The sequence below is a fragment of the Nocardiopsis sp. NPDC101807 genome (assembly GCF_044766605.1).
GTDB classification, from domain to species: domain Bacteria; phylum Actinomycetota; class Actinomycetes; order Streptosporangiales; family Streptosporangiaceae; genus Nocardiopsis; species Nocardiopsis tropica.
The window spans coordinates 203,744-259,449 of sequence record NZ_JBIWMK010000003.1 but is presented as its reverse complement, the minus strand read 5'-3'; the positions used below and the strand labels follow the sequence as shown (position 1 = coordinate 259,449).

The following is a 55,706-nucleotide window of genomic DNA, read 5'->3' as shown; positions in this document are numbered from 1 at the left end:
GCACGTGGCGGTCGAACCCCGGGAGGCGGTGGCCCTCGCGGGCCGCGACCAGCACGGCGACCGGTTCCCCCACCAGCCTCCTGGCGGCGAAGGCCAGGGCGTCCAGGGAGGCGCGGTCGAACCACTGCGCGTCGTCCAGTGCCACGAGCACGGGCTGCCGCTCGCCCATGGCCGACAGCAGGCCCAGGACGGCGATTCCCAGCAGGAGGGGGTCGGGCGCGCCCTCGCGAGCGACGGCGGGCCCCGCGCCGAGGGCCTCCCGCAGGGCGGCGCGCTGCCCGTCCGGCAACCCGTCCACCTCGTCGCGCACCGGCCGCAGCAGCTGGTGCAGGGAGGAGAACGCCAGCCCGGACTCCGACTCGCTCCCCGCGGCGCGCAGCACGCGCGCGCCGTCGGCCCCGGCCCGGCGCGCCGCGCGTTCCAGGAGCGCGCTCTTCCCCGTGCCCGCGTCACCGAGCAGCACCACCACCGGGTCGGGCGACCCCGGCTCCACCGCGCGCAGGAGGCGTGCCCACTCCGCTTCCCGGCCGACGAACGGCGCCCCGGCCTCCGGCCCCGTCGCCGCGTCGGCGCCGCCTGTGTGCTCACCCACGGAAAGCCCCCCGCGAACATGGCTCTTCGACCCGGCGCCGTCCTGCCCCGGCCCCGGCAGGCTACAAGCCGCCCGGCCCCGCCCCCCGGCGGGCCCTCCGCGCAGGTGCAGTCACGTGACGGATACCGGGCCCGGCCGGACCGCCCGTACGGTTCCCCAGAACCCGCCGAACGCACGAGGACGCCCCATGGAACAGATCACGCTCGGAAACGTCACCATCGACCGGGTCCGGGAATACTACGGAACCGTCGACATGACGACCGACGCCTTCTTCCCGGAAACCCCGAAGGAGGTATGGAACGACGGCGCCTCCTGGCTGGACCCGCATTTCCTGGATTCCGGGACCAATACCGTGAATTCCGCGATCCAGACCTGGCTGTTGCGCAGCGAGGGCCGAACCATCCTCGTCGACACCGGTGTGGGCAACCACAAGGAGCGCCCGTACTCGCCGGTCTGGAGCCGCCTCGAAACGGACTTCCTCGCCAACCTCGCGCGCGCCGGCGTCGAGCCCGAGGACGTGGACATCGTGATCAACACGCATCTGCACGTCGACCACGTCGGCTGGAACACCTACCTGGACGGGCGGAACTGGGTACCCACGTTCCCCAACGCCACCTATCTGATGCCGAAGGACGACTTCGACTTCTGGAACCCCGAGAACGGCCACGAGCCGAACCTCGGCCGGGGCAACCAGAACGTCTTCGAGGACAGCGTGGCCCCGGTCCACCGGGCCGGCCGGACGCTGCTGTGGGAGGACAGCTACCGGATCGACGCCGGCCTGCGCCTGGACGCGGCTCCCGGGCACACCCCCGGCTCCTCCGTGCTGACCCTCACCTCCGGAACGGACCGCGCGGTGTTCGTCGGCGACATGCTGCACAGCCCGGTGCAGATCCTCCACCCCGACTCCAACAGCTGCTTCTGCGAGGACCCGGCAGGCGCCCGTGCCACCCGCCGCAAGGTCCTGGGCTGGGCGGCCGACAACAACGCGCTCGTCGTCCCCGCGCACCTGGGCGGCCACGGCGCCGCCGAGGTGTCGCGCGAGGGGGACGGGTTCGCCGTCGAGGGCTGGGCCCCCTTCGCCCCGTACACCGAACAGGGCTGAGACCAGCGAAAGGCATCACCATGAACCACCACCACACCGGACCCGTCGTCACCACCGCCCGGGGCGCGGTCCGCGGCCTGCGCCGGGACGGCGCCGACGCCTACCTGGACATCCCCTACGCGGCGCCGCCCCGCGGCGCCGACCGCTTCGCCCCGCCCCGGCCGCACGAACCCTGGGACGGGGTCCGGGACGCCACCGCGCCGGGCCCCAACGCGCCCCAGGCCGAGCGCAGGCTCGGCAGCGTGGACATGTCCCCCTACTTCGGAACCGGCTGGAGCCGTGGGGAGGACTACCTCACCGTCAACGTCTGGGCGCCCGCCGGAGGCGGCGACGGCCTGCCCGTCATGGTGTTCGTCCACGGCGGCGGGTTCGTCGCCGGCTCGACGCGGGCCGCGCTCTACGACGGCTCGGCCTTCGCCCGCGACGGCGTCGTCCTCGTCACCCTCAACTACCGGCTCGGCATCGCCGGGTTCCTGGACCTGCCCGGGGCGCCCGCCAACCGCGGCCTGCTCGACGTCGTCGCCGCGCTGCGCTGGGTCCGCGAGAACATCGCCGCCTTCGGCGGCGACCCGCGCAACGTCACCCTCTTCGGCCAGTCGGCCGGGGCGACCATCGTCGGCGGCGTCCTCGCCTCCCCCGAGGCCGTGGGCCTCCTGCGCCGGGCGATCGTCCAGAGCGGCAGCGGCCTGGGCGCGTTCACGCCCGAGCAGGCCGCCCGCGTCACCGAGGCGGCGGCACGGGACCTGGGCGTCGAGCCCCACGCCGACGCCTTCGCCGGCCTCTCCGACGACCGCCTGGTCGAGACCTCCACCCGGCTCTCGGGCATCGACCTGCGGACCGGGACGCACCGCGACCCGCTGATCGGGCTCAGCCCCTTCAGCCTGGTCCTCGACGTCCAGCCCGCCGCGTCCCTCGCCGCCGGCCCCGGAGCCGACGCCGACCTGCTCATCGGGACCAACACCGAGGAGGGCAACCTCTACCTGGTCCCCGTGGGCCGGTACTCCGCCTCGACCGCCCAGGACGTCGACGACGCCGCGGCGCGCTCGCACCCGGACCCCGACCGGCTCGTCGGGGCCTACCGCACGTCACGCCCCGGGGCGTCCTTCGGCGAGCTGCGCTCCGCGATCATGGGCGACGCGCTGTTCGGTGCGGGCACCCGGGCCCTGGCCGACGCCCATGCCGCCCGAGCGGGGGCCGCCACCTACGGCTACGAGTTCGCCTGGCGCTCCCGCGCCCTGGACGGAGAGCTCGGCGCCGCCCACGGGGTGGAGCTGCCCTTCGTCTTCGACCTGACCCGCCTTTCCCGGCTGCGGGGCCCGGCCGCCCTGCTCGGCCCCGAGGAGCCGCCCGCCGGTCTGGCCGCACGCATGCACGGGGCCTGGGTCCGGTTCGCCAGGACCGGCGACCCCGGATGGGACCCGTACGACGGCGGGAACCGGGTCACCATGCGCATCGACGCCGAGTGGTCCCGCGTCGAGGACCCCCGCGGTCGGGAACGGGAGGCGTGGACGACCCCGTGACGCCCCGCCCCACCGGATCCGTCCCCCCGCCGGCCGGGGCGGCGGAACCGGTGGGGGCCGCCGCGCCCGCCGGGGCCGGGGCGGATCGGGGGCCTGCCGGGCCGTGGACGGAGCCGGGACGCGTCGGTCCCGCCTTCCCTCGCGGGGCGGACGGGGCGACATGTACCCTTCCACCCGAGTGCGTCGGCCCCATGCCCCAGGGGCGCGCACGGACCGTTCGCCCCCGCGTAGGAGAGGTGGCCGGGCCTCCTCTCCCCCACCCCGAAAGATGAGCATGACCGAGGAAACCCGCTCCGAGAAAAGCGACGGCCTGCCCTACTTCCACATGGTGCTGGTCGGCGTCCTGTTCCTGCTCGTCATGCTGATCGAGTTCGAGGACCCGGTGCCCGAGCTGCCGACGTTCCTGAGGATCGCCCTCAGCGTGGCGCTCGCCGTGAGCGCCTTCCTCCTGGGCGCCAGGAGCTTCAAGAAGGGCTGACCGTCCCGGGCAGGGCCGTCGGCCGCCGGCAGGGCCTCCCGGGGCCTTCGCCGGCCGGCCCGCACGGCGCGGCCGCGTTCCGGAAGCACGTCCGGACCTCCTGCGGGACGACACCCCCGGAGTGCCGCCGCGACCACGGCGACCGGCCCGGCCGGGAACGCGGGGCCGTGCCCCCGGTGTCCGTGCGCCCCACCGCTATCGTGGCGACCGGACCAGAGCCGATCGAGGCTGCCTCAGAAGGACGCGACGGAGACCCTGACACACGATGACCGACCCGTACGATCCCCAGAACGTCTTCGCGAAGATCATCCGCGGCGAGGCCCCCGCCTACACGATCCATGAGGACGACGAGGTCCTCGCCTTCCTCGACGTGTTCCCCCAGTCCTACGGCCACACCCTCGTGATCCCGAAGACCGGGCAGCCCCGGACCCTCCTGGACGCCGCGCCCGAACAACTCGCCGCGCTCATCCAGAAGGTGCAGCGGGTCGCGCGGGTGATCGCCGACGAGCTCGAACCCGACGGCATCCAGATCATCCAGTTCAACGAGGCCGCCGCCGGGCAGACCGTGTTCCATCTGCACTTCCACGTCATTCCCCGCTACGAGGGCGGGACCCTCGAACTCCACGCCGCCGTCCGGGCGGACGACAGCCGGCTCGAGGAGCTCCAGCGGCGGCTGCGGGACCGGATGGACGCGGCACCGCAGGCTCCGTCCGACACCTGAGCGGCTTCGGGAGGGCCGGCCCGCCTCGCACGCGTGACGCCGGTGCGGCGTGGCACGCGTGTGAGGGGTTCACCGTCGGCGGAGGGGCCGGGTCAGCTGGCGAAGTGGTCGCCCGCCACGACGCCGCTGGCGTGGTGGTCGTCGGCGTGCGCGGGGGCTCCGAGTACGAGGGCGGTGGCGGCGGCGAGGGCCGCGGTGGCGATCAGTCGGCGGATCATGTGGGTCTCCCAGGAGAGGTCAACAGGTCCCTTCGATCATGGCAAGCCTCCCCGGAACTGTCGTTGGCCCGGAGTCGCCGTCTTCTTGATCCTCGGTGGACTGTTCCGGGACGGCTCCGGCGGACGGCGAGGCGCTTTCCCCGCCGGAACGGTCCCGGAGGTCGCCGAACCGGGTCCGAGGGCGTCGGGAAGGGTCCGGCCCGCCGTCCCGCTCCTGCTCGCGGTTCCCCTCGTCCGCCCCGACCCGGCGTCGCGAGGTCGGGAGGTTCCACGCGCGTCGGCCGGACCGGTGGGCGGTGCCACGTTCACCTTCGGTGTCGGAACGGCGGGGGACGGACAGGCGGACACGGGCTCGTGGCAGTGGGGACCGGGCCTCCGGGGTCTGCCGCCGCTTCGGGAGGGGCGCCCGTCCCCTCCGTCCGGCTCGAAGCGGCGGCACGGGTGATACCTCCTCGCGCGTGTCCTCGAAGGACGGCAGCCCGCCGGGCGACGTGCGGTGAAGGCCCGCTGAAAGCACCGTCGGTGATCCTGGTGGTACGTGGAGCCACCGGCGGACGGGGCCGGTGGCGGAGCCGAGCGAAGGACGGACACGGTGATCGAGTCGGAGTTCAACACCGACGAACTGCCCGCCCCGGACCGCTTCGAGGCGTGGCGCCGGATCATGGCCACGGCCCCGACCCCCATGGACGCCACGAGCGACCGGATCGCGGACTTCCGGGTCCACCAGAGGGACCTGCACCTGGGGGAGGCACGCGTGTGGAAGATGGGCTTCCGGGCCCTGACCGCGCGCAGGACGGCACGGTTGATCCGGACCTCCGACCCGGAGGCGTACAACATCTGCCTGGTGCGGAGCGGCACGATGGAACGCGACTGGAACCGGAGCAGGGCCGCGTACGGCCCCGACGAGATCCACGTCAACGACTCCTCCACGCCCTACGACATCCAGGCGCCGGGCGACAAGGGACTCGTCGTGAGCGCGGGCGTCGACATCCCCAAGCACCTGCTGACCCTGCCCCGGAGCAGGGCCGACCGGATCACCGGGCTCCGGCTCTCGGGACGGGACGGGTTCGGGTCCCTGCTCACCGGTTTCGTCCACCAGCTGACCGAGAACCCCGGGGCCTACTCCCCGGGCGACGACCCCCGGCTGGCGCTGATCCTGGGCGACCTCGTGTCGGCCCTGTTCGCGCACACCCTGGAGGCGGAGGACACCCTGGTCCCGGAGAGCCGCGGCCGGAGTCTGCTGCTGCGCATCCGGGCCTTCGTCCTGGAGCACCTCCACGACCCGCGGCTGACACCGGCGGCGATCGCCGCCGCGCACCACATCTCCACCAGCTACCTGCACCGCCTCTTCCAGGAGGGCGACACCACCGTCGCCGCCTGGATCCGTGAGCAGCGCCTGGAACGCGCCTGCCGGGACCTGGCCGACCCCGCCCTGGCGGCGGTCCCGATCCACGGCATCGCGGCGCGCTGGGGTTTCGACCACCCCGCCGCGTTCAGCCGGACCTTCCGTGCCGCCTACGGGATCCCCCCGCGTGACTACCGGCTGCAGGCGCGGCCCGGTCGGCACGTCGGGCACGCGACGGAGGACGGGCCTCCCGGCACGGTGCGTCCGTTCCACGGCCCGGCGGGCACGCAGCGGTCGGGTGCGGCCCCGGCCGCGCGGCTGCACGTGGTGGACCACCCGGTCCGGGAACAGCGGGAGGGGCCCGGGAGGGATCAGCGGGTCCGGGGCCGTGCCGTCCGGCGTTCGCCACGGGTGTCACGGGGAGAGGCCCCGTAGTTCTCAGGACGCGTGTTGCGGCGTCGCCGGTGCGGCACTCGGCGCTACGGGCCGGAAACGCCGTCCGAGGGGCGCTGCGGCTCCGGGTCCGACTGCGCGGTGGCGGGCCCGTGCCGGGCGATCACGCCGCGGGCGGCGTCGAGTTCGGCCTCCTTCGCCCGCGCGAACCCGGCGAAGTCCTCCGGGTGGGAGTCGATGACCTCTCGCTGGATCTCCTCCTCCACCGCTGACCACACCTCCACGAGACCGGTCTCCTCCTTGCAGCGCAGGTCCGTGCGGGCCGCGGTGATCTCGAGGTCCGAGGGCTCCTCGGTCTCCGCCCAGGCGGGGTCGCCGTTGGCGTCGAGCGGATCCGCGTAGTCGAACCCCTCCGCCCGCATGCACGTGCTCCACTCACCGAAGACCCGCAGAACCTCCGGGTGCTCCCGGGAGGCTTCGAAGGTCTGGCCGATGTAGCCGTTCAGCAGGGCGATGTCCATCTCCGGGACGTCCCGGCGGAGTGTCTCGCGTGCCTCGGCCAGACATCCTCCCTCCCCGTCCGCGCCGTACGCGGTGGTCCAGTGGTCGCGGGGCAGGGCCTCCCTGGCCCGCCACACCAGGTCCCGGGCGCGCTGGTCCTCGGCGGGAGGGGGCGGATGGTAGCCGTGGCGTTCGGCGAGCCCGGGCTCGACCAGCCCGTAGCGTTTGCGGTTGAGCGGGTCGCCGTCCTCCTCGGGAGGCGGCGGCAACGGCTCCCACGGCAGGCCGGCGTCGCGCATGCAGTCGCCGGCCAGGAGGTCCTCCGCATACTGGACCGTCAGCAGGTCGGGCCTGGAGAGGTTGTAGTCGTCGAGGGGCACCCACAGGTCACCGACCTGTTCCCCCACCCGGGGGGCGTTCTGTTCAGCGGGAGCGGTGGAGCATCCCACGACGGCGAGGAGCGCTCCCGCCCACAGGACCAAGGAAGTCCGCACGGTCGCCTTTTCCCTTCTCGAACGGAAGGGGTGCGGTGCCGGACCCGGCACCGCACCCCGGTGCGTCGTTCTCCTAGTTCAGGAACTTGACGGAACTCGCCTTGTTATCGAAGTTCGGGGGGTTGTTCGAATTGCTGCTCAGGTCCTTGTCCTGTGAGGTGGGCTGCGCCCTGTAGGGAGTGCCGCCGTGGTTCGGGTCGGGGTACAGGTAGGCCCACATGTCGCCCTGGTTCTTGATGGAGCTGATGTTGTCGTCGATGGTCGCGGTGGTGTCCCGGTTCCACCTGTTGTTGTTGAAGTTGGCGTCGTTCGCGGTGAGGTGGTGCGAGCGGCCCCCGAAGTCGTCGTGCTCGTAGACGCGGAGGGAGCGGAGCGCCTGGGTTCCCACGTCGGTGGTCTGGGAGGCCGCCGCGGGCGCCCCCATCCCCAGTGCCCCGGCGAAGCCGAGTGCCGCGAGCGTCGCCGCCAGACCGAATGTGCGCTGCATGTCGATTCCCCTGTTTCTCAGCCGCCCTGCGGGGCGGGAACGCCTTCACCCGTGGCCCGGGTGCGGAGGGACGTGCTCCTGGGAGGGCCGGGGACCACCGGCCCGGGGGCCGGTCGGCGCCCGGGACGCCGGAGCGGGGGACCTGCTCCCACGCCCCGAACCCCCAGGGGCTCGTTGAGCGGACGTCCGTGTGTCAGGCGCCCTGCGGGCCCGGCGTCCGGCTCTCTTCAACGATCGCGCTTGCGCCGTCCGCTGTCATTGGCGCAGGATCCACGGTTCCTTGACGTTCCCTCCACCCCCTCCACCCGGGCCGCCGCGGCGTCACGCCCCGGGGCTCCGATGGAGGGCCGCCCGGGCTCGTGCGCACTCCGCGGGCCTGCCGTCCACCCGCAGGTCGTGCCCGATCCCGGACGCACGCGGACCCGGCGCGCGTGCGCCGGGTCCGCCCGGTGCGGGGCTCGCGGGGCCGGCCCCGCGAGGACCGGATCAGTGCACGTAGGGCCATCCGGAGGAGTCCCAGCCGAGCCAGTTCAGGCCCAGCAGCGCCGTGCCGCTGTTGTCGTAGTAGTGGTAGGCCAGGATGTCGCTGTCGGTGTCGGCGAAGACGTCCTGGTGGCCGGGCCCGTGGATGCTGCCGTGGCCCGACAGGACCTCGGTGCCCCCGCCCGCGAGCATGGCGGTGCCGTTGCGGTCGACGTAGGGGCCGGTGATGCTGCTGGAACGGCCGACCATGATCCGGTAGGTGCTCGCCGCCCCCTGGCAGCACGTGTCGAAGGAGACGAACAGGTAGTACCGGCCCCCGCGGTAGAAGATGGTCGGGGCCTCGATGGCGCCCCCGCCGCGTCCGGCGATCGAGTGCAGGGCGCCGTCGTAGCGCTTGCCGGTCGCCGGGTCGATGCGCACCATCTTGAGCCCCGACCAGAACGAGCCGAACGCCATCCACCACCGCCCCTGGGTGTCCACCTGCAGGTGGGGGTCGATGGCGTTGAAGTCGTCGGAGGTGAACGACTCCACGACCAGGCCCTCGTTGCTCCAGGTCCCGGAGTTCCCGCTGGTGCTGGTCGCCAGGAAGATCGCCGACCGGTTGGAGCCGAAGGTCGAGGCGGAGTAGTAGAGGTAGTAGCGACCGTTGGCGTAGGACAGGTGCGGGGCCCACAGGTTGCGGTCGCCGCCCGTGTAGGGGGTGGTCCACGGTGCTCCCGAGGGGAAGACCACGCCGGCGTTGCTGAAGGCGGTCCGGTCCGTCGAGGTCTTCAGTCCCACGCCGTGGGCGGTGTGGGCGACCAGGTAGCCGCCGCCGGGCCGCTTGACGAAGGACGGGTCGTGCACCCTGACGTCGCCTGTCACCAGGCCCGGGCCGGGGTAGGCGGCGGCCGCGGCGTGTCGGGGGAGGGCCGCGTCGGCGAGGCCCGGGACCGCTGCCAGCGCTCCCGCGGCCAGGGCGGCGCCCAGCATTCTGCGGCGGGGGAGGAACGGGGAAGGGGCGAGCGGGTTTTCCTTCATGGGGGAGACTCCTCGGCGTCGGCGCCTGTCCTGGCCGACATGGGTGGAGGGGAGACGAGGCCGCACGCCCGCGCTGCGGCGGGGCCGTGCCCGACGCGGGTCGCGGAGGGGGAGGGCTGCCCCCGGGTGCAGGGGTGGAGCCCGGGGGAGCCGGGGATGTGAGCGCTCACATTGTGAGCGCTCACAACGCGGGCGGCGAAAGCGTCGTGCATGGGGGGTCCGTCAGTGGGGGAGGGAGGCGGGGTAACCGCCGGACACCGCACGCCCCGGTCCGGCTCGGCCGTCCCGGTCCCGTGGTTCACCGGGCAGGGGCGGCGGTTCGGCGGGGGCATCGGTGGAGGTGGTTCGTTGTTGCGAACACGCTTCGTAATTGTTCGGTCATCGTAAGATGGCACCCCTACGGCGTCAACCCTCCTTCGCGCACCGTCCTGGGCGGCCGGTCCGCGGTGTGTGCGCCGGGCGGGAGCCGGTTTCCCCGCTCTGAGACGGGCAGCGTCCCGGCCGCCCGTTCGGTCCCCGGAGACCGGGGACGTGGAAGCCCCCGGCCCTTCCGTGCGGAACACGCGTACCGACCAGGTGCGACTCGTGGACTGCGGACACCCTTGGCGAGCCGCGTGTGACCTCTGGAGCCGACCGGTGACGATCACTGACGAACTCATCTCGACCACGCTGGCCGTCTACCTCGGGCAGCGCCCCGACGAGGCCGGGGCGCTCGCCGAGCCGATGCGGCTGCTGCGCCGGGGTCGGGATCTCGCCTCGCGCCGCACCTTTCCCATGCACGTGACCGTGGGCGCGCTCCTGGTCCACCGGGAGGCCGGAATCCTGCTCGTCCGGCACCGGGCGTACGGGCTGCTGCTGCAACCCGGAGGGCACCTCGAACCCGAGGACACCGACCTGGCCGGCGCGGCCGTGCGCGAACTGGTGGAGGAGACCGGCGTCGACGCCGGTGCGGTGTCCCTCGCCTCGCGGGCCCCGGCCTACGTCGAGTTCGGCCGGGTCCCGGCACGGCCGGACAAGGACGAGCCGGAGCACTGGCATCTCGACTTCGGCTACACGTTCACGACCGACCGCGCCGGGATCGGGCGCGTCCAGGAGGCCGAGGTCACGGGTGCGGACTGGTACCCCCTCCCGCTGGCCGAACGCCTCGTCGGGCCCCGCGTCGCACGGGCCGCGGGCCCGCCGGGCCGGGACGCCTGAGGGGCCTCCGGTACGCCCCGGCGCCGTCGGCCGGGAACGGCGCCTGTCGGCGTGAAGACCCCGGGCGAGGCGGGTGCGGCGTGGTCAGCGGGCGCCCGTTGCAGGCGCGAAGGGGCCGTCCAGGGCTCCCCATTGCAGGAGCAGGATGGTCTTGCCGTCGATGATGCGACCGTCGCGGGTCATGGCGAGCGCCTCGGCGAACGGCAGCTCGAGGACCTCGATGTCCTCGCCGTCCTCCTCGAGTCCGCCGCCGGGCCCGGTCCGGTCCGCAGGGGTGTAGGGGGCGGCGAAGAAATGGAGGCGTTCGGTGACGGAACCGGGGCTCATGTAGGCGTCGAAGACGTGGGTGAGCGGGCCGAGGGCGACGCCGAGTTCCTCGGCGCCCTCGCGTCGGATCGCGGCGGGCGGGTCGTCCGAGTCGAGCAGTCCCGCGGCCGCCTCGACGAGCATGCCGTCGGGGTGGTCGTTGACGTAGGCGGGATAGCGGAACTGGCGGGTGAGCAGGACACGACCGCGTCCGATGTCGTAGGGCAGGACGACGGCGCCGTTGCCGCGGTCGTAGGTCTCGCGCTGCTGGGTTTCCCGGCGTCCGTCGCGGCGGCGGTAGTCGAAGGTGGTGCGGCGCAGGACGTGCCAGCCCTGGGAGGTGAGCTCGACGTCGCGGACCACGACATCGGGATTCCGGTCCAGGCCGCGTCCGGCCCGGTCGAGGCCGGTGCGGCCGCGATGGTCCGGGACGTCGATGCCGGGGCGGGGCCTCACGCGGTCTTCCGCGGAGCGCGACGGGGGATCCCCGCCGCATCGTGGTGGACGGGCGGGACGACCCGTGCTCCGGCCACGGAGAGACGGTCGGCGGCGAGTCCCCGCCCTGCGGTGTGCCCGCGGTGGGCGGGGCCGGCTGCCACGGCCTGCGGATCGACGCCGGTTCCGGAGCGGCAGGGGCCGGCGGCCGGAAGGCGTAGGGGCTTGTCGGTCATGAGTCGCTATACTACATGCAGAAACGTGCAAAAATGGGAGAGAGTGTGCATGCTGGCTGCTGAACGACGCGAGCACCTGCTCGAACTGCTCGCGAGGGAGGGCAAGGTCGTCGCCAAGGACGTCGCCACCCGACTGGGGATATCCGAGGACAGCGTGCGGCGCGACCTGCGCGATCTCGCCGCGGAGGGACGGTGCCAGAGGGTCTACGGCGGGGCCCTGCCCGTTTCGCCGGCGGTGGTGGACTACGCCGCACGGCAGACCGTGGCCCCCGACGGCAAGCGGAAGGTCGCCGCGGTGGCCGCCGGACTCGTGCGGCCCGGTTCCGCGCTGATTCTCGACGGCGGCACCACCGCCCTCGCCGTCGCCCGTGCGCTCCCGCAGGACCTCGCCTGCACCGTGATCACCCACAGCCCGACGATCGCCTCGGCCCTGCTCGATCATCCCCGGGCCGACCTCTTCCTGCTCGGGGGCCGCGTGTTCAAGCACTCGGCGGTCACCTGCGGTGCCGCCGCCGTCGAGGCGACACAGAACGTCTCCGCCGACCTCTGCCTGCTCGGCGTCACCGGAGTGCACCCTGAGGCGGGACTCACCACCGCGGACGCGGAGGAGGCCGCCATGAAGCGCGCCCTGGCGGCGCGGGCCGCGGACACCTACGTTCTCGCCTCCTCCGAGAAGATCGGCACGGCTTCACGGTTCCGCGTCCTGCCGTGGGAGAAGGTCGGCGGACTGGTCACCGACGCGGACCCCCGTGACGCGGTCGTCGAACAGCTCAGGGCCCTCGGCGTGGAGATCCTGGCAACCGGCTGACCGCCGCCGGGCGAACACGGCGTGCGGACCTGTCGACATGCCGTCAGGAGCATCGGCCCGCCACGGGGATCGACATGCCCGCCGCCAGGATCCGGAGGCCACTCCGGTGCGCCCCCGGTCCCGCCCCGCCGCCGGAATCATGGGCAATATCCGGGAACGGCCGGACCGGCGGGCCGAAGCCCTCTACAGTTCTCCCATGAACAGCTCGGACGAGGTGTCCCTGACCTGGCACTCCGACGAGCAACCGCCCGCTGACCTGCCCGTTCGGCAGGTCTACGGATGGGTGCTCGACGCCCGCGCCCGCGTGGTGCTCCTGCGCGACCTCGGCAGATGGAACCTGCCAGGGGGCAAACCCGAACCCCGCGACGGCGGCGACCTGGCCGCGACCCTGCGCCGGGAGGTGTGGGAAGAGGTCCAGGTCACCCTGGCCGACCCGGTCTATCTCGGCTATCAGAGCGTGCAGGGACCCGGTGAGCCCTTCGCCCAAGTGAGAATGGCCGCCCGCCTGCACCGCCTGGCCGAGCGCGCCCCCGACCCCGACCCCGACAAGAACCGGATCCACGAACGCCACCTGCTCCCCCTGGACAAGGCCTTGGGGCTGCTCGACTGGGGGCCTCCGGTCCTTCCCCAGGTCGCGCACCTGGCCCGTGTGGCGGCCGAACGCTGGGTGCTCGACCTCGGCGTCAGCACCGTGGCGTGAGCCGGGCGCGTGTCCGCAGCGGCTCACGTGCCCGAGGAGGGTGGCGTCCACCGCGGACCCGCGCGGGGACGTTCGACCCGTGAACATCACGGGCCGCCGCCTCCCGGCGGCGGGACATGCGCGGACGGTGCCGACGACTTTCCCGAACCGCCGGTGGACCGGGGGACGGACGGTTACCGTGCCCGGGGAAGAACCGCACGCCCCGAGGAGCATTGCATGAGCCGGTCCTGGCCCGAGCTGTTGTCCGCGCTCCTGCGCGGACAGGACCTGGGAGCGGCCGACACCCGGTGGGCGATGCGCCGGGTCATGGACGAGGCCGCCGACCCCGTCGAGCTGGCCGGGTTCCTGGTCGCGCTCCGGGCGAAGGGTGAGTCCGCCGCCGAGATGGCGGGCCTGCTCGACGCCCTCATGGAACGCGTCGTGCCCCTGCCGGTGGACGGGGCCACGGTCGTCGACATCGTCGGCACCGGCGGCGACGGGGCCCACACCGTGAACGTGTCCACCACGGCCGCGATCGTGCTCGCCGCGACCGGTGTCCGCGTCGTCAAGCACGGCGGCCGGTCGGCCTCCTCCCGGGCGGGCTCCGCGGACGTGCTCGAAACACTGGGCATCCCACTGGACCTGGGCCCCGAACAGGTCGCCCGGTGCGTCGACGAGGTCGGCATCGGGTTCACCTTCGCCCCCGTCTTCCACCGGGGCCTGCACCACGCGGCCCCGGTGCGCAGAAGGCTGGGGGTGCCCACGGCCGTCAACTATCTGGCCCCGCTCACCAACCCGGCTCTCCCCGCCACCTCCCTGGTGGGCTGCTCCGACGCCCGCCTGGCCCCCGTGCTGGCCAGGGTCCTGGCCGAGCGGGGCGCCACCGCCCTGGTGGTGCGCGGTGACGACGGGGTGGACGAGATCACCACCGCGGCGACCACCCGGGTGTGGGCGGTCGCCGGCGGTCGGGTGGAGCGGATGCGGCTGGACACGGCCGGGCACGGGCTGGCCCGCTGCGGCCCCGACGCCCTGCGGGGAGGAGACGCCGTCTTCAACGCCGGCGCGGTGCGGCGGGTCCTGGAGGGGGAGCGGGGGCCGGTCCGGGACGTGGTCCTGGCCAACGCCGCCGGCGCCCTGGCCGCCCACCGGGGATGGGCGCACGGTCTGGACGCGGCGTTCGCCGACGCCCTGGCGACGGTTGCCCCGGCCGTCGACTCCGGTGCCGCCCGCACCCTGCTGCGGGACTGGGTCGACCTGGCCCGATCCCTGTCGGTGCGGTAGAAGCGCGGCGCAGGGGCGTTCCCTCCCGGCGCTGCGGAGTCCGGCAGGGGGACGGCGGGACTCCTCCCGCGCTCTGAAACCGGTGGCCGGCCGCCCTCCGGTGAGCCCTGGGGGCCCACCCGGCGTGGACTCCGTCCCGGACGCCTCTGCTGTCCATCGGTGTCGCGCCCCGGTGTGCAGGAGCCCCCGATGAGCCCGGTGCCGAACATGTGCGACCTCACCTGCGCCGATGTCCGTGGATCCACGAGGACACCGGCTCGGGGGTGGTCCGGGCGCGAGAACCGGTCTATCATCGCTGTCCATGTGGACAGTAAAAAATACAAATGGACAGCACCGGTCCGATCCACCCCCTCCCCCAGACTCCGAGGACGGCGTGAGCGGCGCTCCTCGACGCAGGCTGTACTACCTCGACAACCTCAAGCTCCTGCTCATCGTGCTGGTCGTCCTCCACCACGCGAGCCAGCCCTACGGTCCGGCCGATTGGTGGTACGTGGAAGGCGCCGGCGGTTCCCCGGCCCTGTCGACCCTGTCCGCTGTCAGCGGCGCATTCCGGATGAGCCTGTTCTTCGCCATCTCGGCCTATCTGCTGCCGCGCGCCTTCGACCGCAAGGGCCCCCGCCGCTTCCTCGGTGAACGCTTCCGCGCGTTCGTGCCGCCCATCCTCCTGGGCTTCCTCGTGCTCGTCCCCGTCCTGATGTACGCCTACTACGTCAACTTCCGGGACCACGGCTCCCTCGACTTCGCCGCCTACTACGCCCAGGTCTACCTGGGGACGGGGCCCGAACCCGAGGGCTGGACGGGGCCGATCTGGCCGGACCGCCAGTTCGCGCACCTGTGGTTCCTCCAGCACCTGTTGGCCTACGCAGTGCTCTACGCCGTGTGGCGGTGGATCAGCGCACGCCTCGCCGGGAGGCGGCCGTTACGGGCCCCTTCCGGCCGGGCGCCCGGGACCCCGGCCGTCGTGGGCTTCGCCCTGGCCGTCGCCGCGGCGACGTTCCTCCTGCGTGTGTGGTATCCCGTGGACCGGTGGGTCCCCCTCCTGGAGTTCATCCAGACAGAGCCGGCGGACCTGGCCCAGTACGCCGGGTTCTTCGTCGTGGGTGTACTCGCCTATCGGCGCGGCTGGCTGTCGACGCTGCCCGCCGGGGCCGGGTACGCCTGGCTGGCGTTCGGCGCGGGCCTGGTCGCGCTCCATTTCGCCGCGGGCCCGCGCCTGGACTCCGTGTACGCGATGGGCGGCTGGACCACCGGCTCGCTGCTGTGGTCGGTCGTCGAGTCACTGATGTGCACCGCACTGTCCATCGGGCTGCTCGTGGCGTTCAGGGAATGGGCGGACAGGCCCTCCCGGTGGACCCGCGCCCTGGCGCCGCTCACCTTCACCGTCTACCTGCTCCACGTGCCGGTGGTCGTGGGCCTGCAATACGCTCTGGCCGCCACCACCGCGGGACCGGTGGCCGCGTTCGCCGTCGTGTCGGCGGTGGGCCTTCCCCTCAGCTTCGCCCTGGCCTGGATCCTGCGACGCATCCCCTACCTCCGAGCCCTGGTCTGAGCCCTTCCGGCCCGGAGACCGACCGGGACGAGCGGGCGCGAGCGACTAGATTGGCTGGGATGAGCCAGACCACACCATCCGACCTGACCGCACGCGCCCGCCTGCGGATGGCCGCGTTGCGGCTGTTCGCCGACAAGGGGTTCGCCGCCACCTCGACCCGCGCCATCGCCACCGAGGCCGGTGTCTCCCACGCGCTCCTGCGCCACCACTACGGCTCGAAGGACGGGCTGCGTCGCGCTGTCGACGAGGAGGTGCTCCACACCTTCGATCGCGTCCTCGCCGACCTCGACACGGCCGCCGCCCCCGGAGGCGCCCTCGCGGCACTGGGGACGGTCACGGCCCGGCTGTTCGGCGAAGACGAGGTCCACCGCCACTACCTGCGCCGCTCGCTGCTCGAAGGCAGCGAGGCCAGCACCGAGCTGTTCGCCCGACTCCTGGAGGGCGCCCGCCGCCACCTCGCCCTGCTGGGCGTGGGCCACGACGTCGGCGACGACACGGCGGGGTCCGACCTGTTGTGGGCGCCCTACCAGGCGTTGTTCCTCATCCTGGGACCGATGCTGCTGGAGCCGGTCATGCGTTCCACACTCCACGGTCCGGTGTTCGCCCCCGAGATCCTGAGCGATCGCAGTGCTTCCAACCAGCGTCTCCTCGCCCGCGGACTCGGAATCGACTCCGATGCGCGCGACCCTTCCTGAACATCGCCCCGGCGGCGTCGGCTCGCCACACAGCCCTCCTCACCAGGGGCGGTCCTGTGTCCTTGCACCACCTCAGGTTCTTCTGACGGTGCGGGCCATATGTCGGCGACGGCTGTCCAGAGGGAGGCGGAGCGCCGCCGGAAGGGTGTCGGGGCCCGGCCCCCGCGCCCCGGTCGCCCCGGAGAAGAGGCCGTGCGGCCAGGCGCGGTCGCTGCCGGCCGACGGACGTGCAGGCGGGCGCCCGACACATCGTCCAGGTACGTGCCCCGGCCAGTACGGCCGACGACACTGGGGCACATGACGCAGGAAGGCTCTTCGCGCCCGCCCGTTCCCAGCGACCTGGTCCCCGACCTCACCGCCGAACAACTCCGTACGCTTCACCAGATCGGCGACCGGTGGACCCGCGTCACCGGAGCCCCTCAGAACTGGCGCCTCGCCCTTCCCGTCGACCCGCACGTGGGCAGCTACCCGGCACACCACCAGGTCCGGCAGCCACGCTACGAACGCTTCGTCACCGTGTCCGAGCTCGGCGGCGAATCGCGTACGACCCTGGCCGCGGAGGCCGCAGCCGTCACCTCGACGCGTTCGGGCCGAGCCGGCTACCGCATCCGGCGCGTGCTCCTCGGGCCCGCGCTGATGAGCACGGCCCTGGTCCGTGAACGCATGCGCAAACTCGTGGCCCTGCCCGTGCTGTCCTCCGACGCGCTGTCCTCTGTCGCCTACGGTCCCGAGGCGATGCTCACCATCCTCGTCCTCGGCGGTATGGCGGGCCTGTCCCTCTCCCTGCCCATCGCCCTGGCCATCATGCTGATGATGCTCGCCGTGGGCCTGTCCTACCGTCAGACGATCCGCGCCTACCCGAACGGGGGCGGTTCCTACATCGTGGCCGGCGACAACCTCGGCCGGATACCGGGGCTGCTGGCGGCGGGCGGCCTCGTCGTCGACTACGTCCTCACCGTCGCGGTGTCCATCGCCGCGGGCATCGCGGCGATCACCTCCGCCCTGCCCTCGCTCAGCGCGGCGACCGTGCCCGTCGGACTCGGGTTCATCGCCCTGCTCCTGGCAGGGAACCTGCGCGGCGTGCGCCAGGCGGGGATCCTCTTCGCGGCCCCCACCTACGTCTTCGTCCTCTCCGTGGCCGCCGTGATCGCGGTCGGACTCGTCGAGGCCGCACTCCGGGGCTTCCCGCCGGCGCCCACGCCCCGGGTCGACGCCACCACAGGTGTCACCCTCCTCCTGGTCCTTCGCGCCTTCACCTCCGGAGCCACCGCCCTGACCGGGATCGAAGCCATCACCAATGCGGTCCCGGCATTCAGACCCGTCGAGTGGCGCAACGCGCGCACCGCCCTGACCTGGGTGGTCGGTGTGCTGTTGGCGCTCTTCGGCGGGATGACGGCGCTCATCCTGGTCACCGGCACGATCCCTGATCCGGGGCAGACGGTGCTCTCCCAACTGGCCCGGCACTCCTTCGGCACCGGCCCCGTGTACGTTCTCGTCCAGGCCAGCACCGCCGCCGTCCTGCTGCTGGCCGCGAACACCGCCTACAACGACTTCCCCCGGGTGCTGTCCCTGCTGGCGCGCACCCACCACGCCCCCCGCGTGTTCATGCGCATGGGCGATCGGCTGGCCTACAGCAACGGCATCCTCCTGCTCTCGGCCGCAGCGGCCCTGATCTTCGCCGCCTTCGGCGGGAACACCACGGACCTGATCCCCCTGTACGCAGTAGGGGTCTTCCTGGCCTTCACCCTCTCCCAGAGCGGCATGGTGGTGCACTGGTGGCGCTCACGTGCCCGACACTGGCGCAAGAGCCTCGTCTTCAACGCCACGGGGGCACTCATGTGCGCCGCGGTGTTCGTGACCGCCGCGATCGCCAAGTTCACCTCCGGCGCGTGGGTGGCGCTCGTGGCGGTCGCGGCGTTCGTCGTCCTGGCCCTGCGTATCCGCGCCCACTACGACGCCGTCGGGCGTGCGCTGCGGCTGCGTCCGCACAGCGCCGCCCTTCCCGGAAACACCGTTCGTGCGACCCTCTGCCCCTCAGCGGCTCCGCCTCCGGAGCCCGGGCGACCGGAGAAGCGGGGCATGGGCGGTGGCGACCCGGGTGCCGAGGAGGCCGAGGAGACGCCCGAGGAGATCCACCACCTGTCGGTGGTTCCCGTGGAGACCCTGGACCTGGCCAACATCCGTGCCCTGGCCTACGCAGCTTCGCTTCAGCAGCCCGTTCTGGCCGTTCATCTCAGCCCCTCCCACGAGGAGGCGGAGAGGATGGCGGGGTACTGGCGGCATTGGGGCGACCACCTGCCCCTGGAGGTGGTGGTGTGCCCCTACCGGACGATCATCGCCCCTCTGGTGAACTACATCGAGGCTCTGCACGCCCAGCGACCGGACCTGACGATCACGGTGATCCTTCCCGAGGTCGTGCCCCTGCGCTGGTGGCACCGGGTCCTCCACGACCGCATCGCGGTCCGGCTCCGGCGCGCACTGCGCGAGCGGCCCAAGATCGTCGTCACCACCGTGCCGTTCCATGTCTGAGGGCCCGGTCGGCGCAGCCGCTGGGCAGGGACACCGCCCGAGCTCCCTGACGGCCATGGGCGACCGTGTGCGCCCGCTTCCCGTGGGGGCCATGACCGCGACCCTACCGACCGCTCGTCGCGTCCGGTCCGGGCCCGCCCTCAACGTCCCCCTCGGGCGTTGAGACGGGCGGCCCGGCGGGTGAGGTGGTCGCGCTCGGCGAGGTTGGGCGCCTTGAGGGCGGCCTCGGCGTACAGCCGCGCCGCTGTCGCCGGGTCGCCGTCGCGCTCGTGGAGGTAGGCGGCCACCGCGCGGTGGCGGGGCAGTGAGACGTCCAGGTCCGCGAGCGCCGCCAGGCCGGCGCGCGGACCGTCGGCCTCGCCCACGGCCACCGCGCGGTTGAGCCGCACGATCGGGCTGTCGGTCAGGCGTACGAGTTCGTCGTACCACTCGACGATCTGCACCCAGTCGGTCTCCTCCGCCGTGGGCGCGTCGGCGTGCAGCGCCGCGATGGCGGCCTGGGCCTGGAACTCGCCCAGCCGGTCGCGGGCCAGGGCCGCCTGCAGGATCCGGACGCCCTCGGCGATCGAGGCGGTGTCCCACGAGCCGCGGTCCTGCTCGGCGAGTGGCACCAGGCTCCCGTCGGGCGCGGTCCGGGCGGCGCGCCGGGCGTGGTGCAGCAGCATGAGGGCCAGCAGTCCCGCTGCCTCCGGGTGGTCGATCGCCGCCGCGAGCCGGCGCGTGAGGCGGATGGCCTCGGCGGCGAGGTCGACGTCGCCGGAGTAGCCCTCGTTGAAGACCAGGTAGAGGACGCGCAGGACCGTGGCGACGTCGCCGGGGCGGTCGAGGCGCACGTCGGAGACGGTGCGCTTGGCCCGGCTGATGCGCTGGGCCATGGTCGCCTCCGGCACCAGGTAGGCCCGGGCGATCTGGCGGGTGGTCAGCCCGCCGACGGCGCGCAGCGTGAGCGCGACGGCGGAAGCCTGCGTCAGCGACGGGTGGGCGCACAGGAAGTAGAGCTGGAGGGTGTCGTCCACCGCGGGCGCCGGGCCCGGGGCCGGTTCCTCTCCGAGGAGGGCCTCGCGCCTCCGGCGGGCGGTGTCGGTCCGGGCCGCGTCGAGGAACCGGCGCCAGGCCACGGTGACCATCCACCCCTTGGGGTCACGCGGCGGGTCGGACGGCCAGGTGCGGACCGCCTCGACCAGCGCGTCCTGGACGGCGTCCTCGGCCGCCGCGAAGTCGGCTCCGCGGCGGACGAGGATCCCGAGCACGCTCGGCGTCAGGCTCCGGAGGAGGAGCTCGTCCACAGGGTCACTCCGTGATGGTGGGCGGGGCGGTCAGGAACGGGCGCACCTCGAGCCACTCGTGGATCGGCTCCCCGCCCGCCCCGGGGGCGGCCGACAGCTCCCCGGCCAGTTCGACGGCGCGTTCGTAGCCGTCGACGTCGATCACCATCCAGCCGGCGATGAGGTCCTTGGTCTCGGCGAACGGGCCGTCGGTGACGGGCGGGCGCCCCTCGCCGTCGTAGCGGACGAACGTCCCCTCGGGGGCGAGCGCCTGACCGTCCACGAACTCGCCGCTCTCCTCGAGCCGGTCCGCGAAGTCCTGCATGTACTGCATGTGGGCCGAGATCTCCTCCGGCGTCCACCGGTCCATGGGCACGTCGTTGACCGCGGTCGGGGCGCCACGGTAGTGCTTGAGCAGCAGGTACTTGGCCATCGTGCTTCTCCTCGGTGCTGGTGCGACCCATTGTGGTCGCGTTCACCACGGGGACGGAGCGGGCCACGGGTTCTCGACACGGTCCGCCGAACTTTTTCCTGATTCCCCGCCATCGCCCGGCGCGGACCCCGGCGCCCCCGGGCCGGGGCGGGAGTCCGTGCCGGGAGCGCGGCCGCGGTCGGCTCGGGCGCCCCGGCCTGCTCCGCCTCCGCCATGCGCGCCCCGCCCTCCCGGAGGACCGGGGCGCGCACGGCCCTGGCGCCCGCCGCCTACGCGGTCTGCGGGTTCTTCCTCGCGCCGGTCCTCCCCGCGATCCTGAAGTGGATCGCCGAGACCGTCGAGGACAACCAGACGGCCAACTCCCTCATGTTCACCTCGTCCATGGTGGGGAGCGTCCTGCTCCCCGGCCTCGTCGTCGCGGCGAACGACCTGCCGGCGCCGGGCGCGATCCCGTTCTCCATGGCCCTGATCGGCGTGCCGGCGATGGCGACGGCCCTCCTCGTCCCCGTGGTCGCCCGGAGGTCCGGCGGGACCCGGGGCCGCGCCGAACCGAACCGGCGGAAGGAATGAGGGGCCGCGGAGCCGGCGTGGGGGGCCGGGCAGAACCGCTCGGGCCGGGGATCCACGGCACGCGGGCCGTCTCCGCTCATCGGTCGGGCGCGGTCACACGTGCGCGCCCAGGAACGGGAGGACGACACCGGCCATCTCGTCGGGCACTTCCTCCGCCAGATCGTGGCCGGCGTCGAAGACGTGTCCGGTGACGTCGTGGGCCATGAGCCGCATCTGGGACTCGTTGCGCTCGCCGATGAACGCGGACCCGCCGAGCGCCAGGACCGGGATGTCCAGTCTCTTCTGTGCGGCCTGCCGGTTCTGTTCGGCGTCGACGAGCATCGCCCGGTAGATCGAGAGCATCGCGCGGATGCCGCCGGGCATGGAGTAGCAGCGCACGTATTCCTCGACCGCGTCGGGGGTGGCGGTGTCGGGGTGGCTGCGCTCGGACTTGATCATGTGGGTGATCAGCTCGCGCTCGTGCCCGCTGATCAGCATCTCCGGCACGTCGGGCTGGAAGTAGAAGCCCAGGTGCCACAGGTGCATGCCGCTGGAGACGTTCTCGGGTGTGAGCGCGGTGTGGTCCTCGAAGCCGAATCCGGGGAAGAGGGCCTCGGCGAACACGAGGGCGGTGACGCGGTCGCGGTGGCGCGCGGCGAGCTGGTAGCCGATCACCGCACCCCAGTCCTCTCCCGCCACCGCGTATGCCTCGTGTCCGAGGTGGGCCATCAGTCCGGCGATGTCGTCGCTCATCGTCGCGGAGTCGTAGCCGTCCGCCGGGCGGGCGGAGTCGCCGAGACCGCGCAGGTCGGGCACGACGACGGTGTGGTGGGGCGTCAGCTTCGGGACGAGGTGGCGCCAGTGGTAGCCCGTCTTGGGCACGCCGTGCAGCAGTACCACGGCGGGGCCGGTCCCGGCCGTCCGGTAGTGCAGACTCGTTCCGTTGACGGCGGCACGGCCGGTGCGGAGGTGCGTTCCGTCATGGTCGAACATCATGTTCTCTCCCTTTTCCTTTTCTGTGCGCACTGCTCGGTGCGGGTGTCAGCGTGTCCGGGGAGGGCCGGTGAGGACCACCAGGCGTCCCGGGCCGGCGCCGGCCCCGGCGTCCCGGGCCGCGGAGCCGCGGACCGGGTGCAGGGTGACGTTCTCTGGGTAGAGCCGGCCGAGCAGTGCCAGGACGACGAGGTCGTTCTGCCCGTGGGCGTCCAGGGTCGTCTCGCCCGCCCGCGTCCACACCAGCCCCGGTGCGCTCAGCGCGGACCAGATCGCCGTGGCGCGGGACCCGGTTCCGGGGGGCGCGTCGTCCGCCGCGGGGGTCGGCCGGTGGGCGTAGCGGTGGCCGCGCAGGGCCTGGCCGAGATCGACGCGGACGGTGGCGCCGTCGCCGGTGACCTCGATGCGGGCGGTGCGCGTCCCGTCGACGGGCGGCCCGGTGACGGTGCGTGCGGTGAGCGGCCCCGGCGCGGTGTCTGCGGGCGGCAGGTCCTCGACGGGGGTGCGGGGTGCGGCGTAGTAGTCCTGTTCCTCGGCGACGTACGTGACGGGTTCGCCGGCGGTCGGGGAGGGGCGCCAGGTCAGCAGGTGCCGGGGCGCGGTCAGGGGCGGACGGTCGAGGACGGCGGGCAGGGCGGTGCCGCCGCCCGCCTCGAAGCCGTAGCCGGCGGGGCCGCCGGCGCCGGTGACGCCATGGCGGGCGAAGGCCACGATGCCGGCATGCCTGATCCGACGGACCAGGAGTTCGGTGAGGAAGGCGTCGCGGGCCGGTTCGGTGTGCCGCAGTCCGGTCGGGGTGATCAGGAGCGGCACGTCCTGCCAGTTGGTGAAGGGCAGGAGGGCGTCGCGGAGCAGGACGACCTGGTGCAGCCACTCGTTGTAGAGCTGCATGGCGACGGGCCCGCCGCGCGGGCCGCGGAGCAGGAGGTCGGCCGCGGGAGCGGTGAGCAGGTGGCCGTAGCAGTGGCTGCGCACGACCAGCGGTCCGGCGGGCAGCGGTACCGGGTCGGTGAGCAGCCCCTTCAGGGCCGCGGCGGTCCAGGAGGCCAGTTCCCGGCCGATCGTCCCGGCCTGGGCGCCCAGTTCGCGTACTGCCGAGGCGCTGTCCGGGCCGACGGCCAGCGGCAGGGAGGACTCCCGGGTGCCGAGGGCGAGCGTCGCGCGGATCTGGGCCTCCAGGACCGGACGGTCGGCTCCGGTGAGGCCGCCGGCGTCGATGACGCCCCGCAGCAGCGGTTCGGTCGCGGTGAGGAGTTCGCGGGCGGTCAGGGCGGCGCCGTCCTCGGGAAAGGTGTTCCAGCGGCTGCCGCCGAGAAGGGGCGTACTCCGGGTGGGGGCAGGGGACACGGGTCCTCCTCGGTTGTCGGTGGCGAGGGATCGGCGGTCGCGTGCTCGCGGCCTCCGGCGCTTTTCTTGACCGTACGATACAGATTCGGGGCATGAAGCAGTCAGTCGAGGGAGGCCAGTGCGACCTCCACGAGGGGCTCGAGGGCGCCGGCGTCCGGCGTGACCTTGGCGGAGACCAGCAGCCCGTTGAGGAAGGTGATGAGGAAGGCGGCGAGGGTGTGCGGGTCGTGCCGCGCCGAGATCTCGCCCCGCTCCGCCGCGACCGACAGCACCTCGGCCAGCGCCTCACGGCTCGCGTCCTGCACGTCCCGCACGATGCGCCGGACGGACGGCTCCTCCGGCAGGCGCTCGCAGGCGGCGTTGACCATCAGGCAGCCCCTGCCGTCGTGCTCCACGGCGATGCGCACCCGTTCCGCCAGCAGCCCCCGGACCGCCGAGCGGACGTCCGCCCCCTCCTGCAGGCTGCGCAGGGCTGCCGCCGCGAGGGTGGAGCGGTAGTGCTCCAGCGCGGCCCGGTACAGGCCGTGCTTGTCGCCGAACGCGGCGTACAGGGATCCCTGACCGACCCCCAGGTGCTGGGTCAGGTCGCGTACCGAGGTCGCCTCGTAGCCGCGCGTCCAGAACAGCTCCATGGCGCGGCCCACGGCCGCCTCGGTGTCGAACTCACGGGTTCTTGCCATGGCTCCACCGTAACCTAACTGGATCGAACGTTCAAGAAAAGGGGGTGGGGTCCGCCCCGGCAGTGCGGCGCGGGCGGCCCCGCGGTCGTGCCCGGTGCCCGGCCCGTCCCGACGACCGCCCGGCCGGCGATCGGCGGGCCGGTACCCGTGGAGCCCGGACGGGGGCGACCGGTCACGTCGGGCCGCGAGCCGCGTGCCCGCTCCCACGCAACCCGGCGGCCGCCCGGCGTTCCGCGCCGACCGGTGCGCGACCACGGACGAGGGGAGGGCGCCCCGGCCCGGACCGTGGGCGCCCTCCCGCGTCCGGGCGCGGCCGTGGGCGGAGGCTCAGCCGTTCTCCTCGGTGAGGCGTTCGACGAGCAACCTCTTGCCCTGGTCGCCGGCCTTCTGGTTGTTCTCCTGGATCCTGCGGAACCAGCGGGCGAGCTCCTCGTCGCCCTGGCGCTCGGCGTCCTCGATGTAGCCCTCCAGGCGCCACACGTTCTCCAGCGACTGGTGCACGGCCCAGACCAGGTTGTAGTTCTTGTCCTTGAGCGGGCTCTCCGGCTCGGCCATGACAACCTCCTCGGTCTCTCGGTCTCTCGGTCTCTTCGGCCAGGACCCCCACTGCCCCGACCCGCCGGGAGGTACACACCGCCGTGCGCGACGGCCGCGGATCCCCGCCCTGCTCGGGCGCGTTCCAGCCCCGGGCACGGCCGCGGAAACCCTTCGGGGGCGGAGCCCGTGACGGATGTCGGCCGCCGGCGGCAGCCGAACGGAGGCCCCGGAAACGCGCCGGGCCGGTTCCCGCCGTGGCGGTGCCGTTTCCACGCCGACGGGGCCGGAGGCGGTCGCCGGGACCTCCCGGCGTGTCTCCCGTCGGGAGACGCGGGAGCCGTGGGCCCCGCGTCCTCCCGTGGCGGTCCTCAGGCGGCCGTGTCCAGGCCCAGGTCCTTGCGCAGCTGGTCCAGGGTCCCCCGCAGCAGTCGGGAGATGTGCATCTGGGAGTAGCCCAGCCGTTCGGCGATCTCGGTCTGGGTGTGGTCGTGGAAGTAGCGCAGCATGAGGATGTGGCGTTCGCGCTCGGGAAGGCGGGCCAGGGCCGGTTTCAGCGCCTCCCGGTCCACCACCAGGTCCAGGAGGAGGTCCTCGCAGCCCAGGTGCTCCTCCAGCGAGGGTGTGACCTCCCCGTCGGCCTCGGAGCCGTCGGGGGCGTCCAGCGACAGGGCCCGGTAGAGGTCGGAGACCTGGCGGACCTCGTCCACCTGCTCGCGGGTCATCGCCAGCCTGCTCGCGAGTTCGTCGCAGGTGGGGGTGCGCCCCAGTGCCTGGGTCATCTCCTGCCGGGCCTGGTGCAGGCGGATCCGGTTCTCCTGGGCCGACCGGGGCACCCGCACGGCCCAGGTGTGGTCGCGGAAGTGGCGCTTGACCTCGCCGGAAGCGGTCGGCATCAGGTAGCCCAGAAAGGGCACGCCCCGTGCGGGGTCGAACCCGCGGATGGCCTTGCACAGCCCCACCATCGCCGTCTGGTAGAGGTCCTCCACCGGTTCGCCGCGGCCCCCGTAGCGGTGCGCGATCCGCTTCATGGCCGGCGAGTAGTGGGCCACGACCTGCTCCCTGAGCGCGCACGCCCCGGGGTCGTCCTCGTCGAGGGCCTTGAGCTGTCGCAGGAGGGCCTCGCCCGGGTCCTGTTCGCCCGGTCCCGGTCGGCGTGGCGCCGGGATCAGGGGTCTGCTGTCGGAGGAGGAGCTGTCGGGAAGCGCGTCGGTATCGGTGACGGACAAGAGGGACCCCCTGAAAGTTCGCCTTGTATGTCACTGCCGCGACGGCAGAACAGGGCATTCGAGTGCCGTCTCCATCCTTCCCTCAGGAAGGGGGCTAAAATGGATAGAGGTAACTTTTAGTTTTAAATTGCCATAAAAAAGACATTTGACGCAGGAGTCATGGGAGCGGGCCGCCGACGCGCCCGAGGCGCTCCCCCAAGGCCTGCGAGGGCACGTCGGCGGCCTCCCGCTCCCGGCGACGGCGTCGCAAGCCGTCCCCCATCCCCTGCCACGAGGACCACGGCTCAAACACGCCCCTTCCGGCACACGGCGAGAAACCGTTCCGCACCGGCGGGGGGACGGACTGCGCGCCCACGCGGGGCGGGCCCGGCCACCGGCTCGCCGAAAAGGTCCACGGGCGCCTCCATGCGACGGCGCGGCCCCCGGCCGCACGGCCGGGGGCCGCGACGGGGCGCTCCCGGCGCGTCACGCCCGGGAGGGCGTCGGGAGCGCCGGTTCCCGGGGTGCTCCCGCCGTCCCGGGGTGCGGTCGCAGCGGTGGCCTCCCGGCACGCCCGGGCCCGGCTCCGGCGCCTCCCGAGGCCGGCGCAGAAGCTCAGAGGAGCGTCGACCAGTAGTCCCGGAACGCCTGGCCGACCGCGCCGACCACCACCAGCGCCCACACGGTGAGCACGACGGTGTGGTTGCGGGCCAGCAGGCCGACCGGACCGGAGAGCCACCGGGGCGTCGGCAGGTGCCCGGAGCGCACGTTGTGCAGGGTGACGTACCAGAAGACCGGGATCGTCACCGCCCACACGACCATGCAGTAGGGGCACAGGGCGCCGATGCGGTACAGGCTCTGGAAGATCAGCCAGTGCACGAAGACGGCGCCGGCCAGCACGCCGGCCTGGAGTCCGAGCCAGAACCACCGGTGCGGTCGTGCCCCGGCGGTCAGCGCCGCCCCGACGGTGGTGACCACGGCGAAGGAGGCCACACCGACGACCGGGTTGGGTATCCCGAAGACCTCGGCCTGCGGGGTGGCCATGACGGTGCCGCAGGAGAGCACCGGGTCGAGACTGCACGCTGGCACGTGCCCGGGGTCGGCCAGCACCCGGATCTTCTCCACCAGCAGAGCCGTCGACGCGAGGAGCCCGACGGCGCCGCCCACGGCGAGCAGCCAGGGCAGGGGCAGGCTGATGACGGGTACCGCCGCCCCGGGCGGAGGGGCCGCGGAGGGGTGGGACGGGGCAGGGGCGCTCATCCCTCCAGCTCCGCGTCGATCATGGCCGAGAGCGCCTCGTAGCCGGGCATGCTCGGGGTGGGGCGGCCGTTGACGAAGATGGTCGGGGTGCCCCGTACTCCGAGCGCGACGCCGTCCTCGAAGTCGGACCTCACGCGCTCCAGCGTGGCCGGGTCCTCCACGGTCCCGGTGAACTCGTCCGTGTCCAGGCCCAGATCCTCGGCGAAGCCGGCGAACACCCCGGCCTGGGACTCCCGGGATTCGCCCCACTCGGCCTGGGTCTCGTACATCCGGACGTACATCTCCTCCAGCGCGCCCTGCTGGGCGGCGGCCTCCACGGCCGCGGCGGCGGGCTCGGAGTTGGTGTGCCCGGGCATGGGGAAGTAGCGGATGACCGTGTTGATCCGCCCGTCGTAGTCCTCGCGGATCCGCTCCATCACCGGGAACTGGGCCCGGCAGGCCTCGCACTCGAAGTCGAGGAACTCCACGACCGTCACCGGGGAGTCCTCCACCCGGTCGAGGTAGCGGCTGTCCTCCCGCACCAGGAGCCCGGCGGGCGCGGTGGGCGTGCCCTCCGGGCCTGCGGGGACGCCTCGGGCGGTCGGGGCGCCGCCGCGGTCGTCGAGGACGAGGAGGAGGCCGAGGCCGATGACGGCGACCATGATCAGGCCGAGGGTGATGCCGAGGTTCTTGCTCATGCGGTTGTCCTGGGGTTGCGGGGGCGCGGCGGAGCGCGCCCGGGAGACGGTCACGTGAAGGGGCCGCGCGGGGCGCGGCAGGACAGCCTCCGCGCGGGGCGCGCGGAGGGGCGGGGTGACCGTGTTCTAGACCCGTTGGACGCAGAGCAGCGTCAAAAGCCCGTACCCGTGGGGAGCGTGGGGCGTGCGATCGGCGGGGCGCGCCGCCGGGCCCGGCCGCGGGGCCGACAGGAGCGCGCAGACCAGGAGGGCGCCGAGGGCGAGGAGGAACAGGGGCGGCGCGGTGGGCAGTCCGTGTCCCTCCGCCGCCTCGCACGGGTGCGCGGCCTGCGCGGCCGGGGCCTCGGACGCGGACCCCCGGGTCTGCTCCGGGCAGTCGGCGGCGGCCGCGGCGGACGCGGGCTGGGCGGCCGTCCCCGTGCTGTGGCACAGGGCGCAGACGAAGCACATGACCACGAGGGCGATCAACGGCACCGCGAGGATGCGGTGCCGCCGCGTCGGGGTGCGCCGGTCCATGACAGTGACTCTAGCGGTGGCGCCGGCGAGGTCCCGGGCGGATGCCCGACAAGGCCCGCCCGGGCGGCCCGGCGGCAGGCGCGGGGGAGTGCCCGCGCAGCCGGCCGGGGGCCTGCGCGGCCGCCCGGAGGGCGCCCCTGTCGAGCGCCCGCCGTCCCGGGCGGGCGTCCCGTCAGGGGCGCAGGACGATCTTCCCGACGTGCCCCCGGCGGGCGAGTTCCTCCTGCGCGCGGGCGGCCTGCTCCAGCGGGAACGCCGCGGCGACCACGGGCCGGATCGCGGCCCGGCGGGCCAGGTCCATGAGGAGGTCGAAGTGCGTGGGCGTGTGCATGGCCGAGCCGATCAGCTGCGCGTTGTGCAGGTAGAGCCGGCGCACGTCGAAGGACGCGTCGTACCCGCCGAGCGCGCCGGCGACGACCCACCGGCCGCCCTCGCGCAGCAGGGGCAGCCCCTCGTTCAGCAGGTCCCCGGCGACCACGTCGAGTGCGACGTCGATGCCCTCCGGGGCGGCGGCGCGGACCTGCTCCACGACGTTCCCCGCGCGGTCGACGACCTCGTGCGCGCCCGCCTCGCGCACCGCGCCGATCTTGGACCCGCTGCTGACGGCGACCACTCTCGCGCCGCGCGCCCGGGCGATCTGGACCAGCGCGAGGCCGACGCCGCCGGAGGCCCCCGACACCAGGACGGTGTCCCCCTCCCGCATCCGGCCCCGCTCGATCATGCCCAGCGCGGTGCCGTAGGCGGTCGGCAGCGCCGCGAGCTGGTCGTCCGTGAGCGGGGACTCCGTCACGTCGTGCGCCTGTCCGGCCGGGGCGGTCACGTACTCGGCGTAGCCCCCGTCGCGCTCGCTCCCCATCAGGCCCACCGGGTTCGCGTCCGGTCCCCCGGCGTCGTAGATCGCCGGGTCGACGACCACCCGGCGGCCGACGAGGCCCTCGTCCACGCCGGGGCCCACGGCCGCGACCCGCCCGGCCACGTCGGCGCCCTGGACGCGCGGAAAATCGATCGGGCCCCGCCAGCCCGACAGCGCCTCCGGGTTCCCCGGGCGGCCGTAGGCGCCCGCCCGGGTCCACAGGTCGGTGTTGTTGAGCGCCACCGAGCCGACCCGGACCAGCACCTCGCCCTCCCGGGGGGCGGGCACGGCCACCTCCGTGAGTTCGAGGACCTCCGGTCCTCCGTGCTCCGCGATCCGTACGGCACGCATGGTCCCGGCCACGTCCATCGTCTGAACCTCCTCATGGGTATACCGATCGGTGAAGACCTACCACGGTACACCGATCTGTAAACTTCTGTCACGGCGTACCGGACAGAGAGGGTGATCGATGCAGGAAGCACGGCCCGTGTCACCGGCGGGCCGCCGTATCGCGGCGGCGGCCGAGGAGCTGTTCTACAACCGCGGGATCACGGCGGTCGGGGTGGACCTGATCGCCGAGCACTCGGGCGTGACCAAGCGGACCCTGTACAACCAGTTCGGCTCGAAGGACCGCCTCGTGGCGGTCTACCTCGCAGAACGCGACCGGCGCTGGCGCTCCCTCGTCCGCGCCGCCGTCGACGCCTGCGACGACCCCCTCGACGCCGTCACGGCGCCCTTCGAGGCGCTGCGGACCTGGAGCGGGGCCAACGCGCGCGGATGCGCGTTCACCAACGCGCTCGCCGAACTCCCCGACCCCGCGCATCCCGCGCACCGCATCGCCGCGGACCAGAAGCTGTGGCTGCTGAACCTGTTCGGGGAACTCGCCGCCGCGGCGGACCTCCCGGACCCCGCCGCCCTCGCCACCCGGCTGCTCGTGCTGCACGAGGGCGCCCTCGCCGTCCAGCCGCTCCCGATCGACGCCCTGTCGCAGACCGCCGACCTGGCGCGAGCCCTGGTCCGGTCCGGCGCGCCGCCCCGCTCGTGACGGCGCCGGCCCTCCGGCGGTCGGGGCCTGCGGGGTCCGGGGCGCGAAGGACGGCGGGCGCCGTATCGGGGTCATCGCCCGCTCCGGGGCGCCGCGTGCCGTGGCGGCCCCGGCCGGGAACGGGACCGGGACGGCTTGACGCCCTTTTGGATAACCGCTATCTATTGAGACGTCGAAGAGGAGAGTGGTCCGTGCAGGACGTGGTGCTGGCGCTGCTGGCCAAGGAGCCCTCGCACGGGTACGACCTGCGTGGACGGTTGGTGTCGGCGCTCGGACCGCTCGGGGAGTCCCTCAACGCCGGGCAGGTCTACGTGACCCTCACCCGGCTCGAGAAGGCGGGCCTGGTCGTCCAGGAGCGCGAGGACACCCCCGTGCGCGGGCCGCGGCGCAAGGTGTACGCACTGACCGCGTCCGGGCAGGAGCGGGTGGCCGCGTGGATGGCACAGACCCCGGGCCCCCGGGCGGACGTGACGGAGTTCCACCTGAAGCTGGTGGCCGCCGCCGAGTCCGGCCTGGCTGATCCGCTCGCGCTCGTCGAGACGAGGCGCCGGGAGCTGATGCGCCACCTCGCCGAGGCCCAGCACGCCGCCCTCGCTCACGACACGGACTCGGAGGCCGGACTGCTCCTGGAGGGCGTCGCCCTCCGTTTGCAGGCCGATCTGCGCTGGCTGGAGGCGTGTGAGCGGACCTGGTCCGCCCGCGCCCCGCGGACGAAGGGCGGAGCAGGCGGATGAGCGGAAACGGTCAGCGGGGCAGGGGCCGGTCACCCCGAGGGGGCGCGGACGACAGACCCGGCACGGCCCCGCCGGGCCGCGGCCCCGGCGCCCCGGACGGGCCGGCGCTGCGCGCGGTCGGCCTGTCCCGGACCTACGGGCGGGGCGAGAATCTGGTGCGGGCCGTCGACGGGGTCGACCTCGACGTCCCCGCCGGGCAGACGCTCGCCGTGACCGGGCCCAGCGGTTGCGGCAAGTCGACGCTGCTGCAGCTCCTCGGCGGCCTGGACCGGCCCACCGACGGCGAGGTGTGGCTCGGAGGGCGGCGCATCGACCACCTCGGCGAAGGAGCGCTGGCCCGGATGCGGCGGCGCGCCGTCGGTTTCGTCTTCCAGACGTTCCACCTCATGGACGAGCTGACCGCGGCGGAGAACGTCGAGCTGCCCGCGCTGCTCGCCGGAGCCCCGCCGCGCACCGCCCGCAGCCGCGCCGCCGAGCTCCTGGACCGGGTGGGGCTCGCCGACCGGGCCCGGCACCTGCCCTCGAAGCTCTCCGGCGGGCAGCGGCAGCGGGTGGCCATCGCCCGCGCCCTGGTCAACGAACCCCTGGTGGTCCTCGCCGACGAGCCCACCGGCAACCTCGACAGCGCCGCGACCCACGAGGTCCTCCGCCTCTTCGGTGAACTGCGCGAGGCCGGCCAGACCCTGGTCGTGGTCACCCACGACGAGCGCGTCGCCGCCACGGCCGACCGCGTCGTCTCCCTGAGGGACGGGGCGCCGGTCGCCGACACCCGCCTGGGCGGCGACGGCGGCCCGGGACTCGGCGCGCTGCTGGGTTGGGAGGGCTGACCATGGGACGTCTGCTGCTGACGTGGCGCCTGGTCACGCGCGACCTGCGCCGCCGGCCGGGCGAGGCCGTCATGCTCCTGCTCGCCGTCACCGTCGCCACCGCCTCCCTGACCCTCGGGCTGGCGGCCGACAACGCCGTGGCCAACGGGTACGCGCAGACCCGCGAGGCCACCGCCGGACCCGACATCACCGCCATCACCACGGCCGAGGACCCCTCCGACCTGGCCGGAACCATCGCCGGCCTGCCCGGTGTGGCGGCGCAGGCCGACCCGGTCTTCGCGTACGACACCACCGTCCGTGCCCACGGCCGTACCGCGGACACCTCGGTCGAGGGGCGCGAGAGCGCACCGTCCGCCGTCGACCGGCCGCTGGTGACCTCCGGGACCTGGGTACGTCCGGGCGGGGCGGTGGTCGAACGCGGCTTCGCGCAGGTGCTCGGCGTGCGCGTCGGCGACCGCGTCACCGTCGACGGGCGCGACTACCCGGTCGTCGGGACCGCGATCAGCGCGGCCACCCCGGTGTACCCGTGGAGCAACTGGGCCCAGGGGCCGGGGACGAGCGACCGGGGCGGAAGGATCTGGTTCACCACGGCCGACGCCCGGGAGGCGGCGGGCGGGACCCCCGGCGTGCACCTGATCCACGTGGGGCTGACCGATCCCGCAGCGGTCGTCCACTGGCGCGAGACCGTGTTCACCCCCGAGCTCAGGGGGGACGCCTGGGTCAACACCCACACCTGGCGGACCGTCCTGACCTCCGACATGATCATGGTCAGGAACACCCAGCCCACCCTGGTCGTCGGCGGCTGGCTGCTCGCCGCGTCCGCGATCGTCACCGTCGCCGCGCTGGCCGCCGTACGCGCCACCCGCGACCACCGGCGAGCCGGTCTGCTCAAGGCCGTCGGGGCAGGTCCCGGCGCCGTCGCCGCCGTCCTCTCGGCGCAGTACCTCCTGCTGACCGCCCTGGCCGCCGTTCTCGGTCTGGCCCTCGGAACCCTGGCCGCGCCCGAGCTGGCCGATCCCAGCGCCGGGCTGCTCAACGCCGTCGTCCCCCCGAGCACCGGCATGGTCGTCGCCGCGGTCCTCCTCGCCGGCCTGGTCGTCCTCGGCGGGACGCTCGGTCCCGTTCTTCGCACCGCGCGCACCAGCACCGTCCACACCCTGGCCGAGTCGGCCCACCCGCCCACGCACCGTCCGCGTCTGACCGCCGTGACGGCGTACCTGCCCACCCCGCTCCTGGTCGGCGTCCGGCTGCTCGCCCGCCGGCCCGGGCGCGCGGCGCTGACCGCCCTCGGCCTGACCGCCACCGGTGTCATGGTCACCGCACTGCTCTGCTTCCGCACGGCGCTCGGCACCGTGGCGACCGCTCCCGCCCTGGAGGCGGTGAACACCCGCACCGGCCAGGTACTACTGGGCGTCACCCTCGTGGTGGTGGGGCTGTCCGCGCTCAACACGCTGTTCCTCGGATGGAGCGGCGCGGTCCAGGCACGGCGTGCCCTGGGGATCACCCGCACCCTCGGCGCCACGCCCGGCCAGGTCGTCACGGCGCTGTGCACCGCACAGCTCCTGCCCGCCGTGCCCGCGCTGCTGGTGGGCGTCCCGGCCGGGATCGGCCTGTACTGGCTCTTCAGCCCCCTCATGATCACGCCTCCGGGATCGTGGCTGCTCACCGCCGCGCTCGCCGTCCTGCTGGCGGTCGCGGCGCTGACCGCCCTGCCCGCGTGGGCCCACACCCGCACCCCCGCCGGGCGCGCCCTCGCCGCCGAACCCGCCTGAGGGCTTTTCGGGCCGCCGACGGGGCGACCGGAAGGGGGGCCGGCTCCCGGCGGTCGGCCCCGGTGCTCCCGCCGCCCGTGCCCCGCCCGCCGGGCGGGACACGGGCGGCGGGTCGGGCCCGCGGGAGAGGGAGACCCCTTCCCCGCGGACCCGGAGCCGGTCAGGCCACCGGCTCCTCGGCGTGCTCGCGGGCGGCGCCGTCCCCGGCTTCGCCGGAGGGACGGCCCGGGGCGACGATGCCCTGCTCGACCGCCATCTCGCGCAGCAGCGGGTGCGTGGTCCACAGCGTCGGCAGCATGACCAGGCCCACGGGGACCGCGGTCACCACGATGAAGGACTGCAGGGCCTGGATGCCGCCGTCCCCCACCAGGAGCAGCGCGACCGCGGCCAGGCCCATGCCCACGCACCAGAACGCCCGGACCAGGCCCGAGGGCTCGCCCGCGTGCATGCTGGAGACCGAGATGGCGTAGGACATCGAGTCGAGCGTGGAGGCCAGGAAGATCAGCGCCACGAGCACCATCAGCACGCCCAGCGCCCCCGTCAGCGGCAGCGCCTGCAGGATGGCCAGCGCCGCGGCGGGCAGGCCGTCCTCGCCGTAGGGGCCCGTGATCGTCCCGGGCGAGCGCTGCTCCAGCCAGATCCCGGTCCCGCCCAGGGCGGTGAACCAGCCCATGGTCACCACCGAGGGCACCACCGTCGCGCCGACGTAGATGTCGCGCACGGTGCGACCCCGCGAGATGCGGGCGAAGAAGACCGCCATCATGGGCCCGAAGCCCAGGAACCAGCCGAAGAAGAACAGCGTCCAGTACCCGAGCCACTGCTCGTCGCCCCCGTACAGGGCCATCGGCAGGAACTCCTGCGCGTGCACGACGCTCGCCTGCACGAACAGGTCCAGGACGAAGGGCAGGGAGGCCATGCCGACGATGGCGGCGATGAGGGCCAGGGCCACCCAGACGTTGGCCCGGCTCAGCAGCTGGATGCCCTTGTGCAGGCCGCTCAGCACCGACACCGCGGACACCGCCGTCAGGCCCAGGATGATCAGGGCCTGGACGGGATAGGTGTCGGGCAGCCCGAACAGCCGGCTGCAGATGTAGGAGATCTGCAGGCCCAGGAAGCCGATGGGCCCCACGGTCCCGGCGATCACGGCGATCACGCAGCTGATGTCGGCGACCGCGCCGATCCAGTGCGTGCGCACCCGCTCGCCCAGGAGCGGCCACAGCAGGGTGCGCGGGCGCAGGGGCATGCCCTTCTCGACCCCGCGCATCATGACCAGGGTGGCCAGCGCTCCGCCGATCGCCCAGCCGATGAAGCCCCAGTGGACGAAGCTCTGCGCCAGCGCGTAGGCCGCGCCCTCCGGCCCGCCCGTCAGGTCGGCGTACTGCGGCGGCGGGGAGGCGTAGTGGGCGATGGGCTCGGCCGCCGCCCAGAACACCCCTCCCGCGGCCAGCAGGGTGGTGACGATCATCGCGATCCAGGTGAACCTGCCGAACTCCGGCGAGGAGGTCCCGCCCATGCGGACCCTGCCGTAGCGGGAGAAGGCCAGGATCGTCATCACGACGAAGGTGGCCAGCATCAGGAGCTGCCAGTAGGCGCCGAACCAGCGTGCGGACCAGACGAAGGCCGCGTCGACGACGGCGCCCACCGTGCCGGGGGAGGCCAAGGACGCCGAGACGAAAACGACCATGAAGACGCTGGTCACGCCCATGACCCAGGGATCGGAACGTCTGCCTCGCGCGGACGCGCGTGAGCGCAGAGTGGAGAACATGGAGTAGAGGAAGCCCCTCGAATGGAAGCACCGGCCGGGACACGCCGCGGCCGGCATCTGAAGGCCCGTGCGCCGCGCGCGCGGAGGCCGCCGGGAACGACGCCCGGTCTCACTGCCGGCGCAAGAGGTGCCGCACGGGGATGGCGGGGAGCCGGTAACGGTCCCGCCGGGTCGTCGACGGGCGCGGACGGAAAGGGGACGGAGGGAGGACCCCGGGTCCCGTGCACGCCGGCGCGACGACGGCTGTCCACATTACCGCAGGCCCCGGGGTCGGCCCGTGTGAGGGCGGACACGGCCGGACAGGTGTCCGCCGCCTCCCTCCTCCGCCGGGAGGAGCCGACCCGTCGGCCCGGGCGCGGCCGGGCCGACACCGTGCGGTCCCGGTCGCCCGGCGGCTCATGCGGGCCCCGTGCCCTCCGCCTCGACCATCGCCACCAGTCTGGCCAGCCCCTCCTCGAACTCCGCGTCCCAGTCGACCGGGAGGTCCAGCACTTCTCCCAGACGGTGGTGCGCCGGCAGTTCCCGGGGGGCCAGTCGCTCACGCCGCTCCCGGGTCCCGAGGTTCCCCTCCCCGAAGCGGCCGCTCACCTCCGAGACGGCGAAGCCCAGCACGAACGTGCTGAACATGCGTTCCCAGCCCGCCACCCGCTCGTGGGGGATCCCCGCGTCCATCAGGGCGCCGTACAGGGGATCCACCACGCGCATCGCCTCCGGCAGCACCACGGGCCTGTTCAGGAGCACCGGGAACGTCCGCGGGTACCGGTGCGCCGCCTCCCTGGCCCCGCGGGCGCAGGCGAGCAGCCGCTCGCGCCAGTCCGCCTCCGGATCCGGCCGGGGCACCTCCTGCAGTACCCGGCCGACCAGCCAGTCCAACAGCTCGTCCTTGCTCGCGAAGTACCCGTACAGGGCCATCGGCGTCAAGCCGACCTCGGCCCCGATCGCCCGCATCGACATGGCTGCGAGACCTCCGTCCTCGGCGATGCGCAGAGCGGCGGAGAGGATCTCTTCCCGTCTTTCTTGATTTGCCTTTCCCATGGGCATACTTTACACCATAGACAATGATTCTATACAGCGGACAGAAAGGGCGGGCGTGACATGTTGGAGGCATTAGGACTGGTGAAGGGGTACGGGTCGGTCAAAGCTCTGGACGATTTCACTCTGGTCGCCCGCCCGGGTGAGATCGTCGGACTCGTCGGGCACAACGGGGCAGGCAAGACCACCTTCGCCAACATCGTCTCCGGGCTTCTGCGCCCCGACGGCGGGCGGGTCCTCGTCGACGGAAAGGCCCCCGGCGCCGCACGCCGCCTCCTCGGACTCGCACCCCAGCACATCGCGCTGTACCCGACGGTCACCCCCCGTGAGACCCTGCGGCTGTTCGGGGGACTGCAGGGGTTGCGCCGGCGTGAGCTCGGCCGGGCCGTCTCCGAGATCGCCGAGGCCCTCCGGATCACCGACTTCCTCGACCGCAGGGTCGGGGTCCTCTCCGGCGGCCAGCAGCGCCGGGTCCAGGCCGCCGCCGCCATGGTCCACAGGCCCGCGCTCCTCCTCCTGGACGAACCCACCGCGGGTGTGGATCCCGAAACCCGCCAGTCCCTGTTGGAGGTCGTACGCGACCACGCCCGGACGGGGGCGACGGTCGTCTACACCACCCACTACCTCCCCGAGCTCACCGACCTGGGGGCCAGCATCGCCGTCGCCCGCCACGGGCGGGTCATCGCCAGGGGCGAGGCCGGTGAGCTGCTCCACGGTCTTCCCGGAGAGGTCCGGCTCACCTTCGAGGACGAGGAGGTGTGCGTCCCCACGACCGATCCCACCGCCACCCTGGCCACGATGCTGGTCGAGGCCACCAAGCCCGTGCGTTCGGTGGACCTGCGCCGGCCCACCCTCGACGACCTCTACCAGGCGGTGGCCCGTGCGCACTGACCTTCCCCACCGCCTGGCCCTGCTGGTCGGCCACAACACCACACTCCGGTTGCGCGACCCCGGCCACCTGATCAGCTACCTGATCATGCCGATGGTGCTCATGCTCGTCTTCAGTCCGCTCTACAGGGCCGCGCTTCCCCAGGGCGGTGAGGCCCAAGCGGTCATCGGCATGCTGGTGATGTTCTCCGTGCTCTCCCTGTCCGTCGTGGGCACCGCCTTGCTGACCGAACGCACATGGCGCACCTGGAACCGGATGCGGGTCACCCCGGTCTCGGTCGTGGAGATGCTCATCGGCAAGGCGCTGCCCGTCTTCGTGCTGCTGGTCGTGCAACAGACGATCCTCATCGTCTTCGGGGCCCAGGTCGTGGACATGCCCGTCACCGGCTCCTTCGCGCTGATCCTGTCGGCGGTCTGCGTGTGGTCCTTCGCCCTGCTGGCCATCGGCGTGGCCCTGGCCGGCGTCGTGCGCAGCCACGGCGAACTCGCGGCCGTCTGCGACGTCGGTGCGCTGACGGTGAGTGCGTTGGGCGGAGCCCTGGCCCCGATCACGATGATGCCTGTCTGGGCGCAGGCCGTCGCGCCCGTTTCCCCGGGCTACTGGGCGGTGACCATGCTCAAGGCCGCGGTCGAGGGGGAGGCCGACACCGTCGGGCGGGCGGCGCTCATCCTCGTCGCGGTCGGAGTGGTGGCGGGCGTGCTCGCTTGTATCCGTATCGGTCGGGGCCTGAAGGAGCTCCAGGGATAGAGGCGCACCTCACCGTCGCGGCCCCTCGGGGGAGGGGCGCGCGAACGGTCCCACCGCCGACGCGGGAGGCGCCGCACGGGACCGGCGGGCAGCCGGGGCCGGTCCGCCGACGGAGAAGGGGGCGAGGGGAGAGGCCCCGAGGGCCTGCCACGGCCCCTCGGAGAGCCCGCGGCGCGCGTGCGCCGCCCCCGCCGTCCCCGCGGACCGCGCGGGGCATCGGCGTGCCGCTGCGCCACCCCGAACGCCGCACCCGTCGCCGCCTGCGACAATAGGGGCATGCCGTCCATCTCTCCGTTCCCGGGGCGCACCGTCCGCGCCCCCCGGGCGACCCCGCCGGGGACGCGCCCCGCGACCGGGACCCCGGCCCCTCGGAGCCGTGCCGTCCGACGGGGGCTTCCGGCGGGCCGCCCGTGAGCGCGACCGGGACGGATCCGTCCGGACGCCGTCCCCCCTCCGGGCCGCCCCCGGCCCCCGGTGGGGGCGCGGGCCTGGGGGCCTGGCGGCGCGAGCCGAGCACCCTGGTGAAGCAGGCCGCCGCGCTCCCGGGCGGCGCCGACGCGCCCTTCGTCATCATCGCGGAGTCGCACGTCCCGGGCGCCCCCACGGAGTGGGAGCCGCACGCCCACCCCGCGCACGAGCTCGTGTGGGTGCGCCGCGGAGCCATGACGGCCCGTGTCGGGGACCGCGTCTTCACCGTCTCCGAGGGGTGCGGGCTGTGGGTCCCCACGGGGGAGGTGCACGCCGGCCGGCTGACGGCCGGGGCCGAACTCCACACCGCCTTCTTCGCCCCGGACCGCACGCCGGTCGCCTTCGAGGGCCCGACGGCCATCGCGATGACCCCGGTCCTGGAGTCGTTGCTCCTCCACCTGGCCCGCGCCGACATCGACGCCGGGGCGCGGGCGCGGGCCGAGGCGGTCGTGTTCGACGTGCTGGAGCCCTCGCGCCCCCAACTCGCCCTGCAGCTGCCGGGCGACCCCCGGGCCGACGTGATCGCCGAGGCCCTGCTGCGCGACCCCGCGGACGACCGCTCCCTGGAGGAGTGGGCGCGCGACCTGGGGGTCAGCCCCCGCACGATCAGCCGCGCCTTCCGCACCGCCACCGGCCTGTCGTTCGCGCAGTGGCGACAGTCACTGCGCATCCACCGGGCGCTCACACTGCTCAGCGAGGGGTGCGAGGTGCAGGACGCCTCCGAGCGCCTCGGATACGCCCAGACCAGCACGTTCATCGACGCTTTCCGGCGCGTGATGGGCACCACCCCGGGGACGTACTTCGGCACGCCTCGCGCAACCGCTGACCGGAATTCCGTATCCGGAGTCCGGAAGTCCTGATTGCAGCCGCGGAGGCGCCGTACCTATCCTGAGTGAGTGAAGGCTAACCTAATCTCCTGCGCGGGCGGGCTGGCGTGCGCACGGCCGAACCCGCTGCTCACGGGGCCCGCGCACGCCGCTCCCGGCGCCGCCCACGCCCTGCCGCGGCCCTCCTCCACCGCGGCCGCCGCGGAACCGGCGCGCGCGACGCGCACGGCGCCGTGACGCGCGCACACGCCCTGAGCGGGGAAGGGCTGGTCCTGAGCTACGGCAGGTCCACCGTCGTCCACGGAGCCTCCCTCACCCTGGAGGCCGGCCGGGTGACCGCCCTGGTCGGGCCCAACGGCAGCGGCAAGTCGACGCTCCTGCGCTCGCTGGCCCGACTGCACCGCGTCGACGACGGCCACGTCACCCTCGGCGGCCGCGACGGGCAGCCCGAGCGCCCGGTGTCCCTGCTCAGCGCACGCCGGTTCGCCAGGGAGGTCACCCTCTTCTCCCAGTCCCGCCCCACCCCCGAGGGGCTGGCGGTCAGCGAGGTCGTCGCCTTCGGACGCCACCCCTACCGGCGCGGCTTCGCCGGCCTCTCCGCCGAGGACCGCCGCGCGATCGACCACGCCATGGGCGCCACCGGCGTGCGGGACATGGCCGACCGGGCCGCCGGAGAGCTCTCCGGCGGCGAGATGCAGCGCGTCTGGCTCGCCGCCTGCCTGGCCCAGAACACCGGCGTCGTCCTGCTCGACGAACCCACCAACCACCTCGACCTGCGCTACCAGATCGAGACCCTCGACCTGATCCGCGACCTCGCCGAGGACCACGGCGTCGCCGTCGGCGTCGTGCTGCACGACCTCGACCATGCGGCCCGCATCGCCGACACGCTGCTCCTGCTGAGCGCCGGCCGCGTCCGCGCCGCGGGCGACCCCGCCGAGGTCCTCACCACCCCGAACCTCAGCGAGGTCTACGGCATCCGGGTCGAGGTCGCCCAGGACCCCCGGACCGGCCGGCTCCGCATCGACCCCGTGGGCCGGCACACGGCCCGCGCCCGCACCACCGCCTCGGACCACCCGAGCACACAGGAACAGAGCAGAGAGAACCACCCATGACCCGTCTCCGCCACCTCGCGACCGCGGCCTCCGCCGTCGTCGTCCTCGCCGCAACGGCATGCGGTACCACCAGCGTCGACGAGGCCGAGCCCGAGGCCGTCGCCGCACCCGCCTCCGAGAGCTGCGCCGACGACACCACGACCACCTCCACCGACCCGGTCTCCCTCACCGACGGCGTCGGCCGGCAGGTCGAGCTCGACAAGCCCGCCGAGCGCATCGCCGTCCTGGAATGGCAGCAGGTCGAGGACGCCCTCACCCTGTGCGTCACCCCTGTGGCCGTCTCCGACACCGAGGGCTACAGCACCTGGGTGAGCGCCGAGGAACTGCCCGAGGGCGTCACCGACATCGGCAGCCGCGAGGAGCCCGACCTCGACACCCTCTACGCGCAGAACCCCGACCTGGTCGTCGTGGAGGCCTTCAGCGCCGACGACGAGATCATCGCCCAGCTCGAGGAGCGCGGCGTGCCCGTCCTCGCCACCCTGGGCGCCGACCCGGCCGACCCCATCGGGAACATGCGCGACGTCTTCGGGATGATCGGCGAGGCCACCGGCCGCACCGAGCGCGCCGATCAGGAGCTCCAGAGGTTCGACGACCACCTCGCCGACGCCAAGGAGCAGGTGGCCGCCCTCGACCTGCCCACCACGGACTTCCTCTACTTCGACGGATGGCTCCAGGGCGGCAACCTCACCATCCGCCCCTACGGCGAGGGCGCGCTGTTCACCGCGCTCGGCGAAGAGCTCGGCATGACTCCCGTCTGGACGGACGAGATCAACGAGGCCTACGGCGACGGCGGCGTCAACCCCTCCTACGGCCTCGCGCAGACCGACGTGGAGGGCCTCACCGCCGTGGGCGGGGCCAACCTCTTCTACGCCAACGACGAGGGCGTCGGCGGCTACGTCGAGGAACTGGAGAAGAACCCCATCTGGACCTCCCTCCCCGCCGTCGAGGAGGAGCGCGCACACGCCTTCCCGCCGCGCATCTGGGGCGCCGGCGGCCCGCGTTCGACGGAGCAGGCGATCGACGGGTTCGTCGACGCGCTCACCCAGGGATGAGCGGAACACTCCAGGCCCCGCCCCGGCGGTCCCCGCTGCCGCGCATCGGCATGCGCGGCGGCACCGCCGGGGCGGCGGTCGCCGCGACCCTCACCGCCGCGATCCTCGCCGTGGGCCTGTGGCACCTCACCCAGGGCACCTCCGGCGTGGGCTGGTGGGACCTGGCGCGCTACGCGCTCGGCGAGCGCGAGGACGTCGACGGGGTCCCCGTCGGCGACGTGCTCACCGGCTCGCGGCTCCCGCGCCTGTTCGCCGGCGTGGCCGTGGGCTTCGCCCTCGGCGTCGCCGGAGCACTGCTGCAGTCGGTCACGCGCAACGCGCTCGCCTCACCCGACACCCTCGCCGTCACGGCCGGGTCCTACTTCGCGCTCACCGCCGTCGCCGCCTTCGGCCTCGCCGTCCCGCTGTGGGCCTCCGGCCTGGTCGCCCTCACCGGCGGCCTGCTCGCCGCCGCCCTCGTCCTGGGCATCGCCGGCCACGCCGCCGGAACGGCCACCACACGGCTCATCCTGGCCGGCTCGGCCATGGCGATGGCCCTGGACGCGGCCACCGCCATGATGCTCATCCTGTTCAAGGAGAACACCACCGGCCTCTACGCCTGGGGGAACGGCTCCCTCGTCCAGCTCAACATCGACGCGTCCCTGCGCGCCATGCCGGTCATCGTCGCGGTGCTGGCCGTCGCGCTGCTGCTGAGCCGGCGGCTGGACGTGCTCGGCCTGGGCGACGACACCGCGGCGTCGCTCGGCGTGCCCCTGCGCTCGACCCGGACCGTCGCCGTGCTCTGCGCCGTGCTCCTCACCGGAGTGTCCGTCACCCTGGCCGGACCGATCGCCTTCATCGGCCTGGCCGCCCCCGTGCTCGCGCGCCTGATCGCCGGACGGATCCCCTCCCTGCGCCGACACCTCCTCCTCGTCACCGTCTCCGGGCTCCTCGGAGCGCTCCTGGTCCTGTTCGCCGACGCCTCCCTGCGCGCCGTACTCGGCGCCGAGGGCGCCGCCTCCATCCCCACCGGCGTGCCCACGGCCGTGCTCGGCGGCCTCCTCATCGTTGTCCTCGCCCTGCGCCTGCGCGACGCGGGCCCCGTCCGCCGGCCGCCCGGCACACGGACCGGGACGCGCACCCGCCGACGCTTCCTCGGCGTCCTCCTCACCGCGGCGGTCCTGCTCGTCGCGGCCGTCCTCGTCGGCGTGCTCGCCGGCAGCCTGTGGCTGCGCACCGGCGACATCGCCCTCTGGCTCCAGGGAACCGCCCCCGACCTCATCGGCCGCGCCCTCGACGAACGGGTCCCGCGCGTGGCCGCCGCGGTCCTCGCCGGCGCGGCGCTCGCCCTGGCGGGCAGCCTCGTCCAGAGCACCGTGCGCAACCCGCTCGCGGAACCGGGCCTGCTCGGCATCACCGCCGGGGCCGGACTGGGCGCGGTCATCGTCGTGACCTCCGCCGCGGACAGCGGCCTGCCCTCCCTCGTCACCATGGCGATCCTCACCGGCCTGGCCACCTTCGCCGTGATCGCCGCCCTGGCCTGGAGGGGGGCGCTGCGCCCGGACCGGTTCGTCCTCATCGGCATCGGGAGCGGCTACAGCCTGAGCGCCGTCACGACGTTCCTCCTCCTGCGGGCCGACCCCTGGCAGACCCCGCGCATCTTCACGTGGCTCTCCGGGACGACCTACGGGCGCACCTTCCCCGACGTCGTACCGGTCGCCGTGGTGCTCCTGGTCGCGGCGCCGCTGGTCATCGGCCTGGCCCGCCACCTCGACCTCATCGCCGTCGACGAGGACACCCCCCGCATCCTCGGCATGCGGGTGGGGCGGACGCGGCTGGCGCTGCTCACCGTCGCCGCGCTCCTCGCGGCCGTCAGCGTCGTCGCGGTCGGGGTCGTCGGCTTCGTCGGACTGGTGGCGCCCCACCTGGCCCGAGCACTGGTCGGCGCCCGCCACGGGCGCAGCATCCCCGTCGCGATCGTGCTGGGAGGACTGCTGGTCTGCGTCGCCGACACCCTCGGCCGCACGCTCATCGCCCCCTCCCAGATGCCGGCCGGACTCATGATCGCCCTGGTCGGAGCCCCCTACCTCATCTGGCTGCTGCGCCGCTCCCACATCTGAGCCCCCGCAGCCCGCACCCCACGAGGAGCCCCCGATGCCGTCCCGCCCCGACGCGCCCGCCCGCGGCGCCGTCCTCCCGTTCGACCCCGCGGCCCGGCCCGCGCAGCTGGAGCGGATCGCGCCCGGCCCGGTGCTGGAGCGCTGGGAAGCGGTCGACCGCTCGCACCACGCGCCCCGGATCGTGGCCGTCCCCGACGCCGCGGGAGAGGGCTGGGCCGGCGCCGCACTGGTCACCGCGCGCCCGCAGGCCGCCTACGCCAAGATCGTCGACGCCGTCGGCGACGTCCCCGCCGCCGTGGAGGCGGTCCTCGACCACGCCCGCGCCCGGGGGCTCGCGCAGGTCAAGTGGGAGGGGTGGACGGCCGGCGACGCGGACGCCGCCGCCCTCGGCTTCACCCCGATGGAGGCCCCGCGCGGCACGGCGGACGGCGCAGGCGGCCCGCCCGCGGGCTACGTGCGCTGGCTGGACGGCGAGGGGACGGCGGAGCCTCCGTACCGCCGCCAGTCCACGAACTTCACCTGCGGCGCCGTCGCCGCCCTGGTCGCCCAGGTCCAGGCGGGGGCGGTGCCCCGCGACTCCCTCGACCGCACGGCGGAGCTCACGCTGTGGCGCGGCGCCACCAACTTCCCCGCCTGCGAGCCCGTCGGCCTGGGCGTCGCCGTGCGCCGGACCTGGCCCGCCTCGCCCGTCACCGTCTTCCTCGACACGGACCGGCCCGTCCTCCTCGACACCTACACCGAGGCCGAACAGGAGTGGCGCGCCGTCCTCCAGCAGGCGTCGCGGACGGACGCGGCCCGGGCCGCGGTCCCGATCGACCCGCACCGCCTCACCCTGCCCGCGATCCGCGACGCGGTCGACCGGGGCGACCGCGTCCTGCTCCTGCTCTCCCTGGCCGCGATGCTGGGCTTCGACGTGCCGCACTGGGTCCTCTGCCACGGCGCCGTACCCGGCGCCCTCGTGATCGAGGACCCGTGGACCAACGACACCACGGGCGACACCTGGGTCGACGCCCACCTGCTGCCCGTGCCCGACGCCGCACTCGACGCGATGGCGGCGGTGGAACGGGGCGGCCACCGCGGCGCCGTGGTCATCGGAGCCCCGGAGACGGCGGGGGAATAGCCCGTCCGTGCCGTGGAAGCCGCGGCGGCCCCGATCGCGACGTGGCCGATCCCGCCGCCGTGGACCAGGACGCGGTCGCCCCCGGTCACACCGCCGAGGCCGACCAGGCCCTGCTCAGCGTGTCAGTGGGCCCTGCCCATGAACGTGACGGTGCGGGAACCGTTCCCGCCCGTGCCGTCCTCCAGGGTGAGGGTGTAGGCCCACCACCGGCCCGACTCGGGTGAGGGGCAGGAGTCCGAGACACCCGTGGCCAGGTGGGCCGGTAGCGAGACACCCTCACCACCCCGTTCGGCCAGGGCGGAGGGGCCCGACTCCCGGAGTGACGCGGCGTGGCGGCACGTCGAGGTGAGGTCCAGGTCCAGGGGTTCGCCCGTCCCGTTGATGAGGCTCACCTCCCACGTGACCCTTGCGTCCCCGCCGACGTCCTCGTGGGAGATGCTCAGGAGTTGCAGCCTGATCCCGTCGCCGTACTCGAAAGGCCGGTTCGCCGGCACGAGCAGGTACCGGGCGCCGACGCCGAGGATGATGAGGGCGAGCACGAGGGTGAGCGCGGTCCACGGCGCGAGTCTGCGCACGATGCCCTCCGGGGGACGGTGGCGCCGAAAGCGCCGGGGGTGCGCACACCCTACGGTGGAACGTCCGGTGCCGGACGCACTCGGCCGCGCCTGGGCCGGCTTCCACCGGAACCCGGCCCTGACACGGCTCCCGACGGTGTCGCGGATACCGACGGGGTCCGCGAGCGGTTGCCCGTCCGGGGCGGCCCGGAGCACTCGGGCCCGGAGCGGCCACGCGCTGCTGGAGCGCGATGGCCGGGGCCGTCACCGCGTCGGTGAACACGGTCGAAGGGACCCCGGACGCGTACCGGCGGTGTCCCGGATCACCGGGGCGCCGGGGTCGTGCCCCGGGGAGGGGCGCGTCCGAGCGGGGACCCCGGACGCGGGGGGCGGGGGACCGCGCCCGGGGTCAGGGCTTGCGGGCGACCCCGCCGTACTGGGCGACCTCCCCGGCGGTGTCCGCCCCGGTCGTCCCGGGCCGCCAGAGCGGGACGGAGACCACTCCGGGTTCCAGCAGCTCCAGGCCGTCGAAGAAGGCGCCGATCTGCTCCGGGGTACGCAGGTGGATGGGCTGGGCGGCGTTCTCGTTCCAGGCTTCGGCCGCCTCCACGATCTGCCGGCTGGTGTCGGTGCTGTCGCACAGGGCGAGGAAGCTGCCCGGGGACAGGGCGTCCACGTAGGCGCGGGCCACGGCGTAGGTGCGCTCGTCGGCGGGGAAGTGGCCGAGCACGCCCATGAGGACCAGCCCGATCGGCCGGGTGAGGTCCAGATGCTCGCCGGCCCGGGCCAGCAGCGCCTCCGGATCGAGCAGGTCGGCGTCGAGGTAGGCGGTGGCGCCCTCCTCGGTGCTGGTCAGCAGCGCGCGGGCGTGCGCGAGCACCAGGGGGTCGTTGTCGACGTAGACGATCCTGCACCCGGGGTCGATCGCCTGGGCGACCTCATGGGTGTTGTTCGCGGTGGGCAGGCCGGAGCCGATGTCCAGGAACTGCCGGACGCCCTCCTCCCGGGCCAGGTGGGCGACCGAGCGGGCGAGGAACCGGCGGTCGGCGCGCATGAGCTCGACGATCTCGGGGGAGGACCGTTCGACCTGCTCCCCGAGGGCGCGGTCCACCGGGTAGTGGTCCTCGCCGCCCAGCCAGTAGTTCATCACCCGTGCGGAGTGGGGGACGGTCGTGTCCAGGGGGACGCGGGGGGTGTTCGTCATGGGCGCCTTCCGGTTCGGCGGACGATCCGGGGAACACGGTCGTCCTTCTGGCTCGCGCATCTTCTTCGCCGTCGGGGAAACCCTGCCACACGGGGTTTTCCGCGGCCATCACCGTTGCGGCCCCCGTGCGTTCGGCGCGCCTCGGCGCGGGGCCTGCCCCGGAACCCCCTCCATGCGCGCCCGGCCTCCGGAGCCCGGTGGACGGGGTGCGGGGTCGGCGCCGGGCCCGGGCGGACGGTGTTCCACCGCCGGTTCGAGGGACAGGGTTCAGTAGCCGTCGTCTCCGTAGGACGAGGAGTCCGCGGAGGAGGACGACGAATCGGAGGACGAGGAGCCGTCGGAGTACGAGGAGTCGGAGGACGAGGAATCGTCGTAAGACGGTGAACCGTACGACGAGGCATCGTCGTGGGACGCGGAACCCCCGGACGACGGGCCGCCCTGGTGCGAGGCGGTCCCACCGCTCTGTCCCGTACGCCCGAGGGCCGTCCCCCCGCCACCGGAGCCGAGGCCCTTGTACTCACGGAAGATCCGCGCGGCGAGGGCGCCCACACCGCTGACAGCCGCGCCTGTGGCAGCCGTACGGGTGACGGCCTCCCTCCAGGCACGGGCGCGCCGACGCTCGTCCAGTGCCGTGTAGACGACGGGCACGCGTCGGGCCGAGGCGAGGGAACCCTTCTTCGCCGCCTTCTTGTGCAGGGTCAGCGCGGTGTCCCACCGCCCGCCGGCCTCCAGGGAACGGCCCATCAGGTACATGGCGTGCACGTTTCCCGCGGTGGCCGCCTTGTTCCCCCACGCACACGCCCGGAAGGCGGGGCGCCCTCCGGACCACTCCGCCCGGTCGTGGGGCAGGTCCGCGAGGAGCTCGGCCAGCTTCTCCGTCTGCTTCTCCCCGTTCAGGACTTCGTCGAGCAGCGGCCGGAGCCGGGAGTCGTCGATCCCCCACGTCTCCAGGCAGGCGTGCAGGAACATCGCGTTCTCGTCGCCTCGCCCGGCTGCCACGCCGCACCAGGACAGCGCCTCGTCCTCGTCTCCCGCCCGGTAGGCCAGAAGCCCCGCGAGGTAGGCCTCGATCGTCGCGCCCGCGTCGTGGGCCCGGCGCAGCCGGTCGCCGGCCTCCGCCGCCGCGGAGGGGTCCTCCCCCTCCAGGGCGATCCGCGCGAGCACCGCCCCCAGGTGCGCCATCGCCCGGGGGTCCCCGTTCGCGACCGCGCGCCGCAGGGAGGGGAGGGCCTTCGCCCGGTCGTCGGCCCTCAGAGCCAGGAGCGCCATGCCGAGGTTGGCCTCCGGGTGCCCGGGGAAGCGTTCGAGGAACCGCGCCCAGGCGTGCTCGGCGACGGTGGACCTACCGGTCTCGTAGGCGGCGAAGCCGAAGGTGGGCAGGTACGCCACCGGAATGCGGTGCGCGACCAGGGTCCACACCACCTCCGGTACCTCGGCCCCGTCCGTTTCCCGGAGCGCGTGGGAGACCAGGTGGTGGAACGGCTCGTAGGTCCCCTCGTCCACGCGGGACAGGCAGGCGGTGGCGCCCCCCGCCGGGTCGGCGGCCCACCGCAGGGCCTCGTCGAACGTCGACGTCCCTGGGTCGTGGTGCACGTTCGGTGCGAGGTAGTGCCGGTGCAGGTCCTCCAGGAGCCCCCGGGGCAGGGGATCGCGGTAGCCGAGCCTGCGAGCGTCCACCGCCGCCGAGATGACGGCCCCGGCCCGGACCTCGTGGCCGTGGACCGCCGAGCGCCAGCGGCGCAGGGTCGTATGGGCCCCCGAGATGTCCGCGGCGAACCCTCCCTCGGCCTGGGCGGCCAGGGCCTGGAAGATCCGCCGGTCGCCGGCGAGTTCGCGGGCCCTCTCCACCTCCGCCCCCGTGAGGCGGCGCTCGACGAAGAAGTGCTCCGCCCGGTCCTCGAGGATCCTGGTGACCGCGGGCGCGGACTGCTCCGGGAAGTCCCCGCGCACCCGGGAGTCCAGGGTCGCGACGATGCAGACGTCCGAACGGCCGGGCGGACACAGCCGGTCCAGCACGCCCTCGTCCAGGGTGCCCGCGGCGAGGTAGCGGTCGACCCCGTCGAGCCACACCACCGAGTTCCGGGGGGCGGTGGGCAGGTCGGCGATGGCCGTCAGGGACTGTTCGTCGCTCGGGACGACCAGGCGGCGGTCGGGGACGGTCCGGCGGATCGCCTCGTAGGCCGACCGGGTCTTCCCCGACACGGACTCGCCCTCGAGGACGACCAGACCGCCCGCCAGGATCGCACGGTCGAGGGCCGCGTCGAAGTCGCGCGGCACGTAGGCGGGCACCGGCTCCTCCTGTGCGTCGGATCGCTTCGCCCTGCGCACCCCGAGCTCCCGCCCGTCCGTCCAGTCCCGGACACGGTCGCGTTCGGGGCCCGTTCGGCCCTGCGCTCGACCTCGATCGCCTTGCGGCGACGCTCCACCCACCCCTCGAACAAGGCGCCCAGGGGCTGGGTGAGCAGGGCGACGAGGAACGCCGCCCCGGCGATCACGTAGGGCCAGATCCCCGAGGGGTCCGGTATGAGGGAGATCCCCGACATGAGGGTTCCGAGGATCACGATGCCCAGGACGATGCCGGCGAAGTGCCGTCGTCTTCTCGTCATGCGGATGTGGCTCCCTTCGGGGGTGGGGACGGGCCACGGTCGTCCCCCGGTCCTTCTTCCCCACCGCGGTCGCGCTCATCCTGTCCGATACCGATCCGTGCCCGCCGCCCGCGGTCGGCGGCCCCGTCCGTCCCGCGGAGCGCTCGGACCGCGGCCACGGCTCACCGGACGGGAGGCGCGGTACGCGTGGCCGCCGCCGTGTGACTGCGGCGGTGCGACCGCCCGCCCGTCTCCAGGTCACAGATCGGACGAACCGGCCGGTAACCGGGGGGCGGTCGGGGATCGTGGAGGCGGAGCACGCACGCGTCCGCGAGCCGCAGGCGAGGCCTCACGCCCGGCCGGGCGGGCTCCCCCCTCCCCACCGCTCGAAGGGTTCCGATGACGGATCGCACGGAGTCGATCGAATCGATGCGGCAGCTCGCCGCCGTCTGGCGCACCATGGTGCTCGACCGGGACGCGGCCGCCGACGTCCGGGACCTGCCCGGCCTCGCCGTCCGCTGGGCCGACAGCCGGTTCGCGTTCTGGAACTGCGTGACGCTGACCGACGTCGGCGCGGACGCGGCGCTCGTCGAGGAGCGCCTGGCCGGGGCGGCGGAGATCATGCGATCCAAGGCCCGCCCGGGGTTCCTGTGGCTGTTCGAGGACCTCCTCGGCGAGGACGCGCGGGAGGGGGTGCGGGCGACCGCGGAGAGGGCCGGCCTGGAGTTCGCCTTCTCCGGCACGGGCATGGCCGGGGACCTCCTCCCCGTCGCCGAGCCGTCCCATCCCGACCTGGTCTTCGTGCGCGTGACCACCGAGGAGCGGCTCCGCGCGTACGCGGACCTCAACTCGCGCGCGTACGGGTTCCCGCTGGAGGACGGCCGCGACGGGCTCCTCGGGTCCGCTTTGTGGAAAGAGGGGGTGTACGCCTACCTCGGCCTGCGCGACGGGCTCCCCGTGACGTGCGCCGCGACGGTGGAGGCGGAGGGCCGCCTGTTCGTGGCACTCGTCGCCACGCACCCGGAGTGGCAGCGCAGGGGCTACGGCGAGGCGGTCACGCGCAAGGCGCTGCACGAGGGCGGGCGGGCCACCGGCCTGACCCGCGCCACCCTGCACGCGACCGAGGCGGGGGCGCCCGTGTACCCCCGCATCGGCTTCCGTCCGAACTCCCCGGTGCACTTCTACGGTCTGAAGGGCTGAGCGCCCCGGCGCGGCCCGGGCGGGCCCCGCGCCCGGGACGCGGCGAGGAGGGCCGGAACGGGGCGAGCGGCGGGCCCGTGTCCGAGGACCCCTGAGCGGCGAACCCGCCGCTCGCTGATCGAGAACCCGGGGGAGAGGGTCCCGGGAGTCCTGGGGACCCCGGCCTCGAGGAAGGACATCCCGTGGCGAAGCGCCGGGGGCGCGCCGAAAGGGACATCCGTTCGCATTCCGGCGCCGGATGGACCGAACCCCGGACGCCGTCGTGAGCCTTCACTACGCTCGCCCCGACAGCGCTGCGAGGAGAGGCAGAGGATGCGGGAGATCGAGGCGAAGTACCGGGTGCGCGACCCGGAGGCGGTCCTGGCCGCGCTCCGGGAGGCCGGGGTGGCCATGGGGGAGCCGGTCCACCAGGACGACACGGCCTACGCGCCTCCCGGCTGGGAACCGGGGAAGGGCAAGCGCGGCTTCACCTTCGCCCGCCTGCGCACCGAGGACGGCGTGCACGTCGTGACGGCCAAGACCCCGCTGGCGAACGCGATGGAGTGCGTGGAGCACGAGACGGCCGTCGCCGACCGGGACGGGATGCACGGCGTCCTGACCGCGCTGGGGTACGTGCCGAGCGTGCGGATCGTCAAGAGCCGTCGGACGGGGCGGGCCGGCCCGATCGCGGTGTGCCTCGACGACGTGCGGGGAGCCGGGGTGTTCCTGGAGCTCGAGGTGCTGGTCGACGACGACCGGGACGGACGGGCGGCCCAGGAGGAGCTGGACGTGTGGGCGCGCGGACTCGGGGCGGACCTGGAGCGGGTCACGCAGACCTACGACGTCCTGGTGCGCCCCGTGCCCGCCTGAGGCCCGCGGTGGCGCCCCGCGTCCGTTCCCGAGGCCGGGAGCCTTCGTGCGGCGGGCGCGGGCCGGCACGCACGGCGCTTCGCGACGCGATGCCGCCGTGCCGGGGCCCTCACCGGGGGAGGCGCAGGGGCCCGCTGCTCTCCCGGGGCACCAGCTCTCCGCCGGGGAGCATCTCCTCGGCCGCCGGTGCGCCCTCGACGGCTCCGATGAGCAGGGCCGCCGCCCGGCGGCCGTATTCGACGACGTCGCGGCGGACCGCCGTCAGGGCCGGTTTCACCAGACGGCACAGGAGCGAGTCGTCCCAGGCCACGATGGACAGCTCGGAGGGGACCGCGACGCCCATCTCCTCGGCCACCGCCAGCCCGCCCACCGCCATCACGTCGTTGTCGTACACCAGGGCCGTCGGGCTCTCGGGCAGGGCCAGGAGGCGCCGGGTGGTACGTGCGCTGTGCTCCCCGCTGCCGTCGGTGTGCACGACCACGGCCCGGTGTCCGAGGTCGCGTGCGGTCTGCTCGAAGGCCTTGGCCCGCGCGTGTGCGTGGGCGAGGTCGGCCGGCCCCGCGACGTGGGCCAGGTGCGTGTGCCCCAGGGCGACGAGGTAGTGCATGACCTCGTTCATCGTGGGGCGGTCGTCGACCGGCAGTGACAGCGTGCCGTTCCCGTCCGCTGCGGCTCCGAGGACCAGGGCGGGCACGGCGGGCGGAGGCGCGGGGGACCGGCCCATGCGCTCCTCGGCCAGGATCACACCGTCGACCCGGCCCCGGGTCTCCCAACGGCGGCGCGGAGAGCCCTCCGCGGCGGGGTCGGAGTGCACGATCATGTCCATCCCGGTGGAGGCGAGTGTGTGCTGGACCCCCTCGACCAGGAGCGCGAAGGAGGATGGGCTGCCCCAGAGGCAGCCCGCCCGGCGGGTCACCAGTCCGATGGCGGCCGTCCTGCCGCCCGAGGACAGGGCGCGCGCCGGACCGCTGGGAGACCAGCCGAAGTCGCGGGCGGTGGCCAGGATGCGCTCGCGGGTCTGAGCGGAGACACCGGGGCGGCCGTTGAGGGCGTAGGACACCGCTCCTTTGGAGACCCCCGCCGCTCTGGCGATGTCCATGATCGTCGGGCGCCGCATCATCGAGCCCATCGGTACTCCTGTCGGGTGTGTCCGGTCGTGGCACGGGGCCCGGGCCGGTCGGGGCGTGCGGGGTCGGGGCGCGGTGATCCTCGCGACGGCCTCGCGGGCGGGTTCGCGGTCCGCGGGTTCGGGGGCCGGCGCCCGGCGCATCCCCGCCCCCTCGACGGGGGCGTCGGGCCGGCGGGCGGGGAGGCCGGGTCCAGGGCGTCGGGGCCGGTGGCGCAGGCGGCGGCCACGGCCGCGTGGACGGGCTCGTACCCGCCGCCGGCGCGGCGCTCGGCGGTGTCGGCGAAGGCCGCGGCCACCCCTGCTGTGCGGTCGGCGCCGGGCGCGGTCAACGGCCCTCCTCCAGCGCGTGGCGGCCGTGCTCCAGGTAGACGGTGGCGCCGGACGCCCGGGCGGCCAGGGCCGCGGTGGCGCGCCGGGCCACGTGGGCGGGCAGCAGGTCGCCGAGGCGTCCGGGTTCCACCCACGCCCGGCCCGACAGCTCGTCCGGGGGCAGGCGGGGTTCGGCCCCTTCGGGCAGGTGGGCGGTGAACAGCCACTGGAGGGCGGCGGTGCGCTCACCGGAGGGCGGGACCCAGTCGACGGCGGCCAGGTGCGTCACGGTGGCCCGGACGCCGAGTTCCTCGGCCAGTTCGCGGCGGCACGCGGCCAGCGGGGACTCGCCGTGTTCGACGATGCCGCCGGGAAGGCCCCAGGGCCGGTCGGGCCTGTAGGCGCGTTCCACCAGCAGCACCTGCCCGCCGGGGGAGAGGATGAGCGCGCCCGCCGCGCCCCGGGTGGCGGGCAGGCGCGCGTAGAACTGCCGGTCGGCTGCGGCGTCGGGGTGGCTCACCCCGTTGAGCCTAGACGAGTCGCCCCCCTGGGCCGGTGGCCGTGGACCCTCGGGGAGCGCGGGGCCGCCCGCAGCCCCCCGTTCGACGTCATGGTGGCGCTGGACCGGCCCGACCGCGCGCCGGCGCCGAGCGCCGGAGGCGTCTCCTTCGAGGCCCGGGAGCTGCCACGGCGGTCGAAGGAGGCCGACCTGCTGTTCGCCTTCGTGCTCTCCGACGGGGAACCGGAACCCGCCCCGGCCTACGACGGCGGGATCCTCCCTGCGCAGCGCGCCCGGGGCCTGCTGGAAGGCCTCTGCCCTATTCTCGACGCCATGGCCGACAACCGGCCGGTGGCCCGGATCCTGGACCGTGAGGAAACCTCGTATGAGTGACCACGACCTGCTGGCGGGGCTCGACGGCGAGCGCCGGGCCTCGGGGGACAGCACCGGACGGGGAGGCGTCGTCCGCGAGCACGCGGCGGACGGCTCCGAGCGCCGGATCGTCTACGCGCGCTGCGCCCCGGGGGAACTCGACGGGGTCATCCGGGAGGAGGCCGACCTCGCGCGCCGGACGCCCTACACCCTGGAGTGGAAGGTCTACGGCCACGACACCCCCGCCGACCTGGGCGAGCGGCTCACCGCCGCGGGCTTCGAGCCCGACGACCGGGAGAGCGTGCTGGCGCTGGCGGTCGACGGGGCCGACCCGGCGGCCTTCGACCCGCAGGGGCGCGACATCCGGCGCGTCGTGGACGGGCGGGGCCTGGACGACTACGCGGAGATCGCCGCCGCCCTCGGACGGCGCGACGTGGAGCAGGAGCGGCGCAGGCTCGCCGAGGGGCTGCGGAACGCACCGGAGGCGATGAGCATCCATATCGCCTACGAGGACGGCCGCCCCGCGGCCTGCGGCCGGATCCACCTGCGGCCGGGCGGCCCCTACGCGGAGCTGGCGGGCGGGCGCACCCGGCCCGAGCACCGCAAGCGGGGCCTGTTCACCGCGCTGGTGGGCAGCAGGCTGAGGGAGGCGCGGGAGCGGGGGCGCACCCACGTCCTGGTCGACGCCCTGCCGACCTCGGAGCCCACGCTGCGCAGGCGCGGTTTCGAGCCGGTGACCTGGACCCGGCCCTACGTCTACGACCCCGGCGCCTGAGGCCGGCCGGGATGCGGGAGGGGGACGCGTGAGCGCGGACGTCGTCGTGGTGGGAAGCGGCCCCAACGGCCTGGCCGCAGCGGTCACCATGGCCCGGGCGGGCCTGTCCGTGGCCGTGTACGAGGCGGCGGAGGACATCGGCGGCGGCCTGCGCACCTCGCCGCTGTTCCGTGACGACGTGGTGCACGACCTGTGCTCGGCCGTGCACCCGATGGCGGCCGCGTCCGCGTTCTTCCGCGAGTTCGACCTGGCGGCCCGGGGCGTGGAGCTGCTCACGCCGCGGATCAGCTACGCGCACCCGCTGGAGGACGGCCGGGCGGCGCTCGCCCACCACGACCTCGACGCCGCCTGCGCGGGCCTGGGCCGTGACGGGCGCGCCTGGCGGGCGCTGATGGAACCGTTGCTGGAGCACAGCCGCGCGGTGGTGGACTTCGTGCTGGGCCGGCAGCGCAGCCTCCCCGCGGACCTGCGCGCCCCGCTGCTGCTGGGGCTGGGCATGCTGCGCCACGGCACCCCGTTGGCCCGGCGCGCCTTCGCGGGGCCGGAGGCCGCGGCGCTGCTCGCCGGTGTGGGCGCCCACCTGGTCGGCCGCATGCCCACGCCCTCCTCGGCCGCGGTCGCCCTCCTGCTGGGCCACCTCGCCCACGGCCCCGGTTGGCCGGTCCCGCGCGGCGGGAGCGCGCGGATCGCCGAGGCGATGGCGGCCGACCTCCGGGCCCACGGCGGCACCCTCGCCACCGGGCAGCGGATCGACGACCTCAGGCAGGTCCGCGGCGCGCGGGCCGTGTTCCTGGACCTGTCCCCGAAGGAGTTCCTGAGGATCGCGGGCCCCCTGCTGCCGCGCGCCTACCGCGCGGGCCTGCGTGCCTTCCGGTACGGCCCCGGGGCCGCCAAGGTCGACTTCCTCACCTCGGAGCCGATCCCCTGGGCGAACCCGGACGTGGGGGCGGCGGGGACGGTCCACATCGGGGGCCGCCAGGGGTCCGTGTTCCGGCAGGAGTCCCTGGTGGCCCGGGGCAGGCCGGGGGACGCGCCGTTCGTCCTGGTCGTGGACCCGACCGCGGCCGACCCCGGGCGCGTCGGCGCCGGGGGGCACCGGCCGGTGTGGGCCTACGCGCACGTGCCCCACGGGGACCCCGCCGACCCCGCCGAACTCGTCACCGCCCGCATCGAGCGGTACGCGCCCGGGTTCGCCGACACCGTGGTCGCGCGGAGCTCCCGGAGCGCGGCCGACCTGGAGCGGTACAACCCCAACTACGTGGGCGGCGACATCGCCTCCGGTGCGATGACCCTCCGCCAGACGCTGATGCGGCCCGTGCCCCGCTGGGACCCGCACCGCACCCCCCTGCGCGGCGTC

At 74.1% G+C, this 55,706-nt stretch carries 54 protein-coding genes (2 of these 54 running past the window's edge); 30 read left to right on the top strand and 24 right to left on the bottom strand.

What is annotated here, in order from left to right; all coding sequences use genetic code 11:
- On the bottom strand, positions 1-592 hold the start of the coding sequence (locus ACIRPH_RS10595; RefSeq protein WP_402912197.1) for an AAA family ATPase. Its footprint begins 2,216 nt before the window's first position; only the first 592 of its 2,808 coding nucleotides appear in the window; its start codon is at positions 590-592; the stop codon falls past the left edge of the window.
- 187 nt (positions 593-779) lie between these two features.
- Here ACIRPH_RS10595 and ACIRPH_RS10590 point away from each other — a divergent pair, with 187 nt between their 5' ends.
- From ACIRPH_RS10590 to ACIRPH_RS10575, 4 genes are all read left to right on the top strand, one after another.
- Positions 780-1,694, top strand: coding sequence for an MBL fold metallo-hydrolase (locus ACIRPH_RS10590; RefSeq protein WP_402912195.1), 915 nt, complete (start codon positions 780-782; stop codon positions 1,692-1,694).
- Positions 1,695-1,714: 20 nt separating this feature from the next.
- Positions 1,715-3,214 carry a carboxylesterase/lipase family protein gene (locus ACIRPH_RS10585; RefSeq protein ID WP_402912192.1) on the top strand — a complete coding sequence of 500 codons (1,500 nt, stop codon included), beginning with the start codon at positions 1,715-1,717 and terminating at the stop codon, positions 3,212-3,214.
- 274 nt (positions 3,215-3,488) lie between these two features.
- A complete protein-coding gene (locus tag ACIRPH_RS10580) occupies positions 3,489-3,692 on the top strand; it encodes a hypothetical protein (protein WP_402912189.1) in 204 nt (67 codons plus the stop codon).
- 265 nt (positions 3,693-3,957) lie between these two features.
- The gene (locus ACIRPH_RS10575) at positions 3,958-4,413 is read left to right on the top strand and encodes an HIT family protein (RefSeq protein ID WP_402912186.1); all 456 of its coding nucleotides are present in this window, start codon (positions 3,958-3,960) and stop codon (positions 4,411-4,413) included.
- A gap of 92 nt (positions 4,414-4,505) precedes the next feature.
- On the opposite strand, the gene ACIRPH_RS10570 is transcribed toward ACIRPH_RS10575, so the two are convergent.
- A complete protein-coding gene (locus ACIRPH_RS10570; RefSeq protein WP_267945115.1) occupies positions 4,506-4,631 on the bottom strand; it encodes a hypothetical protein in 126 nt (41 codons plus the stop codon).
- Positions 4,632-5,223: 592 nt separating this feature from the next.
- Here ACIRPH_RS10570 and ACIRPH_RS10565 point away from each other — a divergent pair.
- Positions 5,224-6,411, top strand: coding sequence for a helix-turn-helix domain-containing protein (locus ACIRPH_RS10565; RefSeq protein ID WP_402912181.1), 1,188 nt, complete (start codon positions 5,224-5,226; stop codon positions 6,409-6,411).
- 44 nt (positions 6,412-6,455) lie between these two features.
- On the opposite strand, the gene ACIRPH_RS10560 is transcribed toward ACIRPH_RS10565, so the two are convergent.
- The 3 genes from ACIRPH_RS10560 to ACIRPH_RS10550 all read right to left on the bottom strand — a co-directional run bounded on the left by ACIRPH_RS10560 (position 6,456) and on the right by ACIRPH_RS10550 (position 9,354).
- Positions 6,456-7,364 (bottom strand): hypothetical protein, encoded by a 909-nt coding sequence (locus tag ACIRPH_RS10560; RefSeq protein WP_402912179.1) that lies wholly within the window; start codon positions 7,362-7,364, stop codon positions 6,456-6,458.
- Between the two features lie 73 nt (positions 7,365-7,437).
- The gene (locus ACIRPH_RS10555; RefSeq protein WP_402912176.1) at positions 7,438-7,851 is read right to left on the bottom strand and encodes a peptidase inhibitor family I36 protein; all 414 of its coding nucleotides are present in this window, start codon (positions 7,849-7,851) and stop codon (positions 7,438-7,440) included.
- A 486-nt stretch (positions 7,852-8,337) separates the two neighbouring features.
- On the bottom strand, positions 8,338-9,354 hold the full coding sequence (locus ACIRPH_RS10550) for an arabinan endo-1,5-alpha-L-arabinosidase (protein WP_402912173.1): 1,017 nt from the start codon (positions 9,352-9,354) through the stop codon (positions 8,338-8,340).
- Between the two features lie 636 nt (positions 9,355-9,990).
- On the opposite strand from ACIRPH_RS10550, the gene ACIRPH_RS10545 reads away from it, so the two are divergent.
- Positions 9,991-10,551 carry an NUDIX hydrolase gene (locus ACIRPH_RS10545; RefSeq protein WP_402912170.1) on the top strand — a complete coding sequence of 187 codons (561 nt, stop codon included), beginning with the start codon at positions 9,991-9,993 and terminating at the stop codon, positions 10,549-10,551.
- A gap of 84 nt (positions 10,552-10,635) precedes the next feature.
- On the opposite strand, the gene ACIRPH_RS10540 is transcribed toward ACIRPH_RS10545, so the two are convergent.
- Positions 10,636-11,313 carry an NUDIX domain-containing protein gene (locus tag ACIRPH_RS10540; RefSeq protein WP_402912168.1) on the bottom strand — a complete coding sequence of 226 codons (678 nt, stop codon included), beginning with the start codon at positions 11,311-11,313 and terminating at the stop codon, positions 10,636-10,638.
- Between the two features lie 264 nt (positions 11,314-11,577).
- On the opposite strand from ACIRPH_RS10540, the gene ACIRPH_RS10535 reads away from it, so the two are divergent.
- From ACIRPH_RS10535 to ACIRPH_RS10510, 6 genes are all read left to right on the top strand, one after another.
- Positions 11,578-12,336, top strand: a complete 759-nt coding sequence (locus tag ACIRPH_RS10535) for a DeoR/GlpR family DNA-binding transcription regulator (protein ID WP_402912165.1) — start codon at positions 11,578-11,580, stop codon at positions 12,334-12,336.
- A 196-nt stretch (positions 12,337-12,532) separates the two neighbouring features.
- Positions 12,533-13,036, top strand: a complete 504-nt coding sequence (locus ACIRPH_RS10530; protein ID WP_402912162.1) for an NUDIX domain-containing protein — start codon at positions 12,533-12,535, stop codon at positions 13,034-13,036.
- Between the two features lie 216 nt (positions 13,037-13,252).
- Entirely contained in the window at positions 13,253-14,296 is a 1,044-nt protein-coding gene (gene trpD, locus ACIRPH_RS10525) for an anthranilate phosphoribosyltransferase (RefSeq protein ID WP_402912159.1), read from the top strand.
- A 373-nt stretch (positions 14,297-14,669) separates the two neighbouring features.
- Positions 14,670-15,845, top strand: a complete 1,176-nt coding sequence (locus tag ACIRPH_RS10520; protein ID WP_402912157.1) for an acyltransferase family protein — start codon at positions 14,670-14,672, stop codon at positions 15,843-15,845.
- Between the two features lie 59 nt (positions 15,846-15,904).
- Positions 15,905-16,540, top strand: a complete 636-nt coding sequence (locus ACIRPH_RS10515) for a TetR/AcrR family transcriptional regulator (RefSeq protein WP_402912154.1) — start codon at positions 15,905-15,907, stop codon at positions 16,538-16,540.
- A gap of 297 nt (positions 16,541-16,837) precedes the next feature.
- The gene (locus ACIRPH_RS10510) at positions 16,838-19,069 is read left to right on the top strand and encodes an APC family permease (RefSeq protein ID WP_402912151.1); all 2,232 of its coding nucleotides are present in this window, start codon (positions 16,838-16,840) and stop codon (positions 19,067-19,069) included.
- A gap of 140 nt (positions 19,070-19,209) precedes the next feature.
- On the opposite strand, the gene ACIRPH_RS10505 is transcribed toward ACIRPH_RS10510, so the two are convergent.
- Both ACIRPH_RS10505 and ACIRPH_RS10500 read right to left on the bottom strand, forming a co-directional pair.
- The gene (locus ACIRPH_RS10505) at positions 19,210-20,355 is read right to left on the bottom strand and encodes an RNA polymerase sigma factor (protein WP_402912148.1); all 1,146 of its coding nucleotides are present in this window, start codon (positions 20,353-20,355) and stop codon (positions 19,210-19,212) included.
- 4 nt (positions 20,356-20,359) lie between these two features.
- Entirely contained in the window at positions 20,360-20,767 is a 408-nt protein-coding gene (locus ACIRPH_RS10500; protein ID WP_402912145.1) for a YciI family protein, read from the bottom strand.
- 213 nt (positions 20,768-20,980) lie between these two features.
- On the opposite strand from ACIRPH_RS10500, the gene ACIRPH_RS10495 reads away from it, so the two are divergent.
- Positions 20,981-21,337, top strand: coding sequence for a hypothetical protein (locus ACIRPH_RS10495; RefSeq protein ID WP_402912142.1), 357 nt, complete (start codon positions 20,981-20,983; stop codon positions 21,335-21,337).
- A 93-nt stretch (positions 21,338-21,430) separates the two neighbouring features.
- On the opposite strand, the gene ACIRPH_RS10490 is transcribed toward ACIRPH_RS10495, so the two are convergent.
- From ACIRPH_RS10490 to ACIRPH_RS10450, 9 genes are all read right to left on the bottom strand, one after another.
- Positions 21,431-22,312 (bottom strand): alpha/beta fold hydrolase, encoded by an 882-nt coding sequence (locus tag ACIRPH_RS10490; protein WP_402912139.1) that lies wholly within the window; start codon positions 22,310-22,312, stop codon positions 21,431-21,433.
- Positions 22,313-22,357: 45 nt separating this feature from the next.
- Entirely contained in the window at positions 22,358-23,656 is a 1,299-nt protein-coding gene (locus ACIRPH_RS10485) for a hypothetical protein (RefSeq protein WP_402912136.1), read from the bottom strand.
- A 101-nt stretch (positions 23,657-23,757) separates the two neighbouring features.
- A complete protein-coding gene (locus ACIRPH_RS10480) occupies positions 23,758-24,336 on the bottom strand; it encodes a TetR/AcrR family transcriptional regulator (protein WP_402912133.1) in 579 nt (192 codons plus the stop codon).
- 327 nt (positions 24,337-24,663) lie between these two features.
- Positions 24,664-24,891 carry a hypothetical protein gene (locus ACIRPH_RS10475; RefSeq protein WP_402912130.1) on the bottom strand — a complete coding sequence of 76 codons (228 nt, stop codon included), beginning with the start codon at positions 24,889-24,891 and terminating at the stop codon, positions 24,664-24,666.
- Between the two features lie 350 nt (positions 24,892-25,241).
- A complete protein-coding gene (locus ACIRPH_RS10470; RefSeq protein ID WP_402912127.1) occupies positions 25,242-26,099 on the bottom strand; it encodes a SigB/SigF/SigG family RNA polymerase sigma factor in 858 nt (285 codons plus the stop codon).
- 594 nt (positions 26,100-26,693) lie between these two features.
- Positions 26,694-27,338 carry a vitamin K epoxide reductase family protein gene (locus tag ACIRPH_RS10465; protein ID WP_402912124.1) on the bottom strand — a complete coding sequence of 215 codons (645 nt, stop codon included), beginning with the start codon at positions 27,336-27,338 and terminating at the stop codon, positions 26,694-26,696.
- A complete protein-coding gene (locus ACIRPH_RS10460) occupies positions 27,335-28,015 on the bottom strand; it encodes a DsbA family protein (protein ID WP_402912121.1) in 681 nt (226 codons plus the stop codon). The genes ACIRPH_RS10465 and ACIRPH_RS10460 overlap by 4 nt, the downstream gene beginning before the upstream one ends.
- Positions 28,016-28,141: 126 nt before the next feature.
- On the bottom strand, positions 28,142-28,531 hold the full coding sequence (locus ACIRPH_RS10455) for a hypothetical protein (protein WP_402912118.1): 390 nt from the start codon (positions 28,529-28,531) through the stop codon (positions 28,142-28,144).
- A gap of 172 nt (positions 28,532-28,703) precedes the next feature.
- Positions 28,704-29,753 carry a zinc-binding dehydrogenase gene (locus tag ACIRPH_RS10450; protein ID WP_402912115.1) on the bottom strand — a complete coding sequence of 350 codons (1,050 nt, stop codon included), beginning with the start codon at positions 29,751-29,753 and terminating at the stop codon, positions 28,704-28,706.
- A 100-nt stretch (positions 29,754-29,853) separates the two neighbouring features.
- Between ACIRPH_RS10450 and ACIRPH_RS10445 the strand changes: the two genes are divergently transcribed.
- The 4 genes from ACIRPH_RS10445 to ACIRPH_RS10430 all read left to right on the top strand — a co-directional run bounded on the left by ACIRPH_RS10445 (position 29,854) and on the right by ACIRPH_RS10430 (position 33,762).
- Complete coding sequence (locus ACIRPH_RS10445) at positions 29,854-30,429, top strand: TetR/AcrR family transcriptional regulator (RefSeq protein ID WP_402912112.1); 576 nt, start codon at positions 29,854-29,856, stop codon at positions 30,427-30,429.
- Positions 30,430-30,620: 191 nt separating this feature from the next.
- The gene (locus tag ACIRPH_RS10440) at positions 30,621-31,163 is read left to right on the top strand and encodes a PadR family transcriptional regulator (protein ID WP_402912109.1); all 543 of its coding nucleotides are present in this window, start codon (positions 30,621-30,623) and stop codon (positions 31,161-31,163) included.
- Positions 31,160-31,990 carry an ABC transporter ATP-binding protein gene (locus ACIRPH_RS10435; RefSeq protein WP_402912106.1) on the top strand — a complete coding sequence of 277 codons (831 nt, stop codon included), beginning with the start codon at positions 31,160-31,162 and terminating at the stop codon, positions 31,988-31,990. Before ACIRPH_RS10440 ends, ACIRPH_RS10435 begins: the two co-directional genes overlap by 4 nt.
- A 2-nt stretch (positions 31,991-31,992) precedes the next feature.
- Positions 31,993-33,762, top strand: coding sequence for an FtsX-like permease family protein (locus ACIRPH_RS10430; RefSeq protein ID WP_402912103.1), 1,770 nt, complete (start codon positions 31,993-31,995; stop codon positions 33,760-33,762).
- Positions 33,763-33,922: 160 nt separating this feature from the next.
- Here ACIRPH_RS10430 and ACIRPH_RS10425 read toward each other — a convergent pair whose 3' ends face one another.
- Together ACIRPH_RS10425 and ACIRPH_RS10420 are read right to left on the bottom strand one after the other, a co-directional pair.
- Positions 33,923-35,527 (bottom strand): BCCT family transporter, encoded by a 1,605-nt coding sequence (locus ACIRPH_RS10425; protein ID WP_402912100.1) that lies wholly within the window; start codon positions 35,525-35,527, stop codon positions 33,923-33,925.
- A 396-nt stretch (positions 35,528-35,923) separates the two neighbouring features.
- Complete coding sequence (locus tag ACIRPH_RS10420) at positions 35,924-36,568, bottom strand: TetR/AcrR family transcriptional regulator (protein ID WP_402912097.1); 645 nt, start codon at positions 36,566-36,568, stop codon at positions 35,924-35,926.
- A 54-nt stretch (positions 36,569-36,622) separates the two neighbouring features.
- Between ACIRPH_RS10420 and ACIRPH_RS10415 the strand changes: the two genes are divergently transcribed.
- From ACIRPH_RS10415 to ACIRPH_RS10380, 8 genes are all read left to right on the top strand, one after another.
- Positions 36,623-37,450, top strand: coding sequence for an ABC transporter ATP-binding protein (locus ACIRPH_RS10415; protein WP_402912094.1), 828 nt, complete (start codon positions 36,623-36,625; stop codon positions 37,448-37,450).
- The gene (locus ACIRPH_RS10410) at positions 37,440-38,195 is read left to right on the top strand and encodes an ABC transporter permease (RefSeq protein ID WP_402912091.1); all 756 of its coding nucleotides are present in this window, start codon (positions 37,440-37,442) and stop codon (positions 38,193-38,195) included. The genes ACIRPH_RS10415 and ACIRPH_RS10410 overlap by 11 nt, the downstream gene beginning before the upstream one ends.
- Before the next feature lie 410 nt (positions 38,196-38,605).
- The gene (locus ACIRPH_RS10405) at positions 38,606-39,523 is read left to right on the top strand and encodes a helix-turn-helix domain-containing protein (RefSeq protein WP_402912088.1); all 918 of its coding nucleotides are present in this window, start codon (positions 38,606-38,608) and stop codon (positions 39,521-39,523) included.
- Positions 39,524-39,559: 36 nt separating this feature from the next.
- A complete protein-coding gene (locus ACIRPH_RS10400; RefSeq protein WP_402912085.1) occupies positions 39,560-39,727 on the top strand; it encodes a hypothetical protein in 168 nt (55 codons plus the stop codon).
- A complete protein-coding gene (locus tag ACIRPH_RS10395; protein ID WP_402912082.1) occupies positions 39,724-40,602 on the top strand; it encodes an ABC transporter ATP-binding protein in 879 nt (292 codons plus the stop codon). Before ACIRPH_RS10400 ends, ACIRPH_RS10395 begins: the two co-directional genes overlap by 4 nt.
- On the top strand, positions 40,599-41,654 hold the full coding sequence (locus tag ACIRPH_RS10390) for an iron-siderophore ABC transporter substrate-binding protein (protein WP_402912079.1): 1,056 nt from the start codon (positions 40,599-40,601) through the stop codon (positions 41,652-41,654). The genes ACIRPH_RS10395 and ACIRPH_RS10390 overlap by 4 nt, the downstream gene beginning before the upstream one ends.
- Positions 41,651-43,753 (top strand): iron ABC transporter permease, encoded by a 2,103-nt coding sequence (locus tag ACIRPH_RS10385; RefSeq protein ID WP_402912076.1) that lies wholly within the window; start codon positions 41,651-41,653, stop codon positions 43,751-43,753. Before ACIRPH_RS10390 ends, ACIRPH_RS10385 begins: the two co-directional genes overlap by 4 nt.
- Before the next feature lie 34 nt (positions 43,754-43,787).
- Complete coding sequence (locus tag ACIRPH_RS10380; RefSeq protein ID WP_402912073.1) at positions 43,788-44,873, top strand: peptidase C39 family protein; 1,086 nt, start codon at positions 43,788-43,790, stop codon at positions 44,871-44,873.
- Between the two features lie 122 nt (positions 44,874-44,995).
- Here ACIRPH_RS10380 and ACIRPH_RS10375 read toward each other — a convergent pair whose 3' ends face one another.
- The 3 genes from ACIRPH_RS10375 to ACIRPH_RS10365 form a co-directional block, all read right to left on the bottom strand.
- Positions 44,996-45,448, bottom strand: coding sequence for a hypothetical protein (locus ACIRPH_RS10375; protein WP_402912070.1), 453 nt, complete (start codon positions 45,446-45,448; stop codon positions 44,996-44,998).
- 388 nt (positions 45,449-45,836) lie between these two features.
- On the bottom strand, positions 45,837-46,631 hold the full coding sequence (locus ACIRPH_RS10370) for an SAM-dependent methyltransferase (protein WP_402912067.1): 795 nt from the start codon (positions 46,629-46,631) through the stop codon (positions 45,837-45,839).
- 267 nt (positions 46,632-46,898) lie between these two features.
- Complete coding sequence (locus tag ACIRPH_RS10365; protein ID WP_402912064.1) at positions 46,899-48,959, bottom strand: tetratricopeptide repeat protein; 2,061 nt, start codon at positions 48,957-48,959, stop codon at positions 46,899-46,901.
- Between the two features lie 656 nt (positions 48,960-49,615).
- Between ACIRPH_RS10365 and ACIRPH_RS10360 the strand changes: the two genes are divergently transcribed.
- Together ACIRPH_RS10360 and ACIRPH_RS10355 are read left to right on the top strand one after the other, a co-directional pair.
- A complete protein-coding gene (locus tag ACIRPH_RS10360; RefSeq protein ID WP_402912062.1) occupies positions 49,616-50,416 on the top strand; it encodes a GNAT family N-acetyltransferase in 801 nt (266 codons plus the stop codon).
- 312 nt (positions 50,417-50,728) lie between these two features.
- Entirely contained in the window at positions 50,729-51,265 is a 537-nt protein-coding gene (locus tag ACIRPH_RS10355; RefSeq protein ID WP_402912059.1) for a class IV adenylate cyclase, read from the top strand.
- Between the two features lie 109 nt (positions 51,266-51,374).
- Here ACIRPH_RS10355 and ACIRPH_RS10350 read toward each other — a convergent pair whose 3' ends face one another.
- Complete coding sequence (locus ACIRPH_RS10350) at positions 51,375-52,394, bottom strand: LacI family DNA-binding transcriptional regulator (RefSeq protein WP_402912056.1); 1,020 nt, start codon at positions 52,392-52,394, stop codon at positions 51,375-51,377.
- Between the two features lie 325 nt (positions 52,395-52,719).
- Positions 52,720-53,223: an NUDIX domain-containing protein gene (locus ACIRPH_RS10345; protein ID WP_402912053.1), complete on the bottom strand. Its 504-nt coding sequence runs from the start codon at positions 53,221-53,223 to the stop codon at positions 52,720-52,722.
- Between ACIRPH_RS10345 and ACIRPH_RS10340 the strand changes: the two genes are divergently transcribed.
- The 3 genes in view from ACIRPH_RS10340 to ACIRPH_RS10330 are tightly spaced (at most 28 nt apart) and all read left to right on the top strand, a layout consistent with a single transcriptional unit that may run on beyond the window.
- Complete coding sequence (locus tag ACIRPH_RS10340) at positions 53,215-53,595, top strand: hypothetical protein (protein WP_402912050.1); 381 nt, start codon at positions 53,215-53,217, stop codon at positions 53,593-53,595. The genes ACIRPH_RS10345 and ACIRPH_RS10340 overlap by 9 nt on opposite strands.
- A complete protein-coding gene (locus ACIRPH_RS10335) occupies positions 53,588-54,349 on the top strand; it encodes a GNAT family N-acetyltransferase (protein ID WP_402912047.1) in 762 nt (253 codons plus the stop codon). The genes ACIRPH_RS10340 and ACIRPH_RS10335 overlap by 8 nt, the downstream gene beginning before the upstream one ends.
- 28 nt (positions 54,350-54,377) lie before the next feature.
- Positions 54,378-55,706: the 5' portion of a phytoene desaturase family protein gene (locus ACIRPH_RS10330; protein WP_402912044.1), read on the top strand. Its footprint extends 135 nt past the window's final position; the window shows 1,329 of its 1,464 coding nt (coding positions 1-1,329); it begins with the start codon at positions 54,378-54,380; the stop codon falls past the right edge of the window.

Excerpts from the sequence above, each read along its gene's own strand:
- ACIRPH_RS10465 (WP_402912124.1), bottom strand. The coding sequence starts at position 27,338 with ATGAGCGCCCCTGCCCCGTCCCACCCCTCCGCGGCCCCTCCGCCCGGG.
- ACIRPH_RS10530 (WP_402912162.1), top strand. The coding sequence starts at position 12,533 with ATGAACAGCTCGGACGAGGTGTCCCTGACCTGGCACTCCGACGAGCAA.
- ACIRPH_RS10380 (WP_402912073.1), top strand. The coding sequence starts at position 43,788 with ATGCCGTCCCGCCCCGACGCGCCCGCCCGCGGCGCCGTCCTCCCGTTC.
- ACIRPH_RS10510 (WP_402912151.1), top strand. The coding sequence starts at position 16,838 with ATGACGCAGGAAGGCTCTTCGCGCCCGCCCGTTCCCAGCGACCTGGTC.
- trpD (WP_402912159.1), top strand. The coding sequence starts at position 13,253 with ATGAGCCGGTCCTGGCCCGAGCTGTTGTCCGCGCTCCTGCGCGGACAG.
- ACIRPH_RS10360 (WP_402912062.1), top strand. The coding sequence starts at position 49,616 with ATGACGGATCGCACGGAGTCGATCGAATCGATGCGGCAGCTCGCCGCC.
- ACIRPH_RS10585 (WP_402912192.1), top strand. The coding sequence starts at position 1,715 with ATGAACCACCACCACACCGGACCCGTCGTCACCACCGCCCGGGGCGCG.
- ACIRPH_RS10430 (WP_402912103.1), top strand. The coding sequence starts at position 31,993 with ATGGGACGTCTGCTGCTGACGTGGCGCCTGGTCACGCGCGACCTGCGC.
- ACIRPH_RS10535 (WP_402912165.1), top strand. The coding sequence starts at position 11,578 with ATGCTGGCTGCTGAACGACGCGAGCACCTGCTCGAACTGCTCGCGAGG.
- ACIRPH_RS10350 (WP_402912056.1), bottom strand. The coding sequence starts at position 52,394 with ATGGGCTCGATGATGCGGCGCCCGACGATCATGGACATCGCCAGAGCG.
- ACIRPH_RS10370 (WP_402912067.1), bottom strand. The coding sequence starts at position 46,631 with ATGACGAACACCCCCCGCGTCCCCCTGGACACGACCGTCCCCCACTCC.
- ACIRPH_RS10425 (WP_402912100.1), bottom strand. The coding sequence starts at position 35,527 with ATGTTCTCCACTCTGCGCTCACGCGCGTCCGCGCGAGGCAGACGTTCC.
- ACIRPH_RS10515 (WP_402912154.1), top strand. The coding sequence starts at position 15,905 with ATGAGCCAGACCACACCATCCGACCTGACCGCACGCGCCCGCCTGCGG.
- ACIRPH_RS10390 (WP_402912079.1), top strand. The coding sequence starts at position 40,599 with ATGACCCGTCTCCGCCACCTCGCGACCGCGGCCTCCGCCGTCGTCGTC.
- ACIRPH_RS10420 (WP_402912097.1), bottom strand. The coding sequence starts at position 36,568 with ATGCCCATGGGAAAGGCAAATCAAGAAAGACGGGAAGAGATCCTCTCC.
- ACIRPH_RS10335 (WP_402912047.1), top strand. The coding sequence starts at position 53,588 with ATGAGTGACCACGACCTGCTGGCGGGGCTCGACGGCGAGCGCCGGGCC.
- ACIRPH_RS10580 (WP_402912189.1), top strand. The coding sequence starts at position 3,489 with ATGACCGAGGAAACCCGCTCCGAGAAAAGCGACGGCCTGCCCTACTTC.
- ACIRPH_RS10480 (WP_402912133.1), bottom strand. The coding sequence starts at position 24,336 with ATGGCAAGAACCCGTGAGTTCGACACCGAGGCGGCCGTGGGCCGCGCC.
- ACIRPH_RS10590 (WP_402912195.1), top strand. The coding sequence starts at position 780 with ATGGAACAGATCACGCTCGGAAACGTCACCATCGACCGGGTCCGGGAA.
- ACIRPH_RS10450 (WP_402912115.1), bottom strand. The coding sequence starts at position 29,753 with ATGGACGTGGCCGGGACCATGCGTGCCGTACGGATCGCGGAGCACGGA.
- ACIRPH_RS10385 (WP_402912076.1), top strand. The coding sequence starts at position 41,651 with ATGAGCGGAACACTCCAGGCCCCGCCCCGGCGGTCCCCGCTGCCGCGC.
- ACIRPH_RS10490 (WP_402912139.1), bottom strand. The coding sequence starts at position 22,312 with ATGATGTTCGACCATGACGGAACGCACCTCCGCACCGGCCGTGCCGCC.
- ACIRPH_RS10460 (WP_402912121.1), bottom strand. The coding sequence starts at position 28,015 with ATGAGCAAGAACCTCGGCATCACCCTCGGCCTGATCATGGTCGCCGTC.
- ACIRPH_RS10550 (WP_402912173.1), bottom strand. The coding sequence starts at position 9,354 with ATGAAGGAAAACCCGCTCGCCCCTTCCCCGTTCCTCCCCCGCCGCAGA.
- ACIRPH_RS10355 (WP_402912059.1), top strand. The coding sequence starts at position 50,729 with ATGCGGGAGATCGAGGCGAAGTACCGGGTGCGCGACCCGGAGGCGGTC.
- ACIRPH_RS10475 (WP_402912130.1), bottom strand. The coding sequence starts at position 24,891 with ATGGCCGAGCCGGAGAGCCCGCTCAAGGACAAGAACTACAACCTGGTC.
- ACIRPH_RS10575 (WP_402912186.1), top strand. The coding sequence starts at position 3,958 with ATGACCGACCCGTACGATCCCCAGAACGTCTTCGCGAAGATCATCCGC.
- ACIRPH_RS10570 (WP_267945115.1), bottom strand. The coding sequence starts at position 4,631 with ATGATCCGCCGACTGATCGCCACCGCGGCCCTCGCCGCCGCCACCGCC.
- ACIRPH_RS10435 (WP_402912106.1), top strand. The coding sequence starts at position 31,160 with ATGAGCGGAAACGGTCAGCGGGGCAGGGGCCGGTCACCCCGAGGGGGC.
- ACIRPH_RS10555 (WP_402912176.1), bottom strand. The coding sequence starts at position 7,851 with ATGCAGCGCACATTCGGTCTGGCGGCGACGCTCGCGGCACTCGGCTTC.
- ACIRPH_RS10455 (WP_402912118.1), bottom strand. The coding sequence starts at position 28,531 with ATGGACCGGCGCACCCCGACGCGGCGGCACCGCATCCTCGCGGTGCCG.
- ACIRPH_RS10445 (WP_402912112.1), top strand. The coding sequence starts at position 29,854 with ATGCAGGAAGCACGGCCCGTGTCACCGGCGGGCCGCCGTATCGCGGCG.
- ACIRPH_RS10500 (WP_402912145.1), bottom strand. The coding sequence starts at position 20,767 with ATGGCCAAGTACCTGCTGCTCAAGCACTACCGTGGCGCCCCGACCGCG.
- ACIRPH_RS10495 (WP_402912142.1), top strand. The coding sequence starts at position 20,981 with ATGCGCGCCCCGCCCTCCCGGAGGACCGGGGCGCGCACGGCCCTGGCG.
- ACIRPH_RS10415 (WP_402912094.1), top strand. The coding sequence starts at position 36,623 with ATGTTGGAGGCATTAGGACTGGTGAAGGGGTACGGGTCGGTCAAAGCT.